Source organism: Nostoc sp. CALU 546 (assembly GCF_048836525.1).
On sequence record NZ_JAWJTF010000004.1, the window covers coordinates 115,344 to 172,237 of the forward strand.

General features: G+C 41.6%; 45 protein-coding genes and 2 pseudogenes. 32 read left to right on the forward strand and 15 right to left on the reverse strand.

Annotated features, from left to right (window positions below; genetic code table 11):
• Positions 1 to 104 precede the first annotated feature (104 nt).
• The 5 genes from RRG12_RS03440 to RRG12_RS03460 all read left to right on the forward strand — a co-directional run bounded on the left by RRG12_RS03440 (position 105) and on the right by RRG12_RS03460 (position 9,844).
• Positions 105 to 3,674, forward strand: coding sequence for an NB-ARC domain-containing protein (locus RRG12_RS03440; RefSeq protein ID WP_420758358.1), 3,570 nt, complete (start codon positions 105 to 107; stop codon positions 3,672 to 3,674).
• An 82-nt stretch (positions 3,675 to 3,756) separates the two neighbouring features.
• Positions 3,757 to 4,620 carry an SWIM zinc finger family protein gene (locus RRG12_RS03445; RefSeq protein WP_420758359.1) on the forward strand — a complete coding sequence of 288 codons (864 nt, stop codon included), beginning with the start codon at positions 3,757 to 3,759 and terminating at the stop codon, positions 4,618 to 4,620.
• 1 nt (position 4,621) lies between these two features.
• Entirely contained in the window at positions 4,622 to 8,833 is a 4,212-nt protein-coding gene (locus tag RRG12_RS03450; protein WP_420758360.1) for a DEAD/DEAH box helicase, read from the forward strand.
• 169 nt (positions 8,834 to 9,002) lie between these two features.
• Positions 9,003 to 9,587: a PEP-CTERM sorting domain-containing protein gene (locus RRG12_RS03455; protein ID WP_420758361.1), complete on the forward strand. Its 585-nt coding sequence runs from the start codon at positions 9,003 to 9,005 to the stop codon at positions 9,585 to 9,587.
• 77 nt (positions 9,588 to 9,664) lie between these two features.
• The gene (locus RRG12_RS03460) at positions 9,665 to 9,844 is read left to right on the forward strand and encodes a ribbon-helix-helix domain-containing protein (RefSeq protein ID WP_420758362.1); all 180 of its coding nucleotides are present in this window, start codon (positions 9,665 to 9,667) and stop codon (positions 9,842 to 9,844) included.
• Positions 9,845 to 9,987: 143 nt separating this feature from the next.
• Here the strand turns inward: RRG12_RS03460 and RRG12_RS03465 are convergent, their stop codons facing one another.
• Positions 9,988 to 11,454 carry a PLP-dependent aminotransferase family protein gene (locus tag RRG12_RS03465; RefSeq protein WP_420758363.1) on the reverse strand — a complete coding sequence of 489 codons (1,467 nt, stop codon included), beginning with the start codon at positions 11,452 to 11,454 and terminating at the stop codon, positions 9,988 to 9,990.
• A 114-nt stretch (positions 11,455 to 11,568) separates the two neighbouring features.
• Here RRG12_RS03465 and RRG12_RS03470 point away from each other — a divergent pair, with 114 nt between their 5' ends.
• Positions 11,569 to 12,243, forward strand: a complete 675-nt coding sequence (locus RRG12_RS03470) for a pyridoxamine 5'-phosphate oxidase family protein (RefSeq protein WP_069070571.1) — start codon at positions 11,569 to 11,571, stop codon at positions 12,241 to 12,243.
• Positions 12,244 to 12,260: 17 nt separating this feature from the next.
• On the opposite strand, the gene RRG12_RS03475 is transcribed toward RRG12_RS03470, so the two are convergent.
• Positions 12,261 to 12,698 (reverse strand): hypothetical protein, encoded by a 438-nt coding sequence (locus tag RRG12_RS03475; protein WP_420758364.1) that lies wholly within the window; start codon positions 12,696 to 12,698, stop codon positions 12,261 to 12,263.
• Between the two features lie 337 nt (positions 12,699 to 13,035).
• On the opposite strand from RRG12_RS03475, the gene RRG12_RS03480 reads away from it, so the two are divergent.
• Positions 13,036 to 13,512 (forward strand): hypothetical protein, encoded by a 477-nt coding sequence (locus RRG12_RS03480; protein ID WP_256090979.1) that lies wholly within the window; start codon positions 13,036 to 13,038, stop codon positions 13,510 to 13,512.
• Positions 13,513 to 13,883: 371 nt separating this feature from the next.
• Here RRG12_RS03480 and RRG12_RS03485 read toward each other — a convergent pair whose 3' ends face one another.
• Positions 13,884 to 14,171 (reverse strand): helix-turn-helix domain-containing protein, encoded by a 288-nt coding sequence (locus RRG12_RS03485; protein ID WP_420758365.1) that lies wholly within the window; start codon positions 14,169 to 14,171, stop codon positions 13,884 to 13,886.
• A 517-nt stretch (positions 14,172 to 14,688) separates the two neighbouring features.
• Here RRG12_RS03485 and RRG12_RS03490 point away from each other — a divergent pair.
• The 10 genes from RRG12_RS03490 (at position 14,689) to RRG12_RS03535 (ending at position 32,011) form a co-directional block, all read left to right on the forward strand.
• On the forward strand, positions 14,689 to 14,931 hold the full coding sequence (locus tag RRG12_RS03490; protein ID WP_420758366.1) for a transposase: 243 nt from the start codon (positions 14,689 to 14,691) through the stop codon (positions 14,929 to 14,931).
• Between the two features lie 98 nt (positions 14,932 to 15,029).
• Positions 15,030 to 17,114, forward strand: coding sequence for a B12-binding domain-containing radical SAM protein (locus RRG12_RS03495; RefSeq protein ID WP_420758367.1), 2,085 nt, complete (start codon positions 15,030 to 15,032; stop codon positions 17,112 to 17,114).
• 711 nt (positions 17,115 to 17,825) lie between these two features.
• A complete protein-coding gene (locus RRG12_RS03500) occupies positions 17,826 to 18,242 on the forward strand; it encodes an ester cyclase (protein WP_069070541.1) in 417 nt (138 codons plus the stop codon).
• 72 nt (positions 18,243 to 18,314) lie between these two features.
• On the forward strand, positions 18,315 to 18,698 hold the full coding sequence (locus tag RRG12_RS03505; protein ID WP_069070540.1) for a nitrile hydratase subunit alpha: 384 nt from the start codon (positions 18,315 to 18,317) through the stop codon (positions 18,696 to 18,698).
• A 233-nt stretch (positions 18,699 to 18,931) separates the two neighbouring features.
• The gene (locus RRG12_RS03510; RefSeq protein ID WP_420758368.1) at positions 18,932 to 21,322 is read left to right on the forward strand and encodes a TOMM precursor leader peptide-binding protein; all 2,391 of its coding nucleotides are present in this window, start codon (positions 18,932 to 18,934) and stop codon (positions 21,320 to 21,322) included.
• A gap of 21 nt (positions 21,323 to 21,343) precedes the next feature.
• Entirely contained in the window at positions 21,344 to 22,822 is a 1,479-nt protein-coding gene (locus tag RRG12_RS03515) for a SagB family peptide dehydrogenase (protein WP_420758369.1), read from the forward strand.
• 21 nt (positions 22,823 to 22,843) lie between these two features.
• Positions 22,844 to 24,271 carry a radical SAM family RiPP maturation amino acid epimerase gene (locus RRG12_RS03520; RefSeq protein WP_420758370.1) on the forward strand — a complete coding sequence of 476 codons (1,428 nt, stop codon included), beginning with the start codon at positions 22,844 to 22,846 and terminating at the stop codon, positions 24,269 to 24,271.
• Positions 24,255 to 27,482 carry a type 2 lanthipeptide synthetase LanM gene (gene lanM, locus RRG12_RS03525; protein ID WP_420758371.1) on the forward strand — a complete coding sequence of 1,076 codons (3,228 nt, stop codon included), beginning with the start codon at positions 24,255 to 24,257 and terminating at the stop codon, positions 27,480 to 27,482. Before RRG12_RS03520 ends, lanM begins: the two co-directional genes overlap by 17 nt.
• 665 nt (positions 27,483 to 28,147) lie before the next feature.
• The gene (locus RRG12_RS03530; RefSeq protein WP_420758372.1) at positions 28,148 to 30,055 is read left to right on the forward strand and encodes an ABC transporter ATP-binding protein; all 1,908 of its coding nucleotides are present in this window, start codon (positions 28,148 to 28,150) and stop codon (positions 30,053 to 30,055) included.
• Between the two features lie 189 nt (positions 30,056 to 30,244).
• Positions 30,245 to 32,011, forward strand: a complete 1,767-nt coding sequence (locus tag RRG12_RS03535) for an ABC transporter ATP-binding protein (RefSeq protein ID WP_420758373.1) — start codon at positions 30,245 to 30,247, stop codon at positions 32,009 to 32,011.
• A gap of 118 nt (positions 32,012 to 32,129) precedes the next feature.
• On the opposite strand, the pseudogene RRG12_RS03540 reads toward RRG12_RS03535, so the two are convergent.
• The 4 genes and pseudogenes from RRG12_RS03540 to RRG12_RS03555 form a co-directional block, all read right to left on the reverse strand.
• Positions 32,130 to 32,600: pseudogene (locus tag RRG12_RS03540) on the reverse strand (DUF1392 family protein).
• Positions 32,597 to 33,232 (reverse strand): DNA cytosine methyltransferase, encoded by a 636-nt coding sequence (locus tag RRG12_RS03545; RefSeq protein WP_420758374.1) that lies wholly within the window; start codon positions 33,230 to 33,232, stop codon positions 32,597 to 32,599. The pseudogene RRG12_RS03540 and the gene RRG12_RS03545 overlap by 4 nt, the downstream one beginning before the upstream one ends.
• Positions 33,233 to 33,261: 29 nt before the next feature.
• Complete coding sequence (locus RRG12_RS03550) at positions 33,262 to 33,549, reverse strand: hypothetical protein (protein WP_420758375.1); 288 nt, start codon at positions 33,547 to 33,549, stop codon at positions 33,262 to 33,264.
• A gap of 485 nt (positions 33,550 to 34,034) precedes the next feature.
• The gene (locus RRG12_RS03555) at positions 34,035 to 34,223 is read right to left on the reverse strand and encodes a hypothetical protein (protein WP_420758376.1); all 189 of its coding nucleotides are present in this window, start codon (positions 34,221 to 34,223) and stop codon (positions 34,035 to 34,037) included.
• Between the two features lie 455 nt (positions 34,224 to 34,678).
• Between RRG12_RS03555 and RRG12_RS03560 the strand changes: the two genes are divergently transcribed.
• Entirely contained in the window at positions 34,679 to 34,888 is a 210-nt protein-coding gene (locus tag RRG12_RS03560; protein ID WP_420758377.1) for an HU family DNA-binding protein, read from the forward strand.
• A 49-nt stretch (positions 34,889 to 34,937) separates the two neighbouring features.
• Here RRG12_RS03560 and RRG12_RS03565 read toward each other — a convergent pair whose 3' ends face one another.
• From RRG12_RS03565 to RRG12_RS03575, 3 genes are all read right to left on the reverse strand, one after another.
• Positions 34,938 to 35,504, reverse strand: a complete 567-nt coding sequence (locus RRG12_RS03565; protein WP_420758378.1) for a hypothetical protein — start codon at positions 35,502 to 35,504, stop codon at positions 34,938 to 34,940.
• A gap of 89 nt (positions 35,505 to 35,593) precedes the next feature.
• Positions 35,594 to 35,788 carry a hypothetical protein gene (locus RRG12_RS03570; protein WP_370684514.1) on the reverse strand — a complete coding sequence of 65 codons (195 nt, stop codon included), beginning with the start codon at positions 35,786 to 35,788 and terminating at the stop codon, positions 35,594 to 35,596.
• Positions 35,754 to 36,287 (reverse strand): class I SAM-dependent methyltransferase, encoded by a 534-nt coding sequence (locus RRG12_RS03575; RefSeq protein ID WP_420758379.1) that lies wholly within the window; start codon positions 36,285 to 36,287, stop codon positions 35,754 to 35,756. Before RRG12_RS03575 ends, RRG12_RS03570 begins: the two co-directional genes overlap by 35 nt.
• A gap of 128 nt (positions 36,288 to 36,415) precedes the next feature.
• Here RRG12_RS03575 and RRG12_RS03580 point away from each other — a divergent pair, with 128 nt between their 5' ends.
• Complete coding sequence (locus tag RRG12_RS03580) at positions 36,416 to 36,655, forward strand: hypothetical protein (RefSeq protein ID WP_141699896.1); 240 nt, start codon at positions 36,416 to 36,418, stop codon at positions 36,653 to 36,655.
• Positions 36,656 to 37,065: 410 nt separating this feature from the next.
• Here the strand turns inward: RRG12_RS03580 and nifH are convergent, their stop codons facing one another.
• Positions 37,066 to 37,956 carry a nitrogenase iron protein gene (nifH, locus tag RRG12_RS03585; RefSeq protein ID WP_069074423.1) on the reverse strand — a complete coding sequence of 297 codons (891 nt, stop codon included), beginning with the start codon at positions 37,954 to 37,956 and terminating at the stop codon, positions 37,066 to 37,068.
• A 1,760-nt stretch (positions 37,957 to 39,716) separates the two neighbouring features.
• On the opposite strand from nifH, the gene RRG12_RS03590 reads away from it, so the two are divergent.
• From RRG12_RS03590 to RRG12_RS03600, 3 genes are all read left to right on the forward strand, one after another.
• On the forward strand, positions 39,717 to 40,115 hold the full coding sequence (locus RRG12_RS03590; RefSeq protein ID WP_420758380.1) for a phage holin family protein: 399 nt from the start codon (positions 39,717 to 39,719) through the stop codon (positions 40,113 to 40,115).
• Between the two features lie 127 nt (positions 40,116 to 40,242).
• Positions 40,243 to 40,434: a YqaE/Pmp3 family membrane protein gene (locus tag RRG12_RS03595; protein WP_069074421.1), complete on the forward strand. Its 192-nt coding sequence runs from the start codon at positions 40,243 to 40,245 to the stop codon at positions 40,432 to 40,434.
• A gap of 883 nt (positions 40,435 to 41,317) precedes the next feature.
• On the forward strand, positions 41,318 to 43,903 hold the full coding sequence (locus RRG12_RS03600) for a GAF domain-containing protein (protein WP_420758381.1): 2,586 nt from the start codon (positions 41,318 to 41,320) through the stop codon (positions 43,901 to 43,903).
• A 312-nt stretch (positions 43,904 to 44,215) separates the two neighbouring features.
• Here the strand turns inward: RRG12_RS03600 and RRG12_RS03605 are convergent, their stop codons facing one another.
• Complete coding sequence (locus RRG12_RS03605; protein ID WP_420758382.1) at positions 44,216 to 44,890, reverse strand: hypothetical protein; 675 nt, start codon at positions 44,888 to 44,890, stop codon at positions 44,216 to 44,218.
• A gap of 797 nt (positions 44,891 to 45,687) precedes the next feature.
• On the opposite strand from RRG12_RS03605, the gene RRG12_RS03610 reads away from it, so the two are divergent.
• The 3 genes from RRG12_RS03610 (at position 45,688) to RRG12_RS03620 (ending at position 50,407) form a co-directional block, all read left to right on the forward strand.
• Positions 45,688 to 49,674 (forward strand): magnesium chelatase subunit H, encoded by a 3,987-nt coding sequence (locus RRG12_RS03610; protein ID WP_420758383.1) that lies wholly within the window; start codon positions 45,688 to 45,690, stop codon positions 49,672 to 49,674.
• Positions 49,675 to 49,737: 63 nt separating this feature from the next.
• Complete coding sequence (locus tag RRG12_RS03615) at positions 49,738 to 50,016, forward strand: type II toxin-antitoxin system RelE/ParE family toxin (protein WP_420758384.1); 279 nt, start codon at positions 49,738 to 49,740, stop codon at positions 50,014 to 50,016.
• 79 nt (positions 50,017 to 50,095) lie between these two features.
• A complete protein-coding gene (locus tag RRG12_RS03620; RefSeq protein WP_420758385.1) occupies positions 50,096 to 50,407 on the forward strand; it encodes a HigA family addiction module antitoxin in 312 nt (103 codons plus the stop codon).
• A gap of 126 nt (positions 50,408 to 50,533) precedes the next feature.
• On the opposite strand, the gene RRG12_RS03625 is transcribed toward RRG12_RS03620, so the two are convergent.
• A complete protein-coding gene (locus RRG12_RS03625; RefSeq protein ID WP_292728948.1) occupies positions 50,534 to 52,294 on the reverse strand; it encodes an AIPR family protein in 1,761 nt (586 codons plus the stop codon).
• Between the two features lie 301 nt (positions 52,295 to 52,595).
• Here RRG12_RS03625 and RRG12_RS03630 point away from each other — a divergent pair, with 301 nt between their 5' ends.
• The 3 genes from RRG12_RS03630 (at position 52,596) to RRG12_RS03640 (ending at position 53,470) form a co-directional block, all read left to right on the forward strand.
• The gene (locus RRG12_RS03630) at positions 52,596 to 52,883 is read left to right on the forward strand and encodes a hypothetical protein (RefSeq protein WP_420758386.1); all 288 of its coding nucleotides are present in this window, start codon (positions 52,596 to 52,598) and stop codon (positions 52,881 to 52,883) included.
• Between the two features lie 65 nt (positions 52,884 to 52,948).
• Complete coding sequence (locus RRG12_RS03635; RefSeq protein ID WP_162399555.1) at positions 52,949 to 53,173, forward strand: addiction module protein; 225 nt, start codon at positions 52,949 to 52,951, stop codon at positions 53,171 to 53,173.
• 3 nt (positions 53,174 to 53,176) lie between these two features.
• Positions 53,177 to 53,470 (forward strand): type II toxin-antitoxin system RelE/ParE family toxin, encoded by a 294-nt coding sequence (locus tag RRG12_RS03640; protein WP_420758387.1) that lies wholly within the window; start codon positions 53,177 to 53,179, stop codon positions 53,468 to 53,470.
• Positions 53,471 to 53,589: 119 nt separating this feature from the next.
• On the opposite strand, the gene RRG12_RS03645 is transcribed toward RRG12_RS03640, so the two are convergent.
• Complete coding sequence (locus RRG12_RS03645; RefSeq protein WP_420758388.1) at positions 53,590 to 54,033, reverse strand: type II toxin-antitoxin system VapC family toxin; 444 nt, start codon at positions 54,031 to 54,033, stop codon at positions 53,590 to 53,592.
• Positions 54,021 to 54,242 carry a hypothetical protein gene (locus RRG12_RS03650; RefSeq protein WP_420758389.1) on the reverse strand — a complete coding sequence of 74 codons (222 nt, stop codon included), beginning with the start codon at positions 54,240 to 54,242 and terminating at the stop codon, positions 54,021 to 54,023. The genes RRG12_RS03645 and RRG12_RS03650 overlap by 13 nt, the downstream gene beginning before the upstream one ends.
• 265 nt (positions 54,243 to 54,507) lie before the next feature.
• On the opposite strand from RRG12_RS03650, the gene RRG12_RS03655 reads away from it, so the two are divergent.
• The 4 genes and pseudogenes from RRG12_RS03655 to RRG12_RS03670 all read left to right on the forward strand — a co-directional run bounded on the left by RRG12_RS03655 (position 54,508) and on the right by RRG12_RS03670 (position 56,614).
• A complete protein-coding gene (locus RRG12_RS03655) occupies positions 54,508 to 54,768 on the forward strand; it encodes a type II toxin-antitoxin system HicA family toxin (protein WP_069068733.1) in 261 nt (86 codons plus the stop codon).
• Positions 54,768 to 55,103, forward strand: a complete 336-nt coding sequence (locus RRG12_RS03660) for a type II toxin-antitoxin system HicB family antitoxin (RefSeq protein WP_199346326.1) — start codon at positions 54,768 to 54,770, stop codon at positions 55,101 to 55,103. Before RRG12_RS03655 ends, RRG12_RS03660 begins: the two co-directional genes overlap by 1 nt.
• Positions 55,104 to 55,186: 83 nt before the next feature.
• Positions 55,187 to 55,792, forward strand: a pseudogene (locus RRG12_RS03665) (Uma2 family endonuclease).
• A gap of 330 nt (positions 55,793 to 56,122) precedes the next feature.
• Positions 56,123 to 56,614: a hypothetical protein gene (locus RRG12_RS03670; RefSeq protein WP_420758390.1), complete on the forward strand. Its 492-nt coding sequence runs from the start codon at positions 56,123 to 56,125 to the stop codon at positions 56,612 to 56,614.
• The last annotated feature ends 280 nt before the right edge of the window (positions 56,615 to 56,894 follow it).

Genomic DNA, 56,894 nt, shown 5'->3' on the forward strand with positions numbered 1-56,894 from the left:
CAACAACTGATAGCATCTTAAAAAAGTTGCTAAATCTTTGCAGTAACTAATAGTTATTGAAAGTTACAAGTTGAAGTTAACTTTAGTAAGCAACCTCTGGGTAAATGACTGCCGAAGAAGCCTTAGCCATTGTTGAAATAATTCTGGGAAAAACACCTCTAAATGACTTGCAAGAAATTATTTTCCGACAGTCATGGGAACAGAAAACATATCCAGAGATTGCTGAAAAGTTTGATTATGATGCCGACTACATCAAAATTGTTGGCTTTCGACTCTGGAAAATGCTCTCTAAGGCGATGGGTGAGAAAGTTACTAAAGATAACCTCCGTTCGTCTTTGAGAAGATGGTGTTCTCGTCAGAACAATACTGGAGAAATCAAGCCTGATAATCCCATAAAAACTTATCAAGACTGGGGTGAAGCGCTCGACGTTTCGATTTTTTACGGACGTTTCCAAGAAATTGCCACCTTAGAGCAGTGGATTAATCAAGACCGTTGTCGGTTAGTGGCACTATTGGGGATTGGGGGAATTGGTAAAACTTCTTTATCTGTGAAGTTGAGTGAGAAACTTCAGGAAAACTTTGAGTATGTTATTTGGCGATCGCTCTATAACGCCCCTACCATTGAAGCGCTACTCACTAGCTTGATTCAAGTTCTCTCTCACCAACAGCAGGGAGATTTACCCGAATCTGTGAGCGATCGCATTTCTCGACTGCTTACCTATCTCCAAAAACATCGCTGTCTGCTAATTCTCGATAATGCAGAGACAATCTTAACCAGTAATGAGGGTCGAACAGGTCAATATCGCTCTGGTTACGAAGGGTATGGTGAGCTTTTTAAGCGAATTGGTGAGTTTCGCCACCAAAGCTGTTTGGTGCTGACGAGTCGAGAAAAGCCTAAAGAGGTGGCGGTAATTGAAGGCGAAAAGTTGCCTGTTAGAACTATGCAATTATCTGGTTTATTAATTGCTGATGGACAAGCAATTTTTAGCTGCAAAGGTAGCTTTATTGGTTCAATTGATGAATGGCAAACTCTAATTCAATCCTATGCAGGTAATCCACTGGCGCTGAAGATTGTAGCAACCACAATCCGGGATTTATTTGATAGTAATATTTCTAATTTTCTTGCTCAAGGTACTGTTGTATTCGGTGATATTCAAGATTTGCTCGAACAACAGTTTCAACGTTTATCAGCTTTAGAAAAATCAGTCATGTATTGGTTGGCAATCAACCGCGAACCTGTAAATTTTCCCGAAATACAGGCTGATTTATTATCCTTGATTGCGTCTTCTCAACTCCTAGAAGCATTGTCAGCTTTAGAAAGACGCAGCCTAATTGAAAAAGGTAGTGGTTTATTCACACTACAGCCTGTGTTGATGGAGTACATTACTAGTCGTTTGATTCAAGAGGTTTGTGTTGAAGTTGAAACTCAAAACATTTCTCTTCTCAAAAGCCATGCACTGATGAAAGCGACGGCGAAAGACTATATCAAAGAAATTCAACTTTACTTAATCCTCAACCCTGTAATTAAAAAGTTGCTTTCTTTGTTCGGAACTGCAAATCGGATTGAAGCTCAACTGATGACAATTCTGGGATCACTTCGTGGCAAAAAACCAATAGATGCCGGTTATGTGGGCGGAAACACGATTAATTTACTTCATCAGCTGCAAGTAGATTTAAGCGATCGCAACTTTTCTAGTTTGACGATTTGGCAAGCTGATTTAAAAGGTGTGAATTTACACCAAACCAATTTCGCCTACTCAGATTTAACTAAATCTACTTTTACGGCAAATCTCAGCTATACCTTTACACTAGCAGTTAGTCCAAATGGCAGTCTTCTGGCAATCGGGGATACCCTTGGTCAAATTTCCCTATGGCAAACAACAGATGGACAGCAATGCTTAACCTGGGAAGCACACACAGGTTGGGTGCGTTCTATTGTATTTAGTGCCGATGGACAAACCTTATTTAGTGGCAGTGATGACCAAACTGTTAAACAATGGGATCTCACAGGTCGATGCCTACAAGTATTCAGGATGCACACAGGCTTTGTTTGGTCTGTAGCCCAGGCTCGGCAAGAAAACTATTCAGTCCTTGCCAGTGGTGGTATGGATCAAACGGTTAAATTATGGGATATTCAGACAGGTGAATGTCTGAAAAGTCTTGAAGGACACACAGATTGGATCTGGGCGATCGCTCTGAGTAAAGATGGTAAAACTTTAGCAAGTGGTAGCGCCGACCATACTATCAAACTTTGGCATCTCAATACAGGTGAGTGCCAGAAAACCCTGCAAGCACACACGGGTATTGTGTGGTCTGTAGCATTTAATGCCGATGACAAAATGCTGGTAAGTGGTAGCGCTGATGGCACTGTGAGGATTTGGGATTTAGAAGCAATGCAGTGTTTGCAAACTCTCCAAGGTCATACAGCCCATGTCTGGTGTGTAGGTTGTAGTACTGATGGTCAAACTTTAGCTAGTGGCAGTGCTGATACAACAATTCGCTTGTGGGACATTTACACTGGAGAATGTGTGAAAACCTTGTCAGGGCACACCCACACAGTGCGATCGCTGACATTCACTCCAGATGGAAAAACCTTGATTGCCAGTGATGACAACCAAACTGTTAAGTTCTGGAATATTCATACAGGACAGTGTTTCCGAACTTTTCGCGGACATGGTAGTGGTGTGTGGGCATTAGCGACCTCTCCACTTGATGAAAATGACCGCAGCCAAGTCTTAGCCAGTGGTGAAGACCAAACAGTTAAACTATGGGATATTCAGACTGGTAAGTGTATCAAAACCTTTACTGGTCATACTAATTGGGTACGAACCGTAGCTTTTCATCCCCAAGGTAATACCATTGCCAGTGGCGGTGCAGATGAAACAGTGAGAATTTGGGACATAGAGACAGGAGAATGCCTGCAAGTCTTACGGGGTCATAGAAACTGGCTACTTTCAGTTACCTACAGTCCCGATGGACAAACCTTAGCCAGTAGTGGTAGTGACAAGCAGGTACGGATTTGGGATGTCAATACTGGGAAATGCCTGGGTGTGTTATGTAATCACACTAATATTGTCTCATCACTTGTTTATAGTCCTGATGGCAAGATGCTAATTAGTTGCTGTGCAGATTCCCTAATTAGAGCTTGGGATGTTGCTACAGGGGAATGCTTGAAAATTTTTCGTGGGCACACGAACGGCGTGTGGTCAGCTAAATTTAGTCCAGATGGGCAAACCTTGCACAGTACCAGTCAAGATACAACCATCAAAATTTGGGATTTCAAGACTTGCCAATGTCTAAGAACCTTGGAAGGACATACTCATGCTGTGATCAGTGCTGCCAGTCCTGATGGTTGTGTGCTGGCAAGCGGGGGAACCGACCAAACCGTGAGAATTTGGGATATGAAAACTGGGAAGTGCTTGAGAGTATTGATTGGACACACACGATGGATTTTTGCGATCGCATTTATCCATTCTCCGCTTAAAAGTCCAATTCTTGCTAGCAGCAGTGAAGACCAGACCATCCGCTTATGGAATGTCGAAACAGGTGAATGTCTGAAAATTCTCAGAACTCCTAGACCTTATGAAGGCATGAATATTACAGGGGTCGTTGGTTTGACGGAATCTGTGCGATCGTCACTTTTGGCACTAGGAGCTATAATAGAAGGTTTGTGAACTATAAATTTAAGTGGGATATAGACCCAAGAGGAAATAAAGGTAGTTTAAGCGTAAGCTAAAAATAAAAGACTTGGGTGCTATGTCGATTCCAGAAATTTCTGAAGCAATAATACGTCATAACTCCAACGCTTCATCCTACAGTCGTGGTGAAGAATATTACCGTAGGGGGGCAATCGCTGAACTAAAAAAACGAGGTAATCTGATTCAGGCAGAGATAGAGGGTAGCGAAATTACACCATATCAAGTCAGTATTCGTTTTGATGCAGGTGGAATTACCTCAGCAAGTTGTACTTGCCCTTATAATTATGATGGTTGGTGCAAACATATCGTTGCCACCTTATTAAGCTGTTCGCGTCAGTCAGATAGGATTGAAGAACGTCCAACACTAGAACAATTATTAAATCGCCTCGATATTCTTCAAACTCAGCGATTACTGCAAGAACTGGTGGAAAATAGACCAGAAATAATTGATGATATTGATGAGTTTGTCAGTTTGATAGACTTACCAAAACCAAAAACAAAACAGCCTTCTACCCACCAAAGCAAAATTGACACATCACCTTTCCGCTCTCATGTCTTGCGGATTTTGCGGGATGGATTGAAAGAATTAGAGTATGGTTCAGAAGAAGACCCATTTACAGATGATTTGCTGGCTGTAATTGAGAAAGCGCGGGAGTTAGCAAAAAATGGAGATGGCAATAATGCGTTAGCGAAGCTTACCGAAGGTATCGCAATTCTCGAAACTCGCAGACGGGCAGAACCAATTATGGAACAAGGAAAAGCTGACCGTTATGACGCTGCGGTTAATTGGCTCAAAAAAGTAAAAGCTGCTTATATTCAACTAGGGCAAAAATCTGAATGGTCTGCTTATCGCTCCAAACTAGAAGCGGCTCATGGACGTAAACGTAAATTAATGGAATTATTGAAAGAACTAAATAAATAATATGACTACTTTTGAGCCGAATTCCACAATCCAACAAGCACTAATCGCAAGGAAATATTTCGAGTTACATCCTTCCATACAAAAAATTATCCAGTTGTTTTCGGTAATTTATGCACCGATAGACAAAAATTCATTCGTAAGTTGTCTTAGTAAAATTGACGCTTTAGATGAAAACAATAAACCTTGGGTTACTAAAACCCTCAGTTTCCAAATTGATAAATTGTTAAAAGCAGGCTTGTTAATACAGGAAAACAGGCAAGGTGCTGAATGTCATCCGTTACTCACAGAAATTGCTACTCGCCATGCTGTACAAACCGGACAGTTTGAAATCCTCGTCACAGCAGTAGAGGAGAAGCTACCAATACGTACTCACTGGAACAGAGATTCCCGAATTTTTTACAACTTACGCCAGTGTATCAGAGAAATCCGCATTGGTATTTATCGTCAAGACCTTAGTTTTATTAATCAGCAAATTGAAGCTTACCAAAAGTACGCTGATAGTGAAGAAAAAATAGTAATAGAAAATATCTTTGAGCAGATATACAATAATCCATTTGATGCAGATTGGTTTAACACCCTACCACAAGGATTATATGAAAGTGGTATATCTAGTATCCTCTTCAATTCAGCCTTAAAATTATCCGCTTCGGAAGATGCGTTGATGCTGCTAGAAGAAGAATGTTCTACACCTGGAAAACATTGCTCAGATTATCTACATCTGATTTTGACAGAACAACTGTTGTTACAAGGTTGTACCCAAGAAGCACAAGAAAGTCTGGAGCGGATATCAAATGAATATCAAAATAACGCTGCAATCTTTTGGGGTTGGTTAAGTTTTCTGCGGGATGATAATGAACAAGCCATCAAATATTATAAAGATGCCCTGAAAGCCATCAAAAAGGCTACAGGCAAACGCCAAATATATTTCAATACAATTGGGGGCTTATTTTTCATCCTCGCACTTTTAAAAGATGGTTCAGCGCAAAGCCTCAAAGAAGCAGAAGAGTACACCAGTTTGATGTCCCGTCAATCAGATCATTGGCTGAGGTTCACTTATGGCAGACTGAAAATGGTACTGCAAGTCCACCAAGGTGATATTACTCAAAAACAATTTGTAGTCAGTGGTCATATTTCTTCAGTGGAAGAAGAAAATAGCTTACAAACATTGTTTTGTTCGCTATGCCTTTACTGGATGGATGCTGAGAGTGCTAAAAAACGCTTACCTAATTTATTAGAACCATTGTATCGGCGATCGCTTGCCTCCGGTTATCACTGGTTGGCAATGGAAACCGCAGAACTCCTATCCCGACTCAAACCAAGTAGTAACTATAAACAACTTGCAGAGGCACTGCGAGAAGATAGCAATATCCAAACCATCATAGACTTAATTCGACCCCAAGAAGCTTGGGAAATGTGCCTCAATGCCTTAGCAAATCTCCAAAAAGAACCACAAACACCAGGAAAACCAGAATCCGAACTGCGTTTAGCATGGTTCATTACCTTCTATCCCAGCAGATGTATCTTACAACCACGAGAACAAAAAGTTAATGCCAAAGGAGAATGGAGTAAAGGTCGCCCCATAGCCCTCAAGCGTCTAAACAGTGCATTATCTGAGTTTGATTACATCACACCCCAAGATATGCGGGTATGTAGTTGTATTGAGGTATATAGTGAAGGCTATTACGGCAAAGTTGATTATACCTTCGGTGAAAAAGCCATCTCTGCTTTAATTGGACACCCGTTGGTTTTTTGGGAAGATACACCTACTATCCGTGTAGAAATTGTCAAGGGAGAACCGGAACTACTGGTTAAAAAAGGGAAACTTGATCGTCTCACCTTAGAATTTTCTCCCAAATTACCAGAATCACAAAATATTCTGCATATCAAAGAAACTCCAACCCGCATCAAAGTCATTGAAATTACTGCCGAACACAGACGCATTGCAGAGATTATTGGTATAGATAATAAATTAAATGTACCTGCGATCGCAGAGAAACAAGTTTTAGCAGCCATAAATGCTGTCTCTGGTATCGTTACCGTACATTCTGACATTGGTGGCGGTTCAGAAGGTGCAGAAGAAGTACCCGCCCAGACTCTACCCCATATTCATCTTTTACCTGCCAATGCCGGCTTGAAAATCAGCCTTTTGTCGCGCCCCTTTGCCCAAGGTGGCCCCTACTACCGTCCTGGTACAGGTGGTGAAACTGTAATTGCCGAGATTGACGGTAAACGTCTCCAAACCAGACGAAATCTGTCTGAAGAAAAGCAACTTGCCAAAGATGCTGTAGCCGCCTGCGCCACCTTGACTCAAACTGAAGAACAAGATGGTGAATGGATTATAGACGATCCCGAAGACTGTTTAGAACTGCTTCTAGAACTGCAAACACTGGGAAATAACGTAGTCATAGAATGGCCACAAGGAGAAAAACTGCGTGTTAGCCATAATGCCGACTTGAAAGACTTTAATTTATCAATTCAACGTCAGCAAGACTGGTTTGCAGCCACAGGGGAGTTGAAATTGAATAACGACCTAGTGCTAGATATGCAGCAACTACTAGAACTATTAGAGAAAACCCCCAGCCGTTTTATCCCCCTTGGTGATGGTCAATTTTTGGCTTTAACTCAAGCTTTTCGGAAACGCCTCGATGAATTGCGGATGTTTTCAGAAAAACATAGTAAAGGTATTCGTTTTCACCCATTGGCAACATTAGGGTTAGAAGATTTTGTCGATGAGGTCGGTAAGGTAAAAGCAGATAAACACTGGAAAACACATATCCAGCGTCTCAAGGAGGTGCAAAACCTCCAGCCGGAACTGCCATCTACGCTTCAAGCAGAACTACGTGACTACCAGATGGAGGGTTTTTGTTGGCTAGCGCGTCTGGCACATTGGGGTGTGGGAGCTTGTTTAGCAGACCAAATGGGACTCGGTAAGACCTTGCAGGCATTAGCTGTCATCCTCAGAAACGCCCATGAAGGGCCAACCCTAATTATTGCCCCAACTTCTGTGTGTATGAATTGGGTGAGTGAAGCGCAGAAGTTTGCCCCAACTCTCAATATTATTCAATTTTCTGGTGCTAACCGCCAAAAATTATTGGATGGTTTACAACCTTTAGATATGTTGGTATGCAGTTATGGTTTATTACAGCAGGAAGAAGTAGCGCAAATGCTTGCTCAGATACAGTGGCAAACTATTGTCCTAGATGAAGCCCAGGCGATTAAAAATATGACCACTAAACGTTCTCAGGCAGCGATGAACCTAAAATCTAATTTTAAGTTGCTGACTACTGGGACTCCCATTGAAAATCACCTGGGTGAGTTATGGAATTTGTTCCGCTTTATTAATCCTGGGTTATTGGGTTCTTTTGAAAGCTTTAATCAACGCTTTGCTACCCCCATTGAAAAATATCAGGATAAACTTGCACGTAATAAACTCAAAAAACTGATTCAACCATTTCTGTTGCGACGGACAAAAAATCAGGTATTAGAAGAGTTACCATCTCGTACCGAAATTCTCCTTCATGTAGAGTTAAGTCGAGAGGAAAAGGCATTCTATGAAGCGTTGCGCCGTCAAGCAATATCTAAACTGACCGAAAGTGATGCAGAAGCAGGAAAGAAACATTTGCAGGTTTTAGCTGAGATTATGAAATTGCGTCGCGCTTGCTGTAATCCCAGCCTCGTTATGCCTGATACTGAATTACCTAGTTCCAAGTTACAACTTTTTGGTGAGGTGCTAGGTGAACTGCTGGAAAATCGTCATAAGGCGTTAGTGTTTAGTCAGTTTGTTGACCATTTGCACATTATCAGAGATTATCTGGATCAGCAAGGTATTAATTATCAATATTTAGATGGCAGTACTTCAGTGGCAGAGCGCAAAAAACGGGTAGATGCATTTCAAGCTGGTTCAGGAGATGTCTTTCTGATTAGTCTCAAGGCGGGTGGTACAGGACTGAATCTGACTGCGGCTGATTACGTGATTCATACAGACCCTTGGTGGAATCCCGCCGTGGAAGATCAAGCCTCAGACCGCGCCCATCGCATTGGGCAACAACGCCCAGTTACTATTTATCGTCTAGTAGCAAAGGATACTATTGAAGAAAAGATTGTGCAATTGCATCAGCACAAGCGAGATTTGGCAGACAGCCTCTTGGAAGGTGCTGATATCAGTGGCAAGATTTCGACGGAAGTATTGTTACAGTTGATTACCGAAAGTTAAGCTGTCAACCCCTTCTCTGCGAGACGCTACGCGAACGGGGAATTCAAAATTCATAATTTTGAACCCCATAAATAAATTTAGGGGCTTGAGAAAAGGACACCTTTTTCCTGTCTACGAGACAAGGATGTGATAGCATACCTTCAACAAATTTAAATAGCATGACCAATACATGAATCAAGTTCGACTCCCCAAAGTTAGCGTCGCCGTGATTGGTTTGGTAGTTGCAAGCGTATTTCATGCTACTCCCGTACTGGGAGCGATTCTAACTAGACAAGAATTTTCAGGTGATTTTACCTTAGTCGATGCTACTAGCCCATTCCTTACGAACTCTTTGCCAAAAGAGAGCGAATATTCTGGATTCGTGGTTTACTCAGAGTCCGGGACTTTGAGCGATTGGGAGCTATCCGTCAACAATCTAAACTTGAATTTGAATCCAGGATCTACTAATGGTGGGAACTTAACCCCAGATGTTGATTTTGAGCTTGGTTCTGGGTCGAATTGGAATTTAGTAGTTGATTTTGGCATTGCTTTTGATGCTCCAAGATATACCTTAGAAAAAACTTCAAGCTCTGAAATTAGCTTGACGGGTGAAGTCGGACGGGCAGGAACATACATCTATCAAGATTCTGCTGCCAATATTACCCTGAGTTCTTCATCTACATCAGTACCAGAACGTACTTCCCTAGTAGGTCTATTGTTTGGAGTTGGTGCAATTGCCTCCCGATTTTCACGCTTACCCAACCGACCGACATAATCCAGATAGCGACCGGGAATTTAGGATTGATGGAAACTGTCAGCTAAAATAATAAGGTTAGTTATGCAGGAGCGCCAATGAATATCAGTATTAATATACCTGATGAGGTGCGCGTTTATGTAGAGGCACAAGTGATGTCAGGTGCTTACAGCAGCATTGGCGAATATTTTCTCTCATTGGTACAGCAAGACCAAAAACGCAAGGTACAAGTGAAGTTAGAAGGACTTTTGAAAGAAGGTATTGATGGAGAAGGGTAGGAAGTAACACCAGAATATTGGCAAAACCTGCGTTCTACCGTTTTAGGTCAGAACAGCATGGGCAACCCAAACGATACATGAGCTATCGATTAATTGTCAAAGACCGGGCAACGCAAGATTTGCGACATCTGGCAAATTACATATTAGTCAATTAGTATTACCTGAGCTAGTCGGCGTACTCCCTCTTGAATTTTCTGCTCATTGAGTTCAGCATATCCTAAGATAAATTCGCTACCAGGGCTATGTTTTAAATATTGAGGATACGCTGCCCCAATACTTACGCCAGCAAGAGCAGCAAGGTGGACTATTTTGTCATCAGTGAGTTCAGTATTGATTTTGACCATCAGGTGCATTCCGGCATTTTCCCCAGATATTTCAATTTTGTCACCGAAATAAGAAAACAAAGACTGCACCAAAGTCTGCCTGCGTTGGTCGTAGAGCGCACGCATCCGTCTAATATGGCGTTCTAAATGTCCTTCGGTAATAAAATCAGTCAGGGCGTACTGTTCTAACAAACTACATTGCCGATCTGCGAGCCATTTTGCACGAGCAAATATATGCACTAAATTCTGTGGTAAAACTAAATAACCAAGACGCAAAGCCGGAAATAGTACTTTAGAGAATGTACCCAGATAGATCACTGAGTTAGCTTGGTCTAATCCTTGCAATGCTGGTATGGGACGCTCACCATAACGATACTCGCTGTCATAGTCATCTTCAATAATCATCGTCCCTGATTTGTGCGCCCAAGCTAATAACTCTAACCTGCGAGAAAGAGATAACGTAGCACCTGTAGGAAATTGATGAGATGGAGTGACATAAACGAATTTAATGTTAGGGATGATATTTGTTGTTAGGCTACTGACTATTAAGCCAGATTGATCTACAGATATAGGGAATAGACTAGCTCCCTGTGCCAAAAAAGCTCGTCTAGCGCTTAAATAACCTGGTTCTTCCACTGCTATCCAATCACCACGGTCAATTAATACACGTGTAATCAAGTCAAGTCCCTGCTGTGAACCAGCAACAATAATGATTTGCTCTGGCTTACACTTAACTGCTCTGGAGCGTGACAGATAGTCAGCGATCGCCTCTTTTAGAGGTTGATATCCCATAGAGTCATAAGTATAGTCAAGCACGTATCGACTAAAGCGGCAATGGCGAGACAAGAGCTTACGCCACAAGTCTATTGGGAATTGATCAAAAGCTGGTCGCCCATAACTAAAGCTAATTTCTACTTCTGCTTCTGGTAGGTGTAAAAAAGCTCGATCGCTCAAACTTTCGCCATAAGTTGATAAGGATATTGAAGAATGAGGTAGTTGTGATTTTGGCTCAATCGGTGTGATATTTAGTAATTCATCAGGGAGTTGACGACAGACAAATGTTCCCGATCCGACAATTGTTTCTAGATAACCTTCACTTAGGAGCATCTCATAACTTTGGGTAACAGTGGTGCGGGAAACACTAAGCAATTGAGCAAGGGTTCGCGTTGAAGGCAGTTTTTTTCCTGGGGTTAATCTTCTCGAAAGAATAGCCTGACGTAGTTGGGCGTAAACTTGACGATACAAAGGTAAAGCTGCTTTTAGGTCAATACTAATAACAAAATCCATTCGGGTTAGGAATTACAAATGAGATAAGTGGACTGGTAATTTATTCAAAAAGTGGCACTTGTATCATTCCACTTACCTGATTACTCTAACGATATAGAGTATAAATTTCCAGCCATGCCTCAACAAAAAGCCTCTAGCCAAAGAACAACAGTTAAACGCGTACCCCAACGAGCAAACTATGAAAGCGACACCATTTATCAAATATTGGATGAAGGATTAGTCTGCCATGTAGGTTTTGTCGCAGATGGACAGCCTTTTGTGATCCCTACAGCCTATGGACGAGTTGAGGATACCTTATATATCCACGGTTCACCTGCTAGTCGAATGCTGCGAACCCTGCAACAAGGTATTGATGTTTGCGTAACAGTGACTTTAATTGATGGGTTAGTATTGGCACGCTCGGCGTTTCACCACTCAATGAATTATCATTCAGTAGTTGTATTTGGAAAAGCAACACTGGTCGAAGATGCAGAGCAAAAATTAGCTGCCTTGAAAGCATTTACAGAACACGTTATTCTTGGACGGTGGTCGCAAGTGCGATCGCCTTGCCATAACGAATTAGCCAGAACTATAGTCCTATCTTTACCGCTCACAGAAGCATCAGCAAAGATTCGCACTGGTGGGCCCATTGATGATGAAGCGGATTATCAAATACCTGTATGGGCAGGAGAAATTCCCTTAAAATTGACAGCGGCTGTACCCATAAACGATCCCAAATTACATCCACATATTGAAGTACCTGCAAATCTGAGCAACTACGCTAGACCACAAAAACTTATTCAATATTAAGCGGGAGCTTTATTGGTCTAAGCCGCTTTGAGCCAATCACAGACCACAGACTTACACCCCCAAGCAAAGTTAACCCAAACTTGCCACTGCCCCAGGTATGCGTTCCAGTAAGGCTCACCATCAGCAACGCCAACAGCCTCGCCAACCTTGGACATTAACTCGCTGTAGGAAGAGCCAATACTGTCCAAGCCTTGCTGCAATTTCAGTTTCAGCCCTTTCCAGGCTTGTCCTTGGGGGCTGGACACTACCTCTTCTAATATTTGAGAGGTTGTGTCAATCACTGGTGTCGATAAAACTATATTATTAGTGACTGACACCAACTCACTGTAGGATGCTTCATCCCGATTTAACCACTGCCCAAAAATCGAATCATGCTGGTCATCAGGGGCAACAAACTGATAAACACACTCCCGATTTTCACGCTTGCCCAACCGACCAACATAAGCCAATTTCAAATCAATCTTTGCAAGTAGTTTCTGAGCGATGCCTTCGGCAACCCGAAGCGGGAACGCAATCGGTGTGTGTTTTTCAGAAATGGAAACATTCAGGTAATTTTTGATAACGTGCCGATGCTTGTCATAGACATTTTATATACGGGGATGTAGAGACAATGCTAAAGCCGAAAAAGCAACAAGGATGATTACCGCAGATGCCAATATGAAATATGCAAACCAGCCAATGAAAAACCCCAACCTCAGCAAAAGGTTTGGGGAATTAATATCAATTTAATCACACCCCCATCATGGCACAACTCGATATTCGTTCAAGCACTGTTCCGCTAGAGGTGGAATAATGACTAAACCAACCTCTAAGCGCAAAAAAGCCACCTCTGCCGTATCCAGTGACAGCACACCAACTGATGACCTTGTAGAAGAGGATATCTCCCTTGAAGAAAACCCAGGTTCAGCAACAATTACGGTTACTGCTGTTGAAGTTCCAGAGTTGACAGAAGAAGAACTGCGCGATCGCCAACACTTGGAACGCAAAGTGGAGAGAGCAGTTTTTGAAGCGGGGAAGGCACTGGCGGAATTACGCGATCGCAGACTGTACCGTTCGACGCATAAAACATTTGAGGAATATTGCCGGGAGAGATTTGCTCATAGTCGTCGCCAGTCTTATCTTTTAATGGATGCGGCTGTTGTTTTTGATAACTTGGTTGAAATTTGTGATCAATTTGATCACAAATTGCCCACAGCAGAGGGACAAGTTCGACCCATGACAAAGCTTGAACCCCAGGAACAGCAGGAAGCATGGCTAAGAGCAGTATAAGTTACTGGCTCTAAAGTGCCAACTGGTAGAATCGTCAAAGATGTGGTGCAAAGGATTATGGAGCGAACCCAAGTACCCAATACTTACCAAATCGGCGAAGTCTGCCAAATCCTTGCTAAGGACAATCCTGATCTGAGAGGCAAAGGTGGGTGCTGGGCTATTGTCAGCGCAGTGAATGACTTTAGTTGCAGCGTGAGAATGTGGGATGGTGAGTATACCGTTGGATTGCAGTATCTCAAGCCGTACAACTACTTGCCTGCCGAGTGTGAGCAGATGCAGGTAATTTGCGATCGCATCAGTCGAGTGTATTCAGATTCACTAGAGGAGACAGTCAAAAGTCTGTTGCAGTCGTCGGGGAAGGTGAATCGACCTTATCTAACAGGGCAAAGCCCAACGCATAACTCTGAAAGCAACAAATCATTTTTCTCTTCCACCCAAGACTTAATCAGGCTAAGATGTTCGTTTTGAATTGTTGGCTTTTGGTATCCCCCACGTTGTTTCGCCTCAATTTCTCCATTTTGGCGATACTGACGTAGTAGATTTCGTACAAATGACAAGCTGACCTTGAATCTTTGAGCTAAATGGCGTTGAGAGCCATCATGAGCTTCCCACGCTGCAATCACACGACGACGCAAATCCTCTGAGTAAGATACTGGCATCGAATCAAACAATTACTTCATGTCTAGTTTACCTGACTTGTGGTTCAATTACTTGAAAATAGCTGTAAGGCATTAATTCCTTTCACCTTTCAAAAATGAGCGAACGTACAGCAGTTATAGAACCGGGGGACTTAAACCCACCGAATTTGTTAATTATTGCTTAACTATCATTGTATTAACAGCTTATAAGATGTATATTTTTATGGTATTAGCTCTATATCATCGGGTTGATTCTCAATTTTCAAGTCTTATCTAGAGAAATTCAACAAAGAAAGGAAAAAGAAATGCCTAAAAATGTCTATTAGTATTGATTCCAGGATTATTAGGAACTAAGTTAAAAACGCCTAAATGATTTCTGCTGTATCCGCAAGACTTACAGTAAGGTTTTCTTTGCTTAACTTTTGATTTATTTAATGAATTAGCTCCAAGTCATGGAAAATTGATGGGGGTAAAGACGCAGAAGAAGAGGAAGAAAACATAAATGTGCAATCTATATTATCAAATAACGATTTGATCGGTGTTTCATCTACCAGGACGACAAACACAAGGATTTTTAGAAGCACTATTTATGATCGTGAGTATTGAGCTAGAAGTACCGGATCGCTCTATGATGTCCCGTCGTTTAAACAAACTATCTTTGGAACTACCGATAGTTCCAAAGAATAAGGTTATTCATGTAGTAGTGGATTCAACTGGAGTTGTGGTACTTAATCGCATGATTCAGTCGGACAAGCCAGACAACTACAAAGTTGAAGACTAATAATCTACTCTACGGAGAGAAGGTGTACCTTTTTTAATTCATGTAACAACACCATTACACACCATTCAAACACAGAATTAACAAGGGAGTAGAGAAATATGCTGTCTGTCAAGAGTAAAACCGTTCTGGTGAGCCAGCCACCATTAGTTGAGATGGGGTTGCCATACCTGCCCATAATGTGGGGTATTTTTAAGACTTATTGGGAGAACTACGGTACTGGAAAAGACTATGTACGTTGGCTTTCGCCAATCAACCAAGTAGCAGAGGTTTCAACCCTTCTGCGTCCTTATCAGGATACCTCAATAGATGTGTTAGTACTAAGTTGTTACATCTGGAATTGGAAGTTGCAATGCCTAATTGCACAGCAAATCAAAGCTCTCCACCCACAATGTTTAATAATCGCTGGAGGACCAGAACCAGATTACAAAGATGTAGATTTCTTTAAGAAATATCCTTATATCGATATGGTTGCAGTCAAGGATGGAGAAATCACATTTACCAAGATTCTCAAAAAAGTCCTTGAATATGACGACACTGGTGAACTGATCGCTAATAAAAACTTATTTGGAGATATTTCTGGACTTTATCTCCCAGGAACCGACGGAAAAGGACATATTTACACCGGGCCGACTGAGATACCAACGGAATTCTACCATAGCCCTTATATTGAGCAAAGCGCCTACTATCAAGAGATGCTTAGTTCTATTAGTAGTGATGTCATTGTCATTTGGGAAACCAATCGCGGTTGTCCATACAAATGCAGCTACTGTGATTGGGGTTCTAATACGATGTCAAAAATTCGGCAATTACCGATGGAGAGGATCAAAGCCGAGATCGAATGGTTTGGACAAATGAAAATCGGCTTTGTCATGTCAGCTGACGCCAACTTTGGGATGTTACCAAGGGATATGGAAATTGCGGATCTCCTGATTGCTGCTAATAAAAAGTACGGTTTTCCTAAATATTTTTCTTACAACACGGCTAAAAATAATCCAGACAGAGCGTTGACAATTGCTAAGAAGTTTCTCAATACTGGTCTTTTGTCAGCCCATGTGCTATCTATCCAACACACAAATCGAGAAGTCTTAGCCGCTACCAACCGTTCCAATATTTCTACACAAAAACAGTACGAAGTCGCACGGCAACTTATGGAGGATGGTATACCAGTCTATGTTCAACTAATTTTAGGAATTCCTGGAGACAAATACGAGTATTGGAAAGCTTGTTTTTCAGATTTGATGGAATGGGGAATCCACACGTATTATTGGGTTTTTCCTTATAATTTACTACCGAACGCACCAGCAGCAGAACCAGATTATATTCAAAAATGGGAAATTGAAACAGTCGATCGCTACGTTTTATTGAATCATGGTATGCGTCTGCGGGGGCCATTTGATCCCTTGACAACAAAATCCCGACTCATCGTCAAGACGAAGACATTTTCATCTGATGATTGGGTGAAAATGAATACCTATGCGGCTTACATTAAGTCCCTACACAATTGTAGTGTGACGCAGTTAATCGCCATCTATCTCAGGTTTACCCACAATATTCCTTACGATCGGTTTTACAATGATTTATTTGATAACTTTATCCAACAGATAAATCCTGCTAGAAACTGGTATCAAGCAGTGCAGGAAAATTATCAGGCCTATTTGGCAAATGATGATGCGATCGCTTTTATGGATATTTCCCAATTTCCTCAATTTGAATACCAAATAGAACCTAGTCATTGGATATTCATTCAAATCTGTTTACAACTTGAATATTTTTTCAACACGCTAAAAGAATATTTATTGCAGAGATATCCGGACTTTCGCAATCTAGAAAGTGTTGTTGAATACCAAAAACAATTGATTGTATTACCAAGTTATGATAAGAGCAAAGGAAAAATATTCACCACCAACTTTGATTGGATAACTTACTTCACGACAGCACGTCGTCTTGTTTCATATACTCCATTAGCACAACCGCAATGTATTCCCAATACGGTGATTAAAGTCAGCGATGTATCTTGGACAGACGAAGGTTTAACATTACCTTTTAATTGGGGAAATGGCAATGAAGAAGAACGATGGATTAAATGGTTTCATACTATGGTTTTTGGACGTAATTCCAGCTATAAAAACAACTTTCAAATACTTGAGATTCAGCAACAGAATGCTTTGGTTGCTCACGGTTGAACAAATAATTACTAATTCGCAATTCGTAAGCAACTTGCCGTTGTGGTACTTTGCGTCGATAATGCAGTGAAGCGCAAGTCTTCTTTTGTCAGAGACGTTGTAAAAACGAGGGTCTGGCAAACTCGCTAACGCAAGTTTGCGAGCGTAAATCGAAGGGTAATTCTTAATTAATAGGGTGCAATACTCCACCAAAATATCTAATGTGGTGGTAGTTATTTTTATTTAATTTTTGTCACTAATTCCAATAAAATGACGCTTTATTTTCAGTTTTAACTGTTATGGAGGGTCTAATTTAATTTGCTGTTTTATTCGTAAACGAATTGGAAAAAGTTTAACTTTTTTTTATTTTTTTTATTTCATCTCGTGTCACCCATTGCAGGTAAGATGATGAGCATGGGTTTTAATTTAGTAAGGGAACTGAATATTTATTGTCATTAGATGCAATATTTACTTTTATTTGCACACAAATTTCTATAATTTAGTGCAGATAATATTCCTTTACTAAAGGAAAATTCCATAAGTTGAAATTAGAAAATAAGGATTGCAATTGATACCAGTCCTGTATGATTATGCGCCTATAGAGCTTGCCCAAAAATAGACACTATTTGGGCAATTCCTAAATTGCTTTGAAGTGAAAAAAAGCGCAATATTACAGGAATTGGTATAAGCAAATTGTTCAAATCGTGTAATTTTTCAAAAGGAGTAAAAATCATGTCAAATCCAGAAGCAAACATGAAGATTATGTCTCGTTATATAGAAGCCTTAACCAAAGGTGACTACAAGACTTTAGAAGAATTACTCTGTGATGAACTGGAACACAATCTCAGTCGCAGCGGTATGGATGTCAGTATATCAGGGAGCGCAGATGCGGTTAATGCTGCTAGACAAGCAGGCCCCATTGATGTGAAAGTTCATGATGTATTTGCGAGTGGAGATAAAGTAGTTGGACGGTATAGCTACACAATTTCCAGCGATGTTGTTCCTAATGCACAACCAGGAAAAACAACAGAAGTTTCCGGGATTGTAATCACTCGTATAGCAAATAACGAAATCGTTGAAGTATGGCATGAGCAAGATGCACTGGGGATGCATCTTGCCTTTGGACTAGTTCCTCAACCAGTCGCTTAACGAAATCGTTTCTTTGCATCCCTTGTTACAAGATTCAACCCAACACAACCAAAACATCAAAAGAGAGACAGTATGGAAACCGCAACCTTGTTTGTAGAAAAAGAAGCTACGAAAGATGCACAGAAAGTAATCAGTCAAGTTTCAGCAATGGCTATGGTGGACGAAGAGTTCAAAAGCCGTTTGGTATCGGAACCGACATCTGTACTTGAGGAATACGGTTTAGAGATACCATCGGATATGAAAATCGAAATTCGCAAGTCTTTTGAAGAAATACCAGCTGAACGCAACTCACATACTCTCTATCTCGTCATCCCCCAGACTGATGAATTGTCACATGAAGACTTGTCGATGGCTATATATGCAGCTGCTAGTTGCCAAACAACTGCAAGTTCAGCTTGCACAACACCTTCATGTCTTTCCTCAGCTTCCACAGCATCGTCAAACAGCTGTAGTTAATGCTTAGAAGCAGAATTGAGAATTTAGAATGCGATCAAATGACGGTTTGAATCGTCACCTGATTGTAGACCTCGAAATCTGCGATTTGCTAAATCATTCATACACAATTCCTCCTTAATTCAGTGTTGCTGAATCAAGGGACAATTTTTGTGGGATGAGCATCTTGCCCATCCAGAAATACAAGGAATAGGCTTTGTGTCCCATCCCACAAAAGCAATGAAAGGGAACTGAGGTTGCAAGATCCCCCACTTCTTCAAGAAGTTGGGGATCTAACTACCGCTAACCCCTCATTCCCCGTTTCCGCCCCAGAAGGGCTTGGTAAATATGCAACGCCCAATCGTAATAGTTGCAAAATCCAGGATCGTGCATTAATGATTAAACAACCCAAACTGAAGAGCCACCTACACGTTGAAATTGTTGGCAATGACAAGGTTCTCTTGATTGCAGAAGGTCGTTATTTCGCCTTGTCTGGTCGTGTGTATGCCCGAATCATGCCTCTGATTGATGGGCAACGTCACACCGAGCAGATTGTTGACAAACTACAAGACGAATTTTCGCAGACTGAAATATACCATGCTCTGCTGATTTTAGAGCGTAACGGTCATATTGAAGAGTCATTCACAGGTCTACCAGACTCGATCGCAGCATTTTGGAATACATTCGGGGTAGACACGCAAACCCTCGCCAAAGTCTTGGCTGCTAAAACTGTGAGTGTGACTTGCTTTGGTGACGTTCCCAAGGAAGAATTTCTGACTCTTTTAGAAAAACTCTATATCCGTATAGCACCTATAGAAACTGCCCAGTTCTCAGTTGCACTTGTTGACGATTATCTTCAAGATGGTTTAGAGGAGTTTAACCAACATACCCTAAAACTTGGCAGACCTTGGTTAATTGCTAAACCGAACGGTATTTACTCTTGGATAGGGCCGTTATTCCAACCTGGAGAAACCGGTTGTTGGGCCTGTCTGGCTCAAAGATTGCGTAACAATTACGAAGTCGAAGAGTTTGCACGACGGATTAACAAACGAATTCATCCCTACCCTGCTTTAGCATCCTTACCTGCAACCATGAACATGGGTTTAAGTATGGCTGCAATTGAGGTAGCAAAATGGTTAGTCTTGGGTGAGAATACGACACTCAAGAATAAATTAATCACATTTGATACAGGTAGGCTGCAAATACAAGAACATACAGTTGTACGCCGTCCCCAGTGTCTAGAATGTGGAGATGCAGAATATCAAGCATCTCGATCGCCAAGTGCTGTTGTGCTGAATAGCGTATGCAAAACTTTTGTTGCAGATGGTGGACATCGCGCTGTATCCCCAGAAGAAACACTCAAAAACAACAAACATCACATTAGTCCACTGACTGGAATCGCTAAAAGTTTAATTCGCGTTACAGACCAAGACAATTCACCTTTGCACGTCTACATGTCTGGGCATAACATGGCAGTACGCTATGACTCATTTCAAAAACTACGGCGTCACATTCGGGGTTCTTCTTGTGGCAAAGGAATTACCGATGCACAAGCCCAAGCCAGCGCCCTTTGCGAGGCAATTGAACGCTATTCCGGCGTTTTTCGCGGTGAAGAAATTCGGCGCAAAACCAGTGCTGATGCTTTAGGGACACAGGCTATCAACCCACAAGACTGTATGCTCTTTAGTGAAGCCCAGTATCGCGATCGCGACGAATGGAACGCCCGCGATCGCCGTTTAGATATGATTCCTCTAGCCTTTGACCAAGAAGCCGAAATTGACTGGACTCCGCTGTGGTCATTGACACACAAAGAATTCCGCTATTTACCCACTAGCTACTGTTATTACAGCTACCCTTCATTGCCAAAGCATTTCTTCTGCTTACCAGATTCTAATGGTTCTGCTGCTGGCAATACCAAAGAAGAAGCAATTCTCCAAGGCTTTATGGAGCTAGTAGAACGAGATAGCGTTGCTACATGGTGGTATAACCAATTACGAAAACCAGCAGTTGACCTCGATAGCTTTGACGATCCATACATTCAAAATTTAAGGCAGTACTACCATAGTATTCATCGAGAGCTTTGGGTTCTCGATTTAACAAACGACCTTGACATTCCAGCATTTATAGCAATTTCTCGCCGTATCGATCGCCCCTTGGAAGATATCATCTTTGCACCTGCGGCACATTTTGACCCCAGACTAGGTATTGTGCGTGCATTAACAGAATTAAATCAAATGTTACCTGGTGTCTCTACCAGCAAACCTGATGGTACAGGCTACAGCTATGACGATCCAGAAGCAATCCAATGGTGGCGCACAGCTACACTAGCAAACCAACCATATCTTGCACCGTGCGATCGCATTTTGCCCCGGCGACGCAGCGATTACAAATCAGCTCAAACCGACGATTTACGAGACGACATTTTGCTTTGTCAGTCAGTTGTTGAGCGCCTGGGGTTGGAAATGCTCGTTTTAGATCAGACTCGGCCGGACATTGGCTTATCTGTGGTCAAAGTAGTGGTTCCAGGTCTGAGACATTTTTGGGCGCGTTTCGCACCAGGGCGTCTGTACGACGTTCCAGTAAAAATGGGATGGCTGACCGAACCAATTTCTGAAACAGCACTTAACCCCGTGGCTATCTTTATCTAAAAGTTTAGAGAATTTTATGCAATGGCACTTAATACACTCAGCAAGTCTCTAAGCAACTCATTACAAGTTGCGCTGCGAAAGGAATTGATTTTGCAGGATCAGCCAGATGCAAGTCTTTGTATTAGCTCTGCATTTGGTCAACTCACTTTCAAGTGCTTGACACCAGGCTTACGAGCCGCATTTACTACCTTGAAAGAGGGTAAAGCAACTGTAGATGAATTAAGCGAGTCGGTTTTAACTACTGACGGCGGTGAAGCGCTGACCCGATTCTATTACCACTTTGACCAACTTCTGACACGAGGCTGGCTGCAACATACAGTGGTTGCTAGTGGAGTAGCGATCGCCACGATTGTGTCTATCAGTCCTAGCTACCGCTTTCATTGGCGAGATTTAGACCTCGATCGACCCTATCAACTTTCTCGCTTCGCTTATTGCCGACGCGAAGACGAACATCTAGTACTTGAGTCTCCTGTCGGTCATACACAGATTATCTTACATGATTGGCGAGCTACAGCTTTAATTGCACTGCTGGCACAACCGCAATCCATACGCCAATTGAGAGGATATTTGGCAGGTATTAATGATGAAGTTGTTGCAGGTTGCTTGCAACTTTTGTTAAATGCAGAAGCGTTGACAACTGTCTTTGCAGATGGAGGAGATAGCGAAGATAGTAATTTGACCTTGGCACAATGGGACTTCCACGATCTAGTCTTTCACAGTCGCAGTCGTTACGGTCGGCACGCCAATTTGTTTGGAGCTAACTTTCGTCACATTAACCGAATTCAACCATTGCCAGCAGTCAAACCATCTCCTGAAGGCCCAAAAATCGACCTTTATCAACCAGAACTTGCACAACTGCAAGCTAATGACCCACCACTGGGCTATGTGATGGAAACACGGCGTTCCGTGTACACTTACGACACAAAACCGATTACGCTACAGCAGTTAGGTGAATTTCTTTATCGGGTTGCACGAGTACGAACTCTCAGTGAAATTTCAGTTCAGGCTGCTAATGGATATGGAAAAGAGGTAATGCAAGTCAGTAGCCGCCCCTATCCGGCTGGGGGTAAATGTTACGATTTGGAGTTTTATCTGACGATCGATCAGTGCGAGGGATTACCGAGCGGATTGTATCATTATGAGCCATTGCAGCATCAACTAACTCGGCTGCGGGAGCGCGATCGGTTCGTAGAGTCATTGTTAAACTATGCAATCATCGCGGCACGGCAAAGCAATCCCCAGGTATTGATTACACTGGCTGCTAGGTTCCAACGAATTTCTTGGAAGTATGATGCGATCGCTTATGCCACAACACTAAAACACGTGGGTGTAGTTTACCAAACCATGTACTTAGTAGCAACAGCCATGAACCTCGCTCCTTGTGCTTTAGGCAGCGGTGACTCTGACATGTTTGCTGCGGCGGCGAAGACAGACTATTTTGCAGAAACCTCAGTGGGTGAATTTATCTTAGGAAGTTTACCAAAACCTCACCAATCATAACTAGAAGTTGGATAAAGATTTATGTCCTTAACTACCTATCACAGCAAACTCCAGGAACATGCTATCTTTAAACGCTTCAACGAACGATGGGTAGCCGATCCAGACTTCCGCAAAGCACTGAATGAAGATAAAGCAGGAACACTTGCTGGCTATGGCATTAATTGTAGCCCAGCAGATGTGCAATCGTTATTTGAAGCCGATGTTTCTCAGCCTTCAAAAGCTATGCGTGCCATGTGGCAAATCGTCGTTACCAAAACCAACTGGGTCAATGAATTTTATAAAAAACAGGCCCTACCTAGTGATTTGCGGATTTATAGCTGGCGAGAGAGACAAATTGCTAGGCAATTACTGGAACTTGGGCCTTTCCATACAAAGTCTAATCTTCACGCCTCATTGAGCATTGAATTGACCAAAGGCTGCTCGGTGGGATGTTGGTTTTGCGCCTTGAGTCCAGAGCGTCTGAGTGGTATTTTTGAATATAGTCCCGCCAACCAAGTATTGTGGAACGACGTGCTGCTAGTTCTGCATCAATATTTGGGAACTGGCGTCCAGAGTGGTTTCCTTTATTGGGCTACCGATCCACTGGACAATCCAGACTATGAGCAATTCTGTCTTGATTTTTACAAGATTACCGGGGTGTTTCCCCCGACCACTACAGCCCAAGCATTAAAAGACCCAGCAAAAACGCGTGCCTTGCTGAAAATATCACAAGAACGGGGATGCTGGCTGAATCGCTTTTCTATTCTCAGTATTAAAATGCTGAATCAAGTTCATGCCGAGTTCAGCGCCGAAGAGTTGGCACAGGTTGAGTGTCTATCACTCAATCGTGAATCAGCTTTTGCCTTTGGCAATGCAGGTAAGTTCCGCGAGCGAGCTAACAAAGAGCCTGAACTGTTGCAGAAACAGCGAAAAAACCTGCTTTGGGCGCCTTGGTATACTGGCGATCCGGCCTATGCAAACACCGAGGAATATCCTTTGGCCAGCATCGGTTGTGTGACTGGGTTTTTATTGAATATGTGCGATCGCACTGTGCAGTTAATTAGTCCGGCCACAGCTAGCGATCGCTGGCCTCTCGGTTACTACATTCATGCTCAGGGTACTTTCAACGATGGTGCAGAGCTAGCTGCATTGCTGAATCGCATGATTGAGGAACAGATGTCGCCATTTTTGCGCCCTAGCGATCGCCTTTGTTTTCACGACTGGCTGCAATTTGAAGAGTTAGAAACAGGCTTTCGGCTCAATGGACGATTTCATCAATCTACAACATTTCAAGGTCAAGAACGCCACAGTCAATGGCGAGAAATTGGCGATCTAGTCCACAGGGGTAGAAAGACTGTAGCAGAAATTTCAGAGATTGTCTCTGTAAAATGCAATGTTAACCCAGAAGTTGTTCAATCGATGCTAAATGAATTGCTGCGTGCGGGAGTATTAGATGAAATTAACAATTGATATATGGGCTAGACTTTCCAAAGAGCAGCAAGAACGGCTACAACAAATCATTGCTCGCGCTGTTCCATCCCATGAGCGTACCATGAGCGAGTTTTTCTTGCCGCGATCGCCTGTAAATCAAGCGCGAATTGAGAAACTGACACAGCAATGGCAAAAAGCAATTACGAACGATGCACCGGAAAAATTTGACATCTATCTGCAAACTCAAAACCTGACCCATAACGCACAAATCAAAACATCTGTTTCCCAGTCAACAATCATCAACCAAAATTATTTTCCAGCTAAATTTGTTGAAGTCTTAATTAAAAATCCCCAAGAACTACCTGAATGGGCTAATGCTCTTGTGGAGTTAATTAGTCTGGCTATACTCCCAGAGGAACAGGTAAAACAATCAGACAATATCTCAGACAATCAACAAATCCCATATCATCAAGTCATAGAACCTTTCCTACAAGGTGCAAAGCTTACCCTGCAACAGTGTATTGCAACGTCGGGATTAACTGTATCGGCTGCGGGTCTAACTGACATGCTAGCTGTATTTGCCAATCGACTTTGGCATCTGGTTGGCTCAGTTGTGGACTTTGAACTGCATCTTTTAGCGGCTAATACAGGTTTGTTGAATAACCTGGGGGCTAAGTCTCAACCGATTTTAGATGGCGACGTGACTAGTTGGCTAGACAGATTTGAACGATTTCCCGTCCTTGCATACTTGGTTGCCGTTTCCTATATGAATTGGCGGGGATGGATGACCGAAATTTGTCAACGTCTAGCAGCAGATCGGGAGTTACTCTGCACTCAACTGTTTAGGGGAATGCAGCTAGGACAGTTAACTGGCTTTCAAGGAGACGCAGGTGATGTTCACGCCCAAGGACGCACAGTGGCAATTTTGACATTTGCATCGGGTAACAAGGTCGTCTATAAACCAAAAGACCTGCGGTGTGCTGCTGCGTTTATTAACCTGGTTACCGATCTGAATCAATCAGGTTTAGAACCTCAACTACATGTGCGTAGCATCTTGACAAGGGGTAACTATACCTGGGAAGAGTTCGTGGAATACAAACCATGTCAAAATTCCCAGGAGGTTCAAAGATTTTATATGCGTATGGGCATGACAATCCGCCTTTTGCAATTGCTGGAAGGACGTGACTTTTGGCTGGATAACTTAGTTGCTCATGGGGAGTACCCTGTATTTATCGATCTAGAAACCATACTCCAACCACGCGCAACCCCAACCAATTTGTTACCCGCAGAACAAGTTGCCCGACAGATGTTGGCCGAGTCAGTAGTGGAAACTTGCATCATCGCCATGCCAACACCTATTGAGATGGGGATTAAGGCTGAGGATTTTGGTGCTTTGGCCATGCCTGGCGAGTTCATCACTCCTTATAAACGTCCAACAGCAAGCAGACATAACGGCAACAGGCTTAATGAACAGGACTACTTTACCTGGAGTCATACTCAACATGCTCCAGTTTTGGATAATAATCCAGTTGATGCGGCAGAATATCTTCAGGAAATTCTTGCAGGTTACAAGCTGATGCAGGAATGTTTGCAGACCAATCAGACAGCACTGCTGGCTGCTGATAGTCCTTTGGTCTACTTAAGTAATGTCCCAGTTAGGTTTATTTATCGTGATACCTGGACTTACCATAAGTTGATTCGTTCCAGTCTGACTCCGACGCTACTGGTTGATCCTATTCAAAGAGAGATTTTTTTCCAACAACTACTCGGACCCGTTTTTACACAGGAACTGGAAACCGAATCCAGAAATCAGCACTGCCAGATCGTGGAAAGCGAAATTGCAGCTTTATTAAGGCTTGACATCCCATTCTTCACTTCTCGTCCTAATAGCAATGCTGTGTTTACCTTAGAGGGAAACGAAGTTGCCGGGTATTTCGATGATACGTCCTGGAATTGCTTGCAGCAAAGGCTCCATTGCCTGAATAAATTTCCTCTAGAACAACAAATGGATTTGATCCGTTCTTGTTTGGCGACAAGCCGGCCTCATGTTGACTTGCAGGTTACAGAACGCAATATGAAATCTGCCGTAGTTGAAAATAGCTGGATTTCAGAAGCGATCGCTTTAGGTTCTTCTATCTTGGCAGATTCGGTAACATCATCTGCCAACGATCTAGCTTGGCTAGGGCTTGTTTATCATCCCCACATGGATCTTCTTTCTCTTGAGGTGCTACAGTCCGATTTACTTACTGGAACTTGTGGTTTAGCTATATTATTTTGCGATCTCTACACCATTACAGGTCAAGCATCTTGGAAAGATGCGGCGCGAGGAGCCTTAGCAGCAACGCTCAAGTCCGTTAACCATATTTCTGAAGCTTGGCAAGAGCCTGAATGGAGCGATCGCATTCAGAGAAACCCCTATTGTGGTGCATTTTTGGGAGTTGGCGCACAAATTTTCTGTCTACGTTATTGCGCTCAGGCATTAACAGCACCAGAACTTGACAAAATTGCTAATACCTGCATTCAAAACTTACCTCTAGAGACACTCATTACTCATCCCAGCTGCGATTTTGTATCTGGATTGTCAGGTCTTATGCTTTCTGTGGTGTCGTCAACAGAAGGCCTAGAAATTGGTATTAAACTCATCACACATTTATTAGATATACGAACTAAAAATGGAGAACTTCCTCCACCGCTTTATCCACACCCTAGTTTATGGATGAACAGTTTCCCTGACGCTACAGCAGTATTGACTATGGGACTTGCGAAATTGTTAAAGCATGAGCATAGAATGGCGCCTCGGTTCCAACATGAGTTAGAAAGTCTTTTATATGCACAATTACAGAATTATCCAGGGGTTAGGCACTCTCCAGGACACCTACTTGCTAACTTAGATATTATTCAATCTACGAGAATAGATGCAGAGCAAGTACTTAGGAAAATCGACGAATATCTTGCTGTTGAGAGATTAGCAACCGATACAGTTGGACTGTTGGATGACCTAGAGGTTGCCATCACAGCATTTCAAGTTACTGGTAAAGATAAATACCTCCAGCACGCATTTAGTTCAGCTGAACAAATAAAAACAATCCGAGAGTCCTATGGATCTTGGTTTCCCAGGTCATTTGCTGCTGATCGGCATAATCTTTCTGTTGTATGGGGTGTTACTGCCATTGCACGCGCTTTTCTAAGATTGCATAGCCCATCTGTTTTCACCTCTATTCGTATCGTTGGAAACCCGAACTTTAGCTGACATTGTTTCTTTCTGTAAATTTTTCAGTGAGGGTTTTGTAACTACTCGGCGTTGCTATAAGCGTGTTAATCCTTCGTACTCACGCAAAATGCAGAGATTTACAGAGCGCGTTAAACGCTAGATTTCGATTTTATACCCTTGTCTACACAATCGATACTTAAATTTGGACTATTTTGCATTGCCTTGAAAACGATAAGTTTTCGTCATTTCGGTATAAATAGCAACAATTACAGAGTTGATAATTAAAATTTATTTGCACTTTTTAACAAATGAGCATTCATATGAAATTGTATTCATGCTTAGTGTCTCATATTTGGTAACTCTCCGGTTCAACAGTTTTATGCTTGCTTTTTACTCTCGTTCATGAGAATATAAGCTTCATTTAAAATACGTTATTTCGACCGACAAACAGTATTTTTAAGTAGTTACAGTGACTAAAACAAGCAGTAGAAAATAGAGGACGTAGTATATCAGCTTAAGCTTGAACCTACAAAACCAGAAATATACGGTTTGCTTCAGTAGTAAATGCATCAAGAAAGCAATGACTACACGACCTGACGAAAAAACCATCTTTGCCATAACCAGAAGCAACCTGTGAAGAAGTCATCAAATCGATGCAGAAGACTTATCTAATTTGTTAATGCCAGTCCTGGGGCGATCGCAATATGACATCATTAAAGACCTCTAACACTCTTGGCCGGCTCGACCCCTTTGAAGCATCAATCGGTACGCGTAACTCCTTTGCCAGCAATGTCTGGCGCTTACGGCACTGGATGGTTCCGTACCGATGGCGCATTGCGTTAGCGCTGCTGTTTGCTATGCTCTCGGCCACCGCCGCCGTGTTAGTACCAATTGTGGTTAGTCGAGTGGTAGTAGACGGTATCCTGATGCATAACTACCGGACTGATCTCCCAGACTATGGACAAACGGCATTAATCAAATGGTTAGCAATCACGCTGGACACCGAACAAATAATCGCCGCCTGCGTAGTCGGCTTACTCTGGGTAATGCTGTGGTCTGGTTTTGGGTACGCCTTCCGCACCCAGTTGTCTCGTGCAGCACTATTGGGTCTGAGCGACTTGCGTCGGGATCTGTTTGCCCATGTCGAGCATCTCCCTGCTGCTTTTTATGACCGGGTTATGGTTGGGCAGGTATTGACTCGGATCGCTAACGATATCGAGAGCTTGTCTGAACTGCTGACTGGTGTCGGTGCGCTAGCTGGAGAATTGATTCCCCTAGTTGTCGCTGTTAGTGTAATGCTGTCTCTGGATGCGATACTGGTAGCAAAGCTATCACCTTTATTGATTGTTGTGGCGGGTGTGATCGTCACGTTCAGATATTATTCTAGTCCGATTTATCAGGTCATCCGTGCCACCTTATCGCGCCTCAACGAGCATTTACACGAAAACTTATCAGGTATTGAAATCGTGCAGATGTCAGGGCGGGAGGCACTGAGCTTTAAACAGTATTCTGCTATTAACGATGCCAATCGGGTGGCTGAGACGAAGGCCATCATGGCAGAGACCATATACAACCCGATCGTCGATAACATATCTTATTTGGCGATCGCTTGCATCCTCTGGTTTGGTGGGCAACATGTACTGAACCACACTACCACCCTGGGATCGGTCGTGTTGTTCTTGCAATTTAGCGACATGCTGTTCCGTCCGATTGTGGCTTTGGGCGATCAAGCAAATGCAGTGTTCCGAGCGGCGGCGGCTTGCGATCGCATATTCCGGCTGCTGGACTGGAAAGAGTCTTTATCCGTGCCGTCGCAGCCTACACCCTTGCCTGAAGGCTTACACGGACGTATCGAGTTTCGTGACCTGAATTTCCGTTATGAAACTGGCGAACCAGTTATCCAGCACTTCAATCTGAATATCGCACCCGGTGAGAACATCGCTATTGTCGGGCCTACTGGCTCTGGCAAGACCACGCTAACCCGGCTCATCTGCCGTTTTTACGATGTGCCTGAAAAAAGCTTGTTCATTGACGGCATCGACATTATGCAGATAGACCCTGCACAGATCCGTAAGCGTGTAGGTGTGATCTTTCAAGACTTTCATCTGTTCCCTGGCACCGTCTATGACAACATTGCATTGGGTAACTCGACCATCACGCCAGAAGATGCCCGACATGCTGCCAAACTGATACAGACCCTAGATTTCATCGAGGGCTTGCCACTAGGCTTTGATACGGTATTGGAAGACCGCGGCCAAAATCTATCGCAAGGTCAACGCCAGTTGTTAGCGTTTACGCGTGTCATTGCCTTGAACCCTGAAATCCTCATTCTGGATGAAGCCACTGCCAGTATTGACCAAGAAACTGAAGCTGCTATCCAAGCAGCGCTGGCCAAAGTCACCACCAACAGAACTTCCATCATCATTGCCCACAGATTACAGACCATCCGCCGAGCTGATCGCATTGTTGTATTAAACCATGGCCAGTTAGTGGAAGTTGGAAATCACACAGAATTGATGCTTCGTAATGGTTTTTATAAAACGCTTTATGAAGCACAATTATACAAGGGTATACGTCAAAACACACCAAACTACCCAACTAAAGATTTCTAATATTGAGGTGATTCCCGAAATAGACATTTGTACAAAAAATTGACTTCAATTAGGCTATATTAACCTGATTATTCGGAAATTAAAAAGCTGTAGATTATCTTTAAATACAAAGTGCTGTGATTAAGCAATTCAACAAAACAATCACCTTTATTCAATATTGATTTTTCCCTATATAGTAAGATTAAACCGATGTTAATCGATCAAGAAAGATTGAAAGCGGACTTACGTACTTTAACTTCATTGCAGCGACTTTTTCACTACTTTAAGCCTTACCGTTTTCAGTGGGTGATAGCAGTATTAGCTCTGCTGGCTGTTCATGTTGTTGAAGCTGCCATTCCCATCTATCTAAAAGTCGGCATTGATCTGATTTCAAAACAAGACGAGAATATCTTATTGCCGATTCTTGCAATACTTGGTTTGACGGCTGTACGCTTTGCGATCCTGCACTTTGGTCGCCGCAAAAATGCACTAATTTCAATTTACATATCTTATGACTTACGGCAAGAATTCTACGCGCACTTACAAACCCTTGGTCGCGGCTTTTATGCAAATTACCAGTTGGGTGACTTGATTGCACGAGCGACCAATGACATGGAGTCTATCCGTCGCTTTTTTCGTTCTGCGGTGCATCGATTAGTAAGCCTAATTGGTGTGGCGTTAATTGCACCGATTTTTATGGTGCAACAGTCGGTTCAATTGACATTGTTGCTCATTCCGTTACTGCTAGTGATAGCCGCTAATGGCTGGTATTTGGCTGGGCGTATTTTGCTGGCATCGGCAGGGGTGCAGGTGGGTTTTGGTGCGTTGACAGAAACGGTGCAGCAAAACCTCAAGGGTATCCGTACCATCCAGTCCCATGCCCAGGAAGAGCGAGAGATTAAACACTTTACAGGAGTATCACATCGTTATGCGCTAGCTCATCAAAAGTTGATCCATTTGAACGCTATTTTCACTGCCTCCACTGTGCTGGGTAGTGGTTTGATGACCTTAATCGTTGTTGGCGTGGGTGGAAGCCAAGTATTGGCTGGGCAAATGAGCGTCGGCACGCTGACAGCTTTCATCTTTTATCTGGCTATGATTCTTGGGGTAATCAAGGAGAGCAGTTTTGTAGTGTATGCTTTGCTGAATGCCAGTACAGCTGCAACCAGAGTATTTGAGATTGTGGATGAAAAACCTGAGATTCAAGATGCTCCAGCAGGTTCATCAGCCCAGCCTATCAATGGCGAAATCGCAGTTTACGATCTGTCATATAGTTACCCGGTCGGTGCAGGAGTGCGATCGCGTCTGGTTCTAGAAGAGATATCCTTGAGTATTAGCCCTGGCGAAATGATTGCCATCATTGGTCGCGTAGGATCTGGCAAATCCACCTTGCTGCGGCTGCTGGCCAGGCAATTGCAGTCTAATAGCGGACAAATCAAAGTGGATGGGCAAGACCTACGAGACATCCCGCTAAGTCATCTCCGCCAGAATCTGTCATTTGTCCCCCAGGATACTTTCTTGTTCGCTGCACCAATTTCGGAGAATATCTCATTCGATAATCCAGAGCGACCACTAGAGTTAATCTGGCAGGCTGCGCGAGCCGCACAGCTTGAGGCAACGATCAACAAATTCAGTGCAGGCTTATCCACATTAATTGGCGAGCGTGGGGTAACTTTATCGGGTGGACAGAAGCAAAGAACCAGTCTAGCCCGTGGGCTAATTCGCCAGACCCCCATCTTGCTGTTAGACGATTGTTTTTCTGCATTAGATACTAAAACTGAGGCTTTAGTTCTATCGCAATTGCGAGCAATCAGGAATGGACTTACTACAGTATTAGTTTCTCATCGTTTGTTGGCAACACGTTATGTAGATAGGATATACATACTTGAGCAAGGGCGTATCGTGGAAGCTGGCAGCCATAACGAACTAATTGGCCAGAATGGTTATTATGCCAAGCTAGTTAGTATGCAAGACTAAGCTTGAACTGTTGTGGATCAAACTCAACTGCTCAACCCTTTCCAATTTCTGGGAGGATACAGTGAGATTGAGATGGCCTCGCCTTGGATTTCGCCACGATAATATGAGGTGTACACTGTCATAATCGCACCCGCTCCAAGTCATAGTCAGTCACCCGTGCAATAGAATCTCTGGAGGTAAAAACCTCATCACCTTTTTCCGATATGCTGGGAGACATCCACTCGATGCTGTAGAACCAAGAATCATTAATCAGTTGAATGCCCTGGACTATGCGGATTGGTGACCCATTGCCATGAAACCGAAACTCGACTAACTCACCGAGTCGAAACACAGGTTTTTCCTTGGTGTTCGGTTGTAAGTTACCTGTACCAATAAGTTCACTTCCCAAAACAGTAATATTGGTATTACAAGCGAAGATTTCATATTTTCAGCCATGTTATGACCACTCCACACCAGTGCAATAACCAAAAGCTTTGGCAGACTTTACGTACACTCGCTCTAACAAACTGACCAGTAACGGCGGAATTCGTTGACCCCACGGTGGAGAAATGTACCAGCACTGTTCTAAGTTTTGGACAAGATTAGTCATACACTCACTCCGAATAATTTACTCTGTGCAGATATAAATAGTTGTGTTGCGAAACTGGGTGGTACAGAGTAGCCGATGATTGATCCCGCCGTAGCAGTCTCAGGCGGGAACTCATACCAAGACGGAAAACCTTGTAAAATGGCAGCCCCCTCAATAGACAAAGATTTGACCGTACCATCCGGCAACCAGATATCAGCGAACTTACTACGGTTGCAGCCTTTGTGGTCGGTGAAGTGGGATCGCAGAATAGTATTAGCGGGGTGCGACCCTGCCTTGTACTTGGGTAACTTGCGTCCCCCCACTCTTTCTATTAGCAGTGGTGTCGGCGCATTCCAGGCTAAAAATTTCTCCAAAGCTTGTTGCTGTTTAGATAGCAGATGTGAATCAGACATCGTGGGGATGAGATGCGCGATCGCCTCGTACCAACCACAAGGTGTAGCTCCCGAAGGTAGGGCAACCCGAAACCCCCTACTTGCAATCAGAACTACCCGCCGACGCGCCTGGGGTAGTCCGAATTTATCCATGTTGACCACGCTGTAAGTAACCGAGTACCCCTCTTGCTCCAAAGCATCCAGAATGATACTGAAACTCTGACTGTTCTGATAGCGTGGAACATTTTTGAGCGTAAACACCCGTGGCTGCAACTGTCGGATGGCTTCTGCTACTGCGTCGCAGCACTCAAATCGTCAGCCGTTTCAATGCCTTTTCCCGCTTTTGCAGTGTGAGCTTGACTGAAGTTGGCACACACCGGGGAGGCATGGAGATAGTCGGGGTATCGCGGAAAACCTAGAAATCCTAACCGTGCTATTTCTTGGACTGTTAGCTGGATTATTCTACAGCCGTACTCGCTAAAGTTGCGGTGATGGGTTTTGGCGATCGCCCTGCTCAAGTCTGGTTTTGTGGGGTCAAACTCCACCGCAATGACCGGACGAATCCCGGCTTGCACCATCCCAGCTTCAATCCCGTCGCCACCCGCGAAAAGTACTACAGCTCGAGGGGCATCATCTGGAAGTCCCTAAAAGCAACGATATCTAAATTGGGTGGCGCTGGGTATAGGAATAGTTCTCATTTTTTAGTAGCCGCGCTGTCCTCACCCCTACAAGTTTATTGGCTTGTTTTGTTGGGGGATATCAATTGTTTACTACAGGTCGCTTGAATATTTAGACGGCATACGTAACTTTGTCTATTTAAGCGGGTCGTGTCCCCAATCTTTTAAAGAGTTCCGACATAAGAGACTGTCTCTCTTGTGCAGTAAGTCAGACTAGATTATTCAGCAATACGTGAAAATATTCTTGATAAGTTGAAAACAGGCAAGCAGTCAGCAGCCAAGGCAATTGACGCTTTTATTGAGGAACTGGGTGCTCTAAAGGAAGAACAACAGCCAGCAACTGTGGAATTAGATGTAGCGAGTTAGGATTTTTGTGCTGGCGACTATTAACCAGTTAACTTAATCACACCTTGGCTGACTAAATGTTCAAGCTGAGAATGATGCTGTGTTTGCTCCCGTAGCAACTTGAGTTGCTCGTAAGTGAGAATGTGTAATCCGGGACGGACAATATAACCTTGAATGGTAATGCTTTGTGGCTGCTGGCTATCGGTACTGTTGTAGGAAATTGAAGGCATATTTACAATTATGTAAGTTAGAACTGATTGGTAGAAGAAAGTTTAATTCTTCATTCTCTTACAGCTTCACACAATTTCCTCTTAAAAGGTGATTATAGAATCAGTCAAAGCCAAAATATGTAGGATATTCTCAATAGAAGCGCTTTACAGTCCTAGCCAAGATAAACCAAATAGCAATGGAAATTCACGATTAATTGCAGTTCACAATCCGGTTTGTACTGTGCAATGTAAAACTACCCTAGACGAAAGCTGGAGCAGTTTTTGAGAGAAATAAATTGTATATAAGACAATTAATATTATCTCCGGTTTATTCATAGTAAGTACAGTCATCTAATACTATTCATCTCATATTTATTCGCGTTTTGGCTCGTAATTAAGAACAACAATTCCACAGCTAAATGATGTAGCTTTTACTAATGTCAGATATTGTTTGCTATCAAGTTCTTTGAAATTTTTTGGCAGTTGTTACTGAGGCTGTAGCCAATGGAGACAAGGTAACGCTCATTGATTTTGGGTCATTCGAGCGACGCGTAGCTTGCCGCCGTAGGCATCGCTCCGAACGTGAGGGGCGTAATCCGAAAACCAATGAGCCAATGACAATTCCAGCGACCAAAGTGCCTGCATTTTCTGCTGGAAAACAGTTTAAAGAAAAAGTAGCGCCATAGATGAATTGCTTTGCCACTAGCAATCCAATCACTGCAAAGCCATAATCGATTAATTCAAGTATCGAATCGACTGTGAAACTTTGACTGCTTCTTGGGGAGTAACGTTACTGCAATTAGACAATTCTGGCATTACTCCCGTACCAACAAATCTGTAAAAGGGGCCATTTTGCTTTCCCCACCACTGCGATAGCAATGTTGGTTGTTTGGCATTACCGTATAATCCTTGCTCCAAAGTGCTTTTTCCAAATATCGGAGAATTTATCGGGTAACTGCGCGACCCAGCAGGTAAGTCTCCAATACCCCCAGATACTGACTCAATCGCAAAGCATTTATCTGCACTTAAATTTTGGTAAACAATTAAGTAACGCAAACTGTCAACATTTTCGCGTCCAGCCGAGACTATTACCTTGTCGGCATGAAAATTTGTGGGTACGTAACTTGGTAATGCTATTTTTAAGCCTAGTGAACGTAAAACTTTTAGTTGAGTCGGTGTTAATTTTATTACTGAATTGGTTTGTGGAGATTTGGGTTGAGCAATTACCGCAGCCGTAGAAGCGATAACACAGGTGGCAAAGCAAGAGGAAGCAAGCTTAATTGGGTATTTGAATAATTTCATAGTTCATAGCTATATATGACTTGGGTTCAAAAAGAAGTTGCAAATTGCTTGATCTCTGAATAACAGCAGCAGAAGTCAGGCATTAATTACTATTTGCTCAGAGAGTTATGTCTTCTATATTCAATCCGAACTTGTTTAACGTCAATTTGCCCAGACTCTAAAAACACAAGTTGCTCTACTTGGTATAACCCTAAATCTTTAAACTGTGCTAATTCTGAGTTAGATAATGGCCAAGGTGGGCCATCCGGTTCAGCTTCTGTGTCTCGAACACGAGTAATCAGCAAGCATTGTACCACCAGGAGCAACGACAAAGGCAACTGAAGAAATAACGCAAGAACGCACATTTAAGGGCAGAGACTGAATATTACGACATTCAAAAACAAAGTTAAAGGCTTGATGCCATTGTGGGGGAATTGCTAATAAATCTGTAACTACATAGTTAACGGTAGAATCGGGAAATCGCTCTTGACACCAAGTGATCGCTGTCGGTGAAATATCAAAGGCGGTTACTTCAAACCCCAGACTAGCTAAAGCTTGTGCATCGTCTCCCAAGCCACAACCAATGACTAACGCTTTTTGCCCAGAGGCGAACGGTTCATGATTCGTCAACCAATCTTGTAGATAAGGATGAGAAGTTAACTTAGCCCAAGGAATTTGTGCTGTGTCCTCTTTGGCTTTGGAATATAAAACTTCAAACCATGCCGAGGGATCTGATTTTTGTAAAGCTTCTGTCGCTAACTGTTTAACATGAAGCTGTAAATCTTCTCTTTGTTGTTCAAACATAAAAACCCATCACCGACACTAATAATTTGAGGTAACTAATTTTGCACTCTAGCTACGCCCAAAGCGAGAGCGGTGGCATGACCCTCAACTTTCTTTCCACATCCCTCGTAAACTAAGCTCCAGGGGGAATGAATTTAGCAAGGTTCCCAGATTTAGGACGATCGCTCTTGGTATCTTGGTATCTTCCCCAACCGAATTTCTCCCTGCCTAAAATCATACACTGGCTCACAAGTAGTAATACAATCAAGGGCGTGAGTTCGCTCTGGAACAAGTATGACCGATGCCAACCCCCAAACGGAAATGGACATCCAGGAATTTGGACTCAAGTTCTCAAGCATCGTTGCGCTTATCTTAATGACCAGCTTTAAAAACTGTTTAGTTCATTTGTTCTAACAAAGTTGACATGCTCCCAAAGAATGATCCCTATTAGGGATTGAAACAAAAACTTTATTGAAGAAGGTTTATCTAGAAAAGAATTGCAATTAATCAAAATCCCTATTAAGGAGTAAGCCTCAAAGCTTCTCTCCTTTTAGGAGAGAGGTTTGGAGAGAGGTCAAAGTCAATAAGGTTCGGATAAGGTTTTTTGATGACACGCTGCTAATCGCAAAGACTCGATAAATCGCCATCTTTACAAGAATCAGTCCTTTGTAGAGACGGCGATTTATCGCGTCTCTTGCCTTAACCGAGCGATCGCGGTATATTCCTTTCAAACAAAGAAATGCAAACATGAAAGGGTGGACTGCTGTCCACCCTAAACCATTATTTACTTAGCAATACTTTAAACAGGTGCTTCAGTAGCAGACTTACCAACAAGCATTGCGGTATTTTCGTCGCTTTCCAAGATACCGAATTCAATCAACAACTCTTCTAACTCTTCCATCTCAATTGGGGTGGGGACAGTGAGGTTTTTGTTGTCGATAATCTTAGTAGCCAATGTCCGATATTCGTTACTTTGATTGCTGTCAGGAGCGTACTCGTTAACAGTCATCCGGCGCAATTCAGCGTGTTGTACAATATTGTCACGAGGTACGTAGTGAATCATTTGGGTATTCAAACGTTTTGCCAAGGTTTCGATTAAATCGATTTCCCGGTCAACGTTACGGCTGTTACAAATCAGACCACCCAAACGTACACCGCCAGTGTGAGCATATTTGAGAACACCACGAGCAATGTTGTTAGCTGCATACATCGCCATCATTTCACCAGAGGTAACGATGTAGATTTCTTGTGCCTTACCTTCACGGATAGGCATAGCAAAACCACCGCACACAACGTCACCCAAAACGTCGTAACTTACAAAATCAACATCTTTGTAAGCACCGTTTTCTTCTAAGAAGTTGATAGCGGTGATAATACCACGACCAGCGCAACCCACACCAGGTTCAGGGCCACCAGACTCCACACAACGTACATCGCGGAAACCGGTCAGCATTACTTCTTCGAGTTCAATATCTTCTACAGCGCCACGTTCAGCAGCTAATTGCAGAACACTTGTTTGAGCTTTACTGTGTAGCATCAAACGAGTAGAGTCAGCTTTAGGATCGCAACCGACAATCAGAATGCGTTGACCCATTTCAGCCATTGCTGCTAGGGTGTTTTGAGAAGTGGTAGATTTACCAATACCGCCTTTACCATAGAAAGCTATTTGTCTAATCTTTTGCTCAGTCATGGTTGTGTTTCCTACAATGATTTAGTTGATGGGTCGTAAGCTTGATGTGAAATCTTCACCCTTGGCGTCCTAGGGAAGTAGAGCCTGTTGGCGTATATGCATAGCAACTTGTCGCTAAACATCGCATCCTGCCAAAAACACTTAAAATCAGAACATATTTACCCACGAAGCGATGGCTTAAGGGATAGAGAAATCTCTATTCCCTAATAACGAAGCCTTTAAAACTATGACTTCAGCATTATCAAGCTGTTGTAACAGAATCCCAAATGGTTGCTCAAGCCTCAAGAGTGGTTGCAGCAGGAATTCAAACGAACGCAGATTTGTTCCCTGAACCACACAACCAACCAAATTGCAATCCACTCTTAAATGGTCGCTACAACTTTTCTGATTTTGCTGATGTCAAGTCGCCAAGAACATCCATAACGCTTCTTGTTTCGTGATTAACAAGATATATTCCAACCCAAAAGTAGCAGTTACAGGTGCAGTAATATAATGCCTGCACAGGCAACCCCTAACACTTTGGCTTAGACAATATCTTGATGACTTTTAACAGCATGGTTAAATTCCTGAAAATTGTGGAACGACACCATTCTGCTTGGAGTTTTCGTTCCAAAAGTCAGCAACTACTTCAACTTAATATTGCGGGAGTAAACATTTTCAACCGCGAATTAAGTTAGTAAATACTCTGTATTCCTATGGATTTGTCAGGCTGTACTAAGAGTCTTTCTTCCCAGACTCCAAGAGTAATTGCCTTTTGTGGGTAATGCTCTAGCTAGGTTAGCCAACTCTTATTGGCTCATACCCAGATAAATTTCGATTGACTTCAAGTTGTTACAAAGGCTACTATCCTACTCAATCTAGTTTTAGATTTCGTCAAAAAAAGATGTAGCTAATTGAAGTGGACTTACCAGAGCAAAAAAACTTTATTGAGCTTGCCTCAAACTTGTCTTGAAGTTTTTTGTGCTTTTAACTTGTTTGATTCCTATAGAAACCATAACATACATCTCACTAATTTATGTGGCGAATTTTAAATTATTTATCTATTTAATAGAACATTATCCTTGAAACCTTTAATAGTCATAACTTACGCGTTTATAGATTGCTAGCTAGGTAAATTATTGATCATAGCCAATATGTGCAGTTAGATACTTTCGGGTATTTGATAAAAGCATTGAAAACTAATGTTTTACAACCAAAACAGAATTGATTATTTTTGTGGTCAAGAAAGTAGACTAAATAACTCATAACGTAATAAGTTAAGTAAAAGGGCTTAATTAGGGGCTTCCAACTAAAAAAAATATCCCATCGCTTTGGCAAGCAGGGGAGGAAGAATTGAATGATCATCTTCGCTCCCAAAGTTGGGTGGAGAGGGATAGTCGCCTCGTCCTTTGGGGCATTAGTAAATTCCTCCCCATGCCCCCTGCCCTTGCTGATAAAATTTTTTATACTAGAACTTACGCAAAAATAATTGAAAAGCCTATTATTCCGTAGCGGTAATTCATGAATTACCGCTACTTACGACGTATTTTGCGTAAGTCTTGTATACGAGTGATTCAGGAGTCAAATGCCCCGCCCACAAGGGGACAAGGTTTTACGCTCGATAAATAAAATCGGATTGCTATCTATATATAGTTTTCTCAATGATAGACCTAACGGTAGAAGTAAATTCTATCTTGCAAGAGAGGTGAAACCCTAGCACATAGTTAAAGATCAGATAAGAAGTGAAAAACAAAAAACCATTTAGTCATTAGGTCAGAAAAATGTTGACACCATTATTAACCGCCCTAGCTACAGCTTTGAGCCTGTTGATTGTTGATTTAGTTGTTCCAGGCGTTAATATTGCTAATTTTCCCGCAGCTTTGATTGCCGCTTTAGTAATTGGTCTAATTAACGGTTCAGTTAAGCCAGTTCTGTCTGCTCTTTCTCTACCGCTTAATTTTCTATCATTTGGAGCATTTTCGCTCATTGTTAACGGTTTGTGTTTTTGGTTAGCAGCAGTCTTAGTTCCTGGGTTCTCAGTTAGTGGACTTATTGGTTTCCTTCTTGGGCCAGTAATTCTATCTTTCGCTAATACCTTCATTAACAACTACTTTGTTGAAAGAAACCTTTTAACTAGTAGTGGTGATGTAAAAAGCCAAGGTGAATTACCTTCAAGATAAGTATTATAGGCAGTAGAGACGCCAGTTAAATTACGTTTCTAACCTACATAAAATCTCCGAAGGTGGATTTCCTAATTCGGTATCTTCAAAAGAATGTAATTAAACAAAATCACAAAGTTGTAAAATCATGAAATTAGTTCGTTTTCTTCTAGGTTTGTTAGTGCCTCCTTTAGGCGTTTTCTTGACAGTTGGAGTTGGGCCTACCCTATTTATCAACATCTTGCTCACAGTTCTAGGTTGGCTTCCCGGTAGTATTCATGCAATTTGGGTCATTGCCAAGCATGAAGAACAACTTAATCGAGAAGGGCGTATTTACTAATACGCAAGATGAATTTTAGGAAATCCTAAGTATGGTGCGTTACGTCTTTAACCGTAACGCACCATTTTAATTTCTAGCAGAAATATAGCTGATGAGCTATAGCACAATACAGTTCAGATAAGACTAAAAAACTTGTAGAGACGGCGATTTATCGCGTCTTCAAAGACCAATTACCTACACCAATAACCCTTAACCCAAGCCTATTGAGCTATAGCAATCCTAAATCATTCGTGAAAAATTAGATCCCCGGCTTTTTCGAGAATTCGGGGATCTAGACATAGCGCATTTTCACAACTCATTTAGGATTGCTATATTCCACATTTAACTTGATTAAGTTTCATAATTAGGGCAGGCAAGATGACTAGTACAGCACGGCGTAAATAAACCACCCATTTTAAATGTCTGAAACCCTTGCAAACAATTAATTACGAATTACGAATTACGAATTCCGCCTTGCAGCATATATGCGAAAAGAAGCGATCGCAGTTAAGCTCAAGCTCATATCAGTATAATTGCTTATAATTTTGCAGCTATTGCCAGGTAAATAGACCATGCTTTACTGATAGAGCAATGCTCATTTGTATGCCCCTACGACAGATTACCAGGCAATATCAACAATCTCTCACCTGCGGAAAACATTGGTTTATGGTTTAAATGAGGGGTTTGACCCTCTATTCATCTATCTGTATCCGCCACTGGGAAAGGATTTTAGTTAAGCCATGCTTGTTGGTAATCAACTTGGGCCTTGATTCACAGGATGACGCTGGCTGAACAAGGGATTAAACTATGGATAATGTTCAGCAGTTGTTGCTTTTAACACCAATTACATAAGTTTAATCTCATTGTTAAATCTAAAATCTCATCCTGCTATATAAAACCAGTTATGTCAGCGTATCAAGGAAGTTGTGGGGAGACCACTGATGTGATTATTAGTGTTCACAACCAAGAAAACCTCGAATTAACAGCAAATTCTGCTCCTGTGGGTGCTCTTGCCACAAGACAAGGAACTTTTTCTACGTTTCTTGCTCCCCTGACTCAGGATACTTTTAAACAGGTCGTTCAGGATGTTGAGCAAAAATTACAGATTGTCCATCAAACCCTGTCAATGCTGGATTCTCAGGGGTTTGAAACCATTCTGCAAGAAATGTTGCATTCCATTACCTTAAAAACCGGGGAATTACTGGGAGCAGACCGGACGACAATATTTTTATTGGATGAAGAAAAACAAGAACTCTGGTCAATTGTAGCTGAAGGGGAGGGCGGTCGCTCTTTAGAAATTCGCATCCCCGCTAATAAAGGTATTGGTGGTGAAGTTGCTACTTTCAAGCAAGTTATCAATATTCCCTTTGATTTTTATAGTGATCCGCGATCGCATTTTGCCCAAGAACAAGAAAAAAGAACTGGCTACCGCACTTACACTATGCTGGCTTTGCCACTCTTAAATGAACATGGGCAATTAGTTGCAGTAGTACAATTACTGAATAAATTAAAATCTGGTCATAATCATGATGCTCCACTTGCAGAGCGAATTGATACCAAAGGTTTTAGCTGTGCTGACGAACAATTATTTCAAGAATTTGCCCCTTCGATTCGCCTAATTTTAGAATCCTCGCGCTCTTTTTATGTCGCCACCCAAAAACAAAGAGCAGTGGCGGCGCTAATGAAGGCGATTAAGTCCCTTTCTCAAAGCAGTCTCGACTTAGAAGACACCCTAAAACGGGTGATGGATGAAGCCAAAGAATTGATGAATGCCGATCGCAGTACACTATGGTTAATAGACCGCGATCGCCATGAATTGTGGACGAAAATCACTCAGGATGATGGTTCAACAAAAGAGTTGCGAGTCCCCGTAGGTAAAGGCTTTGCTGGTATAGTAGCGGCTTCTGGTAAGAAACTAAATATTGCCTTTGATTTGTACGATGATCCTGACTCGGATACCGCCAAACAACTCGACCAGCAAAATGGCTATCGCACCTGTAGCTTACTTTGTATGCCAGTGTTTAATGCCGATCAACAATTGATTGGCGTTACCCAACTTGTAAATAAAAAGAAAACTGGTGATTTTCCACCTTATAATCCAACCGCTTGGCCGAAAGCTCCCGAATGTTTCCAAGCTAGCTTTGACCGCAACGATGAAGAGTTCATGGAAGCTTTTAATATTCAAGCAGGAGTAGCGCTGCAAAATGCCCAGTTGTTTGCCACAGTCAAGCAACAAGAACAAATGCAACGGGACATTCTGCGTAGTCTTTCTAATGGAGTGGTTTCCACTGATAAAACTGGGTTAATTATCGCCGCCAATGAAAGCGCCCAACGTTTGCTAGGACTAGGAGTCGATGAACGTTTAGAAGGTAAATTAGTAAATGATGTCATCGGCATCAAAGAAGGTGACTTTAGCAAGTGGTATCAAGATGCTTTACATGCAGTTGACTTAAAAGGCCGCCAACAATATTATCCCGATCGCACACTCTTAACTACTGGTACAGAACAGCACAGTATTAATTTATCGATTAACACAATTGCCGATGCTAGCGACCAAGAGCAAGTCCGTGGGGCGCTGGTGGTGATGGAAGATATCAGTGATGAAAAGCGGCTCAAGAGTACGATGTACCGCTACATGACCCAGGAATTAGCCGAAGAATTGCTGAAATTAGATGATGCTAAACTAGGAGGCGATCGCAAAGAAGTTTCAATATTATTTTCCGATATTCGTGGCTACACCACTTTGACAGAAAACTTAGAAGCAGAAGAAGTGGTAAGTATGCTCAATGAATATTTTGAATCAATGGTGGAAGCAGTCTTTAAACATAAAGGAACCCTTGACAAATACATCGGTGACGCCATTATGGCTGTCTTTGGTTCTCCTCTACCATTAGAAGAACACGCTTGGATGGCAGTGCAAACATCCTTAGAAATGCGGGTTCGCCTGCACGAATTTAATCAACGTCGCTATGTAGATAATAAGCCCAGAATTAAAATCGGTATTGGCATCAACTCTGATACCGTAATTAGTGGAAATATTGGCTCTAGTAAGCGGATGGAATTTACCGCTATTGGCGATGGTGTGAATCTTGGCTCTCGATTAGAAAGTGTCAGTAAACAGTATGGTTGCGACATTATTATTAGCCATAACACTTTTAAACCATGCGAAGAGTATATTTGGGCTAGGGAACTAGATTACATTCGTGTCAAAGGCAGAAATGAGCCAGTAGCTATATATGAATTACTGGGTTTGCGTTCCAATCCAATTGAAAGCGAAAAATTGCAAGTGATTGAGCACTATCATAAAGGGCGCGAATATTATCTCAAACGCGATTTTAACCGTGCTAGAGCCGAATTTGCCCTAGTTTTAGCAGCTGATAACCAAGACAAAGCTGCTATGTTGCATCTGTTGCGTTGTCAACATTGGTTACAATCACCTCTAACAGAATCAGATTGGGATGAAGGAGTCTGGACGTTCCAAGAAAAATAAACATTATTCATGCTGAATTCTGACTCCTGAGTTCTGAATTCTTCTGATAAATCAGACTTTTTCCTCGTTCCCAGTCTTCGACTGGGAATGCATTCATTGAGTCAGAGACTCAATATCTGACTAGAGGCAGAGCCTCTAATCAGGCATTCCTATGCAGAGCATAGGAACGAGATAACGAGATAAACAAGCAAAGTCCACCTCCGTGGACTAATGAAAATCAAGAGTTTTTAACCTACGGAGGTGGGTTTTGTCTGTATAGCCGCGACTTCTAGTCGCCCGGTGAGTAATAAATCAGACTTTTCAAACAACCTCTTAGCGTAACAAAGACTGTTTTTCCAAAAGTGACAAACTTAGAAGTTTGCTGACTCGTTGTAAGCATATCCTCGCAAAATATGTAAACCAAGTAGTAATGCCTACTAATTTAAACGTATCTTCTATGGCAACAGGGATATTGGGGAATATATTATCACAAACAATTGATAATCCAAAAAATATAAACGCAGATAATAAAATCAGAAATTCAGTTTTCTTCAGTATTGTTTTAAACTTGAGAAAAAACATTAACATAAGTGCAATATAGCCAGCGTAAACTATCTTCTCACTAATATGTAAGTAATCAGGAAATACACTCTCATGAATTAAAAAAAAGTCATCAAAAAGTAACAAAGATGTCAGGAGTCCAGAAAACAAAAAAAACGATGAATATTCTTTAGCTCTAATATCTTTTTTGACTAGCATATAACTAAAAAGACAAATAGTTGCAGAAGAACACCAAAATAATATACCAATATTTGAGAAGAATCCTAGATAAAAAGGTGCGCTCATTATGGCAGATGGATCTCTCGTCAAATAGTCTGTAGTGACATTAGTTTTTAATTTGAGGAATATTAAAATTAAAGAAAATGGAATAATTGTTATCAAAAATGTTAATAATAAAACTTTGATTTGGGCAATATAGCTTGATTTTTGAAAACCTAAACGTGTCATCAGTTTCTACCTTAATTATCTAGGTCACTCCTCACAGATTTTTTTCAGCTTTTCAATTATTTAGGGTTGAGAATTGAATATCTGCTGTGGAAGTATGATTTTTCTGCTCGTGTATGATTACTTTTGGGTAAATATCAGGTGAGTGACTAATAGGCATAGGTTTACCCATCAGCCCAGATATTTACCAAATATGTCTCAGTATCATTTAGGCATATAAAAGTACTATTTTTAACTTGTATGATTGGTTTATTAGAGCATTAAATGTGAAACAGTTGATTTACAAGGGTCTAAAATTAAGTAAAGGTTAACAAAACAAAAGCAATAACTTTGAATTCTTTCATACAGCAAAAAAATATTCAAGTTCTTTTTGTCTTATTTTTTTTAAGTTTTGATGAAGCTTGCCATTTTACTCTTAGATTTCATTCTTGTTTCCAGCCAGAGGCTAGAAATGACAGCTATTCCTACGCATTCCGCCAAACAAAACACCAATTTGACAGCCCGCACAAGCGGGTTTTGTTTTGTAGATAGAATTTTATACTTAAATAACTATTTAGCTATAAATTTATATTGCAAAAAGTTTACAAATGTGTGAGCAATTACTTTTATACAAAGTCAACAATTACAAAGAAATATTTCGTTTTTTATATCGATTTGTGTCATATAAGGGATAAAATGCCTACTGGGCAAGCATTTTCTGATAAAAAACAGATATTGCCTAAAAATCACAAGTTACCTGTGGCTGATGATGCCGCTAGGAACTTCCTTCAGAGAACACGCATCAAAGGAGCCGAAGAAGCATGTTCACACACGTCAAGTCCACCATTAGACACATTGCGCCTGATAACTTACGCGGACGTAGTTTAATCAAGGTGGTCTATGTCGTGCTTGAGTCCCAGTACCAGAGTGCTTTGTCGCAAGCAGTTCGCACCATTAACGCGAACAATCCCAACTTGGCGATTGAAATCAGCGGGTACTTGATTGAGGAACTCCGCGACCCAGAGAACTACGAAGAGTTCAAACGAGAAGTTGAGAATGCGAATATCTTCATCGCTTCTCTCATATTCATCGAAGACTTAGCACAGAAAGTAGTAGCGGCAGTAGAACCGCACCGCGATCGCTTGGATGTTTCCGTTGTCTTTCCCTCCATGCCGGAAGTAATGCGCCTGAGTAAAATGGGCAGCTTTTCTCTGGCACAATTGGGTCAGTCAAAAAGTGCGATCGCCCAATTCATGCGGAAACGCAAAGAAAAATCCGGTGCGGGATTCCAAGATGGGATGCTGAAGCTTTTGCGAACCCTGCCGCAAGTGCTGAAGTTTTTACCTATGGATAAGGCACAGGATGCCCGAAATTTCATGCTCAGTTTTCAGTATTGGCTAGGTGGTTCTCCAGAAAATCTGGAAAACTTCTTGCTGATGCTAGCTGATAAATATGTATTTAAAGGTTTAGAGAAACAAAATTTTGAACCTTCTACATACGAACAGCCGGTGGTTTATCCCGATTTAGGGATTTGGCATCCTTTAGCTCCCAGTATGTTTGAAGATGTCAGAGAGTACCTGAATTGGTACACAGCTCGTAAGGATATTTCTAGTGATCTAAAAGATCCCCTAGCTCCTTGTGTCGGGTTAGTATTGCAACGCACTCACCTAGTTACAGGTGATGATGCCCATTATGTAGCAATGGTTCAGGAGTTGGAAGCACTAGGCGCACGGGTATTACCTGTGTTTGCTGGTGGTTTGGATTTCTCCAAGCCTGTGGATGCCTACTTTTACGAACCAATTACCAAAATACAGTTAGTAGATGCAGTGATATCGCTGACTGGTTTTGCTTTAGTGGGTGGCCCAGCTAGACAAGATCATCCCAAAGCAATTGAATCACTCAAACGCTTAAACCGTCCTTATATGGTGGCGTTACCCTTAGTATTCCAAACCACAGAAGAGTGGATGGATAGCGATTTAGGGTTACATCCAATTCAAGTAGCTTTGCAAATTGCAATTCCTGAATTGGATGGAGCAATTGAGCCGATTATCTTATCTGGTAGAGATGGAACTACAGGCAAAGCGATCGCACTGCGCGATCGGGTTGAAGCTGTAGCTGAACGCGCCTTAAAATGGGCAAATCTGCGCCGCAAGCCAAAACTGGATAAAAAAGTCGCCATCACCGTTTTCAGCTTCCCGCCAGATAAAGGCAATGTGGGAACCGCCGCTTACTTGGATGTATTCGGCTCAATTTATGAGGTGATGAAAGCCCTCAAAAATAACGGCTACGACTTACCAGAATTACCAGAATCAGCCGAAGCGCTGCTGCAAGAAGTCATCCATGACGCTCAAGCGCAGTACAATAGCCCGGAACTGAACGTTGCTTACAAAATGTCGGTTCCTGAGTATGAGGCGCTGACCCCTTACTCTCACCGTTTAGAGGAAAACTGGGGCCCACCTCCGGGACATCTCAACAGCGATGGGCAAAATCTGCTAATTTATGGTAAGCAATTCGGTAACGTCTTCATCGGTGTGCAACCCACATTTGGTTACGAAGGCGACCCGATGCGGCTGTTATTCTCCCGTTCAGCTAGTCCTCACCACGGTTTTGCTGCTTACTACACTTACCTAGAGCAAGTTTGGAAAGCTGATGCTGTACTGCACTTTGGTACACACGGTTCCTTGGAATTCATGCCAGGTAAACAGATGGGAATGTCTGGTGATTGTTACCCAGATAACTTGATTGGCTCAATTCCCAACTTGTATTACTATGCAGCCAATAATCCGAGTGAAGCGACAATTGCCAAACGTCGGAGTTATGCCGAAACAATTTCTTACTTGACACCGCCGGCAGAAAATGCTGGGTTGTATAAAGGTTTGAAGGAACTTAGCGAGTTAATTGCTTCTTACCAAACCTTAAAAGATAGTGGACGCGGTGTTTCCATTGTCAACAGCATCATGGATAAATGCCGGATCGTGAATCTGGATAAGGATATTGACCTGCCAGAAACCGATGCCAGAGACATGAGTGCCGATGAGCGGGATAATATTGTTGGCAACGTCTACCGCAAGTTGATGGAAATCGAGTCGCGGTTATTGCCTTGTGGATTGCACGTCATTGGAAAACCACCAAGTGCAGAAGAAGCGATCGCAACTCTCGTCAACATTGCTAGTCTAGATCGTCAAGAAGAAGGACTTCAAGGCTTACCGGGAATTATCGCTAACAGCATTGGGCGTAACATTGACGATATTTACCAAAATAACGACAGAGGCATTTTAGAAGATGTCCAGTTATTGCAAGATATCACTTTGGCAACCCGTGCAGCAGTTACCGCCCTTGTCCAAGAGCAAATCGACGCCGATGGACGAGTTTCTCTGGTTTCCCGGTTGAATTTCTTCAACATGGGCAAAAAAGAACCTTGGGTAGAAGCATTGCATAAAGCAGGTTATCCCAAAGTTGACACCGCCGCCCTAAAACCCCTACTTGAGTATTTGGAATTTTGCTTGCAACAAGTTTGTGCCGACAACGAACTCGGAGCATTACTTAGAGGCTTGGAAGGTGAATACATTCTACCTGGCCCTGGTGGCGATCCCATCCGCAACCCGGATGTATTGCCCACTGGTAAGAATATCCATGCACTCGATCCGCAATCCATCCCAACAACAGCAGCAGTCCAATCAGCTAAAATCGTCGTAGATCGGCTTTTGGTACGTAACAAGGCTGAAAATGATGGAAAATGGCCAGAAACCATCGCCTGCGTCCTCTGGGGAACCGATAACATCAAAACTTACGGTGAATCCCTAGCCCAAATTATGTGGATGGTTGGCGTGCGTCCAGTTCCAGATGCCTTGGGACGGGTGAACAAGTTGGAATTGATATCTTTAGAAGAGTTGGGACGACCCAGAATTGATGTGGTAATCAACTGTTCTGGTGTATTCCGCGACTTGTTCATCAACCAAATGAACCTGCTAGACCAAGGCGTGAAGATGGCAGCTGAGGCGGATGAACCCTTAGAAATGAACTTTGTTCGCAAACATGCTTTGCAACAAGCCGAGGACATGGGAATTAATCTGCGTCAAGCAGCGACGCGCGTTTTCTCCAACGCTTCTGGTTCCTACTCGTCAAATATCAACTTGGCGGTAGAAAACAGCACTTGGGACAGCGAAGCCGAATTGCAGGAAATGTATCTCAACCGGAAATCCTTCTCCTTCAATTCCGATAACCCCGGAATCATGGATGAATCCCGGCAGATTTTTGAAAGTACATTGAAAACTGCTGATGCAACTTTCCAAAATTTGGATTCTTCCGAGATTAGCTTAACGGACGTTTCCCATTACTTCGATTCAGATCCCACAAAGCTGGTGGCAAGTCTGCGCGGTGATGGTAAAAAACCAGCATCTTATATTGCAGACACAACCACAGCTAACGCCCAAGTGCGGACATTATCAGAAACCGTGCGTTTGGATGCGCGTACCAAATTGTTAAATCCCAAGTGGTACGAGGGGATGCTTTCTCACGGTTACGAAGGTGTGCGCGAACTCTCCAAACGGTTGGTGAATACAACAGGTTGGAGTGCGACAGCCGGCGCTGTGGATAACTGGATTTATGAGGATACTAACGAAACCTTCATCAAAGATGAAGAAATGCAGAAGCGGTTGCTGAACCTTAATCCCCATTCTTTCCGCAAGATTGTATCAACTTTGTTGGAAGTGAATGGACGCGGTTATTGGGAGACTAGCGAGGATAATTTAGATCGTCTGCGCGAGTTGTACCAAGAAGTTGAAGACCGGATTGAAGGGATAGACTAGGATTACATGGGCAGGCTTTATGCCTGCCTTAACAATGAGATTAGGTTAAAAAATGAAATATAAATGATTCAAACATTTCAAAATAAAGCATTAGAAAATTTGTTTAGAGAAAATTTTAATAAAGGAGTTCCTGCAAACTTAGAAAAGAAGATTAGAATCAGACTTGAAGTTATAGACTCAGCGTTAATTGTAGAAGATATTAGATTACCGGGTTATGATTTGCATGAATTAAAAGGAGATAGGAAAGGAACTTGGTCAATTAAGGTATCAGCAAACTGGCGTATAACTTTTACATTTGAAGGTGGCGATGCTTATGATGTCAATCTTGAAGATTATCATTAAGTCCTGTGTTAATATGATCTTAATTGGCTAGACAATGCTAAATAAGGTTGATCAAATTATTAAGTAAGAAGTATTAATTATGGATAATTGGCAAGATATTACTGATAATAGATTAGTAAGACCAATACATCCTGGTGAAGTAATTGCAGATATCTTAGATGATTTAGATATTAACACCGCAAATTTTGCAGAAATTTTAGGAGTATCTAATCAAACAATTCAGGAAGTTATTAATGGTCAAAGCTCAATTACAGTAGATATAGCAATACGTCTTGGTAAAGCTTTAGGAAATGGCCCAAGACTTTGGCTTAATCTTCAGCAAAAAGTCGAGCTTTGGGATGCTTTACAAAGCCATAAGGAAGAATATGAGCAAGTCATGACATTGGTTTAGAAGAAATTGAAATTATATAGAGTATAGAAAACAAGCCTGTGAAAGCAGGCTTGTTTTCTATTGTTTTGTTAGTAGAGATAAGTTGTTATTATTTTTTTGATCTTGTCCTGTTCTATACAATTTACTTTATTTAGAATTTCTTTTTGAAAATTCGCTTTCTAGTCTTTTTTTCAACTGTTCAACAAAACTTACAGTTGTGATTACGTCACGATTATCTATATTAATATTTAAATGTAGAAACTGCTCTTCAATAATCTCAGTTCCTTTCTCAAACACTTGCAAATATTCTTGCTGGCTATTAAGCACAGATATAATTTTATTACAATACTGTTCCATTTTTCTTTGATTATCCAGGCTTGGCATATCTGCTCCTGCGGTCAAATACCTCATAGCCATAAGTAAATAATATTTACATTTTTTATACTTAGGGTCTAACTTGTTTCTATTTCTCTGATTAAAAAGATTTTCAAGTCGATAGTAAGCAAAAGCACTTGCATAATAGCTTGTTGGACTATGATTAGCACCAAAAATCTTACTACCTATTTCTCTAGATAAATCTCCATAGGAACGTGATACTCTATGAGGCTGGTCAAGAAACATAGCAGCAAAAGTTTTAATTTGGTCGGGAATTGTAATAACGCGATTTTTCGGTACATCTGCTCTATCGTGATACTGTTTTGAACGTCTTTCATAATATAACTGTTCTCCAGCATGAAAAGATTCAAACGAGTTGTAGCATTGTTCTAATTTCTTTTGGAATTCAGATAACGCTGCAAGTTCTTCTTTTTTAACTGGTGTTTGATGATTAGTTGCTTTAATTATGCTATTTATTACATCATCTTTGTCTGTAACAATTATCTTTACTGGAATTTGTAAATTATTAATACCACTTAAATTTCTACAGTTAAACAAAACGTGGCTTGTTTGACACCCGTTAACTATTTGATAATCTCGAATGTTAAATCTATTGCCAACAGTATCTAATGATTTAGCTATTATTGTTATTCCATTATTTAAGACTGAAAATCTATCTAATTCTCCTGACTTTAATGTAGACTCGATATCATGATTAACATCATTACTTCCTTGAAAGGCTCGAATATTATCATAAAAAATGGATAATCTAATATTGTCGAACTCATCAACTATTAGTTTTCTGAATTCCGAAAAAGGTAGAGTACCTATATACGATTCAGATATTCCTGAGATTTCAGGTAATACTACTCTGCTAGCAAAAATAATATCTGTACTTAATGCTAGTTTTGTACTTTGATATAGCTTTCTAATTTCATCAGCACCTAGTGCCTGAATTTCTACTTTTTCAAATATGTTTTTATCTTCAATTTCATGTTTTTTAGCACTCATACGCCTGACTAAGTTTTTGTCATCAGTCCATTTACCTGTTGTGATATAGTACATCTTGCATAAAGGTCTTCCCCGTAGCATCATACTACTTTTTGAATATATATGTGTAGCTATTTTTGCTTTATATTCAACCATTTCATTGCGTTCTAAAACTGGTTCTTCTTCCGCAAAAAAATCTGAAACCCCCTCAAAGAACTTTAACATATCTCCACTATCAAAAGTGTTTGATGTTTTAGACTGAATAAAGATAAATGTTGCTTCCATACGTTTATTGATATCAGCTAAATCATCAACTTCTTCAATAGAGTCTACAAGTTTACCATTTACAATAATAGCGATGCCATCAAGTCCGGTATCATTTGAACTGCCTACAGAAACATCTTCTACTTTAAAAGTCTCAGGATACTCTCGTGAGATTACGCAGTAGTTACAAAATTTTTCAAAATCTATTGCTTCTCCTTCTGATTCTATTTCATGTTCTTTTAGAAAAGCTTCTATCAAACTTTTGGTAATTCTATCCACAAAAATACCTCCGTAATATGCTTAATCAGTGATGCTTGTGGCTGATAGTAAATGTACACAAAAAGGCTACTAGTTCAAGTATATATAATAACGTAAATAACCAAAAACAATGCAAAAGCCTTTCAAACAATTAATTGTATCCGATCATAAAACGATGATCTGGAAACCCGTGATTGTTAGAATATGCATTACTGTTGAGTTGATTCTAAAGAAATTAGCTGTTGGCAAAACCCCAGAATAAATCCTAGAATCTAATTCACGACTCATACGCGAATAAATTTGAGCAGCTATTGAGAATTGAATGTCTACACAAAGCGATCGCACGATTCTTCCACAACAGGCGATCGCATTATTTTTGAGGTTTTCTGTAAAGCGATCGCACATTCTTCCACAACAGGCGATCGCTTTGTGTTTGAGATTTTCTGAAAGGCGATCGCTCACTCTTCCACAACAGGCGATCACTTTGTGTTTGAGATTTTCTGAAAGGCGATCGCTCACTCTTCCACAACAGGCGATCGCTTTGTGTTTGAGATTTTCTGAAAGGCGATCGCTCTATTGGGCATCAAAGCAGATGCAGCGTTTGATTTGATGGACAAAATCTTGTCGGCTATATTTAAGGTGTACCAGTTGCTTCCTCACTCCAAGTTAATCAGCATGGATATCACAGCTACTTTGAACGAAATCGCAACTCTTAGTGTTGAAGATAGAATCCGTATTGTGCAAGCAATTTGGGATAGCATCGCAGCAGAGCAAGTTTACCCTGATTTAACCGATGCACAAAAGCAAGAGCTTGATCGTCGAACTGCTGACTATGATTCAAATCCAGATAATGTGCTGACTTGGGAGGAAATCAAAGCATCAATTAAGGGGCAGCAATGAATTATGTCCTGGTGTTTCGCCCAGAGAGAGGTTCGAGAAGAAATCAATGATGCACACAGTTGGTACGAGAGTCAGAAACCCGGTCTGGGTGACGATTTTTTAGACTGTGTAGACGAAACGGTGAATCGAATTTCTCAGATGCCAGAATCTTATGTAATTGTCTACGCTGATATTCGACGAGCAGTAGTGCGACGATTTCCTTATGCTGTGTACTATCGGATTGTGTCGAGTCGAGTAATAGTGACAGCAATTTTTCATGGTCGCAGAGATCCAAAATCGTGGCAGACGCGAACCTAACACTATATGGGCGATGTCTAACGACAAGCCGCTATGCGATACGCTTTGTTTTGAGGTTTTCTGTAAGGCGATCGCTTACAATGCATCATACAATCAGCGATCGCAACAGACAAAAAGACTCAAACTATCAGCTCATCCAACACTAACACTGTTAACGCTGGTAAAGATGGCAACCGCGCATCATTTGTCAAGAAAAATGATGCACCTCCACGAATAGCAGTAGCCATTTGAATAGCATCTGGAGTTCTTAAGTTATAATCTGCCCTTAATTGTGCTGCATTTTCAGCAATGTCGGGAAAAACTTCGATAGCTGTTAAACCTTGGGAATTAAATAGAATTTCACGATATTGTTGAGCTAATCCTGTGTTTCCTTGTCGCAAAGGATAGACTAACACTTCCGTGATAGTCAAAACTGATGTTACAACGCTAAACTCACTACGAAACATAGCTTCAAAAAAAGTATCTGTAACATCTAAATAATTAGGATTTTCTTCAATAAAGTAAATCAGTGGAGCAGTATCCAAACCAACAATTTGCCCTTGTAACTGGACTAGCCATTCCATGAATCACGTTCCTGATTAACGTATTCTTGAGCATCAATGCCATTCCAGATTTCTTTACCTAACCCACGTAATTCGAGGATACTACGCTTTGGCTTAGGTATCATCGTCACCTGTTGACGAATTAAGCTTGATAAGTCTTCAATTAAGCGTATTTGCTCTTCAGGAGTTAGGCTTTGAGCTTGCAGTAGTATTTCTTGATAATTAGACATAAAATTTATATTTACACTTCTCTGCATTCTAAGTCAAATATACACAGACGGACTGCATTTCTTCATTTTACAAATAAATGTAGATAGGCTTGATATCTGCTTATTTATCAGAATAACTATTGCGATAGCACTCACTCTTCCACAACAGCGATGTCTAACGACAAGCCCCTACGCTTCTATATTCCAACGATATCAGAATATGATATCATTATATCTGTGGCTATATTCAGGTTAACTGTAAGATGGCTGTAATTGTATTGATTAAATGGATCTTAATAACAAACAACGTCAGATTTTAGAGTTAATTTTTACAAATCCTGTACCATCTAATGTTCTTTGGAAAGATATTGAAAGTTTATTCATAGCTTTAGGTGCTGATATTACTCAAGGTAGAGGTTCACGGGTTCGTGTGAAATTAAATGATGTGAAAGCTGTTTTTCACGAACCGCATCCTCAAAATGAGACAGATAAAGGAGCAGTCAAATCTGTTAGAGAATTTTTAATTAAGGCAGGAATTGAAATATGATGACTTATAAAGGATACACAGCTAGTATAGAAGTAGATGTAGAAGCGGGAATACTTTTTGGTCAAGTCCTAGATATTAATGACGTGATTACCTTTAAGGCAAAAACTGTAGACGAAGCGCGTCAAGAATTTCAAATTTCTGTTGATGATTATCTTGCTTTCTGTGAAGAACTAGGAGAGGAGCCTGATAAACCATTCTCTGGTAAACTTCCATTCCGCACAACTCCAGAACACCACCGCAAAATATTTATTGCTGCTAAAAAGGCTGGCAAAAGTATAAATGCTTGGATGGATGAAATATTAACTGGTGCTGCGGATAAAGTAATCAATACTTAGAGTCAATCATTCTAAATATGTTTTTCGCTAAAGTGCATTCGCTTTTAGCCTTTTTATGGGAATATTCAAATTTAAATTTTTCTATGGATGCGTTAACTATCAACTTTGCTCCTGCTATTCAAATAACAGATGAGCAATTCTTCCAGTTATGTCAGATAAATGAATTAATCAGATTTGAGCGTAATGCTGATGGCACATTGCTACTAATGCCTTTAGTCGGAGGTTTAACCAGCAACCGCAATGCTAACTTAACTGCTCAACTTGGAGTGTGGAATCGTGATGAGTCACTAGGTATAGCTTTTGGTTCTTCCGTTGGGTTTATTTTACCAAATGGGGCAGTGCGTAGGCGTAGCCCGTCGTAGACATCGCCTGACGCATCTTGGTTAAGACGTGACAAATGGGATTATCTCACACAGGAGCAAAAAGAGAAATTTCCGCCTGTATGTCCTGATTTTGTTGTGGAATTGCGTTCTGATACTGATTGTTTAATAAGGCTACAAAATAAAATGCAAGAGTACCGAGACAACGGTGCTAAATTAGGTTGGTTAATTGATTTAGAAACTCGGCAAGTAGAAATTTATCGTTCTGGTAGAGATGTTGAAGTGCTGGAATCTCCTGCTAGTTTATCAGGAGAAGATGTGCTACCGGAATTTGTGCTTAATCTTAAAGATATCTGGTGCATTGATTAAACTACGAAATGCGTAGGCGTAGCCCGCCGTAGGCATCGCCTTGTTTTTGAGGTTTTCTGTAGAGCGATCGCTTTATTGAAAGTGTAGGGAATAGGATTTGTGAATTTGCAGAGTGACGCTAGCTACGCCTGTCATAGACATGAGTTTTTTCAAAAAAAATCTATTTAAATTACTTTTTATAAAATCTTAATATTTCTCAACTAAGTTTAAAAAAACTTGGGATTAAGTTCAGAATTTAAGAGCGATCGCTTTGTAAAGGTTAATTGATATTAGTTGTCAAACTGCTAGTGAGGTTAGAAACTAAAGAAATACAACACACGCAATTATTTTATGACTGCTATTTCTAACCTGGAATTAAAACGGCCAATTTGGCAAACTGCGATCGTCTTGACTTTGGGCTTTTGGCTCAGTGCTAGCGTAGTTTTAGACTGGGTAATTATGCCTAGCCTTTATCTTTCCGGGATGATGAGCCAAGCTGGTTTTACGACAGCAGGCTACACCATTTTTTGGAACTTCAATCGGATGGAATTATTATCTGCTGCTGTAGTGCTGACTGGGGCATTAGCTTTGGGCAAAACTCAATATCACTGGCGTATTCGCAGTGTTGTTTTATCTGTGCTGCTGCTAACTATAGCTATACTTGATACCTATTTCTTAACTCCGCAGATGTGCGCCATCGGTGTTCAACTGAACCTATTTGAAGCCGCTGCTGCTATTCCATCGACAATGAATTTACTACATGGTAGTTATTGGGTACTGGAAGTAGTTAAGCTGGTAGCTGGTGGCACACTTTTAAATTGGTGCTGGCGGGAGCAATTTTAAATAGATGGAGAAGTATAACGGTGAGAATGTCCACTTCTAAATCTCACGCCAAAGACGCAAAGAAATTCTTTGCGTCTTTTTGCTAGATATACCTTATAGGTTAATGAATACCATATCTACGTAGGAGACAGAAACTATAGGAATCCGCTTTGATTTCTGAACGAATTTGCGTAGACAGGCAACAGGCAATCTTGCTACAGGCAACAGTCAAGAAGGCTTCTTAGTTGTACTGAGTTGTACTGAAATTTGTTATAAATCAAATATGAAACCTATGAGTCCT

Excerpts from the sequence above, each read along its gene's own strand:
- RRG12_RS03440 (WP_420758358.1), top strand. The coding sequence starts at position 105 with ATGACTGCCGAAGAAGCCTTAGCCATTGTTGAAATAATTCTGGGAAAA.
- RRG12_RS03445 (WP_420758359.1), top strand. The coding sequence starts at position 3,757 with ATGTCGATTCCAGAAATTTCTGAAGCAATAATACGTCATAACTCCAAC.
- RRG12_RS03450 (WP_420758360.1), top strand. The coding sequence starts at position 4,622 with ATGACTACTTTTGAGCCGAATTCCACAATCCAACAAGCACTAATCGCA.
- RRG12_RS03455 (WP_420758361.1), top strand. The coding sequence starts at position 9,003 with ATGAATCAAGTTCGACTCCCCAAAGTTAGCGTCGCCGTGATTGGTTTG.
- RRG12_RS03460 (WP_420758362.1), top strand. The coding sequence starts at position 9,665 with ATGAATATCAGTATTAATATACCTGATGAGGTGCGCGTTTATGTAGAG.
- RRG12_RS03465 (WP_420758363.1), bottom strand. The coding sequence starts at position 11,454 with ATGGATTTTGTTATTAGTATTGACCTAAAAGCAGCTTTACCTTTGTAT.
- RRG12_RS03470 (WP_069070571.1), top strand. The coding sequence starts at position 11,569 with ATGCCTCAACAAAAAGCCTCTAGCCAAAGAACAACAGTTAAACGCGTA.
- RRG12_RS03480 (WP_256090979.1), top strand. The coding sequence starts at position 13,036 with ATGACTAAACCAACCTCTAAGCGCAAAAAAGCCACCTCTGCCGTATCC.
- RRG12_RS03485 (WP_420758365.1), bottom strand. The coding sequence starts at position 14,171 with ATGCCAGTATCTTACTCAGAGGATTTGCGTCGTCGTGTGATTGCAGCG.
- RRG12_RS03495 (WP_420758367.1), top strand. The coding sequence starts at position 15,030 with ATGCTGTCTGTCAAGAGTAAAACCGTTCTGGTGAGCCAGCCACCATTA.
- RRG12_RS03500 (WP_069070541.1), top strand. The coding sequence starts at position 17,826 with ATGTCAAATCCAGAAGCAAACATGAAGATTATGTCTCGTTATATAGAA.
- RRG12_RS03505 (WP_069070540.1), top strand. The coding sequence starts at position 18,315 with ATGGAAACCGCAACCTTGTTTGTAGAAAAAGAAGCTACGAAAGATGCA.
- RRG12_RS03515 (WP_420758369.1), top strand. The coding sequence starts at position 21,344 with ATGGCACTTAATACACTCAGCAAGTCTCTAAGCAACTCATTACAAGTT.
- RRG12_RS03520 (WP_420758370.1), top strand. The coding sequence starts at position 22,844 with ATGTCCTTAACTACCTATCACAGCAAACTCCAGGAACATGCTATCTTT.
- lanM (WP_420758371.1), top strand. The coding sequence starts at position 24,255 with ATGAAATTAACAATTGATATATGGGCTAGACTTTCCAAAGAGCAGCAA.
- RRG12_RS03530 (WP_420758372.1), top strand. The coding sequence starts at position 28,148 with ATGACATCATTAAAGACCTCTAACACTCTTGGCCGGCTCGACCCCTTT.
- RRG12_RS03535 (WP_420758373.1), top strand. The coding sequence starts at position 30,245 with ATGTTAATCGATCAAGAAAGATTGAAAGCGGACTTACGTACTTTAACT.
- RRG12_RS03550 (WP_420758375.1), bottom strand. The coding sequence starts at position 33,549 with ATGGTGCAAGCCGGGATTCGTCCGGTCATTGCGGTGGAGTTTGACCCC.
- RRG12_RS03555 (WP_420758376.1), bottom strand. The coding sequence starts at position 34,223 with ATGCCTTCAATTTCCTACAACAGTACCGATAGCCAGCAGCCACAAAGC.
- RRG12_RS03565 (WP_420758378.1), bottom strand. The coding sequence starts at position 35,504 with ATGAAATTATTCAAATACCCAATTAAGCTTGCTTCCTCTTGCTTTGCC.
- RRG12_RS03575 (WP_420758379.1), bottom strand. The coding sequence starts at position 36,287 with ATGTTTGAACAACAAAGAGAAGATTTACAGCTTCATGTTAAACAGTTA.
- RRG12_RS03580 (WP_141699896.1), top strand. The coding sequence starts at position 36,416 with ATGAATTTAGCAAGGTTCCCAGATTTAGGACGATCGCTCTTGGTATCT.
- nifH (WP_069074423.1), bottom strand. The coding sequence starts at position 37,956 with ATGACTGAGCAAAAGATTAGACAAATAGCTTTCTATGGTAAAGGCGGT.
- RRG12_RS03590 (WP_420758380.1), top strand. The coding sequence starts at position 39,717 with ATGTTGACACCATTATTAACCGCCCTAGCTACAGCTTTGAGCCTGTTG.
- RRG12_RS03595 (WP_069074421.1), top strand. The coding sequence starts at position 40,243 with ATGAAATTAGTTCGTTTTCTTCTAGGTTTGTTAGTGCCTCCTTTAGGC.
- RRG12_RS03600 (WP_420758381.1), top strand. The coding sequence starts at position 41,318 with ATGTCAGCGTATCAAGGAAGTTGTGGGGAGACCACTGATGTGATTATT.
- RRG12_RS03605 (WP_420758382.1), bottom strand. The coding sequence starts at position 44,890 with ATGACACGTTTAGGTTTTCAAAAATCAAGCTATATTGCCCAAATCAAA.
- RRG12_RS03610 (WP_420758383.1), top strand. The coding sequence starts at position 45,688 with ATGTTCACACACGTCAAGTCCACCATTAGACACATTGCGCCTGATAAC.
- RRG12_RS03615 (WP_420758384.1), top strand. The coding sequence starts at position 49,738 with ATGATTCAAACATTTCAAAATAAAGCATTAGAAAATTTGTTTAGAGAA.
- RRG12_RS03620 (WP_420758385.1), top strand. The coding sequence starts at position 50,096 with ATGGATAATTGGCAAGATATTACTGATAATAGATTAGTAAGACCAATA.
- RRG12_RS03630 (WP_420758386.1), top strand. The coding sequence starts at position 52,596 with ATGTCTACACAAAGCGATCGCACGATTCTTCCACAACAGGCGATCGCA.
- RRG12_RS03635 (WP_162399555.1), top strand. The coding sequence starts at position 52,949 with ATGGATATCACAGCTACTTTGAACGAAATCGCAACTCTTAGTGTTGAA.
- RRG12_RS03640 (WP_420758387.1), top strand. The coding sequence starts at position 53,177 with ATGTCCTGGTGTTTCGCCCAGAGAGAGGTTCGAGAAGAAATCAATGAT.
- RRG12_RS03645 (WP_420758388.1), bottom strand. The coding sequence starts at position 54,033 with ATGGAATGGCTAGTCCAGTTACAAGGGCAAATTGTTGGTTTGGATACT.
- RRG12_RS03650 (WP_420758389.1), bottom strand. The coding sequence starts at position 54,242 with ATGTCTAATTATCAAGAAATACTACTGCAAGCTCAAAGCCTAACTCCT.
- RRG12_RS03655 (WP_069068733.1), top strand. The coding sequence starts at position 54,508 with ATGGATCTTAATAACAAACAACGTCAGATTTTAGAGTTAATTTTTACA.
- RRG12_RS03660 (WP_199346326.1), top strand. The coding sequence starts at position 54,768 with ATGACTTATAAAGGATACACAGCTAGTATAGAAGTAGATGTAGAAGCG.
- RRG12_RS03670 (WP_420758390.1), top strand. The coding sequence starts at position 56,123 with ATGACTGCTATTTCTAACCTGGAATTAAAACGGCCAATTTGGCAAACT.